The organism is Candidatus Thiosymbion oneisti (assembly GCF_004359955.1).
GTDB classification, from domain to species: domain Bacteria; phylum Pseudomonadota; class Gammaproteobacteria; order Chromatiales; family Chromatiaceae; genus Thiosymbion; species Thiosymbion oneisti.
The window spans coordinates 1-57671 of record NZ_SMSC01000025.1 but is presented as its reverse complement, the minus strand read 5'-3'; the positions used below and the strand labels follow the sequence as shown (position 1 = coordinate 57671).

General features: G+C 61.1%; 48 protein-coding genes and 2 pseudogenes (1 of these 50 running past the window's edge). 14 read left to right on the top strand and 36 right to left on the bottom strand.

The window, feature by feature from the left end; genetic code table 11:
* The 3 genes and pseudogenes from E1958_RS22095 to E1958_RS14940 form a co-directional block, all read left to right on the top strand.
* A pseudogene (locus tag E1958_RS22095) lies at nucleotides 1-85 on the top strand (YgiT-type zinc finger protein); its annotated part reaches 89 nt to the left of the window's first position; the annotation flags it as partial.
* Nucleotides 86-124: 39 nt separating this feature from the next.
* The gene (locus tag E1958_RS14945) at nucleotides 125-406 is read left to right on the top strand and encodes a hypothetical protein (RefSeq protein WP_133512574.1); all 282 of its coding nucleotides are present in this window, start codon (nucleotides 125-127) and stop codon (nucleotides 404-406) included.
* Nucleotides 407-412: 6 nt separating this feature from the next.
* Nucleotides 413-742, top strand: coding sequence for a hypothetical protein (locus E1958_RS14940; protein ID WP_133512573.1), 330 nt, complete (start codon nucleotides 413-415; stop codon nucleotides 740-742).
* Nucleotides 743-1144: 402 nt separating this feature from the next.
* On the opposite strand, the gene E1958_RS14935 is transcribed toward E1958_RS14940, so the two are convergent.
* Nucleotides 1145-2560, bottom strand: coding sequence for a cbb3-type cytochrome c oxidase subunit I (locus E1958_RS14935; protein WP_133512572.1), 1416 nt, complete (start codon nucleotides 2558-2560; stop codon nucleotides 1145-1147).
* 24 nt (nucleotides 2561-2584) lie between these two features.
* Entirely contained in the window at nucleotides 2585-3037 is a 453-nt protein-coding gene (locus E1958_RS14930) for a c-type cytochrome (RefSeq protein ID WP_133512571.1), read from the bottom strand.
* 158 nt (nucleotides 3038-3195) lie between these two features.
* Here E1958_RS14930 and E1958_RS14925 point away from each other — a divergent pair, with 158 nt between their 5' ends.
* Complete coding sequence (locus E1958_RS14925; protein ID WP_133512570.1) at nucleotides 3196-3927, top strand: Crp/Fnr family transcriptional regulator; 732 nt, start codon at nucleotides 3196-3198, stop codon at nucleotides 3925-3927.
* A 188-nt stretch (nucleotides 3928-4115) separates the two neighbouring features.
* Entirely contained in the window at nucleotides 4116-5855 is a 1740-nt protein-coding gene (locus tag E1958_RS14920; RefSeq protein WP_133512569.1) for a cytochrome D1 domain-containing protein, read from the top strand.
* A gap of 151 nt (nucleotides 5856-6006) precedes the next feature.
* Here the strand turns inward: E1958_RS14920 and E1958_RS14915 are convergent, their stop codons facing one another.
* The 13 genes from E1958_RS14915 to E1958_RS14860 form a co-directional block, all read right to left on the bottom strand.
* Complete coding sequence (locus E1958_RS14915) at nucleotides 6007-6228, bottom strand: hypothetical protein (protein ID WP_133512568.1); 222 nt, start codon at nucleotides 6226-6228, stop codon at nucleotides 6007-6009.
* 10 nt (nucleotides 6229-6238) lie between these two features.
* The gene (locus E1958_RS14910; protein WP_133512567.1) at nucleotides 6239-6772 is read right to left on the bottom strand and encodes a hypothetical protein; all 534 of its coding nucleotides are present in this window, start codon (nucleotides 6770-6772) and stop codon (nucleotides 6239-6241) included.
* Nucleotides 6773-6843: 71 nt separating this feature from the next.
* The gene (locus tag E1958_RS14905) at nucleotides 6844-7947 is read right to left on the bottom strand and encodes an Rpn family recombination-promoting nuclease/putative transposase (RefSeq protein WP_133512566.1); all 1104 of its coding nucleotides are present in this window, start codon (nucleotides 7945-7947) and stop codon (nucleotides 6844-6846) included.
* 113 nt (nucleotides 7948-8060) lie between these two features.
* Nucleotides 8061-9662: a cytochrome D1 domain-containing protein gene (locus E1958_RS14900; RefSeq protein ID WP_243725280.1), complete on the bottom strand. Its 1602-nt coding sequence runs from the start codon at nucleotides 9660-9662 to the stop codon at nucleotides 8061-8063.
* Nucleotides 9663-9884: 222 nt separating this feature from the next.
* On the bottom strand, nucleotides 9885-10643 hold the full coding sequence (locus E1958_RS14895; protein WP_133512565.1) for a hypothetical protein: 759 nt from the start codon (nucleotides 10641-10643) through the stop codon (nucleotides 9885-9887).
* Nucleotides 10644-10724: 81 nt separating this feature from the next.
* A complete protein-coding gene (locus tag E1958_RS14890) occupies nucleotides 10725-11066 on the bottom strand; it encodes a HigA family addiction module antitoxin (RefSeq protein WP_207787749.1) in 342 nt (113 codons plus the stop codon).
* A gap of 463 nt (nucleotides 11067-11529) precedes the next feature.
* Nucleotides 11530-12684 (bottom strand): heme d1 biosynthesis radical SAM protein NirJ, encoded by a 1155-nt coding sequence (nirJ, locus tag E1958_RS14885; RefSeq protein ID WP_133512563.1) that lies wholly within the window; start codon nucleotides 12682-12684, stop codon nucleotides 11530-11532.
* Between the two features lie 19 nt (nucleotides 12685-12703).
* Nucleotides 12704-13732 carry a siroheme decarboxylase subunit beta gene (ahbB, locus tag E1958_RS14880; protein WP_133512562.1) on the bottom strand — a complete coding sequence of 343 codons (1029 nt, stop codon included), beginning with the start codon at nucleotides 13730-13732 and terminating at the stop codon, nucleotides 12704-12706.
* A gap of 49 nt (nucleotides 13733-13781) precedes the next feature.
* Nucleotides 13782-14780 carry an Rpn family recombination-promoting nuclease/putative transposase gene (locus E1958_RS14875; RefSeq protein WP_133512561.1) on the bottom strand — a complete coding sequence of 333 codons (999 nt, stop codon included), beginning with the start codon at nucleotides 14778-14780 and terminating at the stop codon, nucleotides 13782-13784.
* A gap of 137 nt (nucleotides 14781-14917) precedes the next feature.
* Nucleotides 14918-15508 carry a siroheme decarboxylase subunit beta gene (gene ahbB / locus E1958_RS20965; RefSeq protein WP_243725279.1) on the bottom strand — a complete coding sequence of 197 codons (591 nt, stop codon included), beginning with the start codon at nucleotides 15506-15508 and terminating at the stop codon, nucleotides 14918-14920.
* Nucleotides 15505-15981, bottom strand: a complete 477-nt coding sequence (locus E1958_RS20960) for an AsnC family transcriptional regulator (RefSeq protein ID WP_207787748.1) — start codon at nucleotides 15979-15981, stop codon at nucleotides 15505-15507. Before E1958_RS20960 ends, ahbB (E1958_RS20965) begins: the two co-directional genes overlap by 4 nt.
* The gene (locus E1958_RS14865) at nucleotides 15978-17150 is read right to left on the bottom strand and encodes a cytochrome D1 domain-containing protein (protein ID WP_133512560.1); all 1173 of its coding nucleotides are present in this window, start codon (nucleotides 17148-17150) and stop codon (nucleotides 15978-15980) included. Before E1958_RS14865 ends, E1958_RS20960 begins: the two co-directional genes overlap by 4 nt.
* The gene (locus E1958_RS14860) at nucleotides 17147-17518 is read right to left on the bottom strand and encodes a c-type cytochrome (protein ID WP_207787747.1); all 372 of its coding nucleotides are present in this window, start codon (nucleotides 17516-17518) and stop codon (nucleotides 17147-17149) included. Before E1958_RS14860 ends, E1958_RS14865 begins: the two co-directional genes overlap by 4 nt.
* A 442-nt stretch (nucleotides 17519-17960) precedes the next feature.
* Between E1958_RS14860 and E1958_RS14855 the strand changes: the two genes are divergently transcribed.
* On the top strand, nucleotides 17961-18929 hold the full coding sequence (locus E1958_RS14855) for an endonuclease/exonuclease/phosphatase family protein (protein ID WP_165741876.1): 969 nt from the start codon (nucleotides 17961-17963) through the stop codon (nucleotides 18927-18929).
* Nucleotides 18930-19425: 496 nt separating this feature from the next.
* Here the strand turns inward: E1958_RS14855 and malQ are convergent, their stop codons facing one another.
* Together malQ and glgC are read right to left on the bottom strand one after the other, a co-directional pair.
* Nucleotides 19426-20901, bottom strand: coding sequence for a 4-alpha-glucanotransferase (gene malQ, locus E1958_RS14850; RefSeq protein ID WP_133512558.1), 1476 nt, complete (start codon nucleotides 20899-20901; stop codon nucleotides 19426-19428).
* A 20-nt stretch (nucleotides 20902-20921) separates the two neighbouring features.
* Nucleotides 20922-22190 (bottom strand): glucose-1-phosphate adenylyltransferase, encoded by a 1269-nt coding sequence (gene glgC, locus E1958_RS14845; RefSeq protein WP_133512557.1) that lies wholly within the window; start codon nucleotides 22188-22190, stop codon nucleotides 20922-20924.
* A gap of 432 nt (nucleotides 22191-22622) precedes the next feature.
* Between glgC and glgB the strand changes: the two genes are divergently transcribed.
* Nucleotides 22623-24824 (top strand): 1,4-alpha-glucan branching protein GlgB, encoded by a 2202-nt coding sequence (gene glgB, locus E1958_RS14840; protein WP_133512556.1) that lies wholly within the window; start codon nucleotides 22623-22625, stop codon nucleotides 24822-24824.
* Nucleotides 24825-25124: 300 nt separating this feature from the next.
* Here glgB and E1958_RS14835 read toward each other — a convergent pair whose 3' ends face one another.
* The gene (locus tag E1958_RS14835) at nucleotides 25125-26312 is read right to left on the bottom strand and encodes a pyridoxal phosphate-dependent aminotransferase (protein WP_133512555.1); all 1188 of its coding nucleotides are present in this window, start codon (nucleotides 26310-26312) and stop codon (nucleotides 25125-25127) included.
* A 284-nt stretch (nucleotides 26313-26596) separates the two neighbouring features.
* On the opposite strand from E1958_RS14835, the gene E1958_RS14830 reads away from it, so the two are divergent.
* Nucleotides 26597-27211, top strand: coding sequence for a DUF8196 domain-containing protein (locus E1958_RS14830; RefSeq protein WP_133512554.1), 615 nt, complete (start codon nucleotides 26597-26599; stop codon nucleotides 27209-27211).
* A gap of 30 nt (nucleotides 27212-27241) precedes the next feature.
* Nucleotides 27242-29260 (top strand): excinuclease ABC subunit UvrB, encoded by a 2019-nt coding sequence (gene uvrB / locus E1958_RS14825; protein WP_133512553.1) that lies wholly within the window; start codon nucleotides 27242-27244, stop codon nucleotides 29258-29260.
* A 355-nt stretch (nucleotides 29261-29615) separates the two neighbouring features.
* Here the strand turns inward: uvrB and E1958_RS14820 are convergent, their stop codons facing one another.
* From E1958_RS14820 to E1958_RS14810, 3 genes are all read right to left on the bottom strand, one after another.
* Nucleotides 29616-30014 carry a hypothetical protein gene (locus E1958_RS14820; protein WP_133512552.1) on the bottom strand — a complete coding sequence of 133 codons (399 nt, stop codon included), beginning with the start codon at nucleotides 30012-30014 and terminating at the stop codon, nucleotides 29616-29618.
* Nucleotides 30011-30508: a type II toxin-antitoxin system Phd/YefM family antitoxin gene (locus E1958_RS14815; protein ID WP_133512551.1), complete on the bottom strand. Its 498-nt coding sequence runs from the start codon at nucleotides 30506-30508 to the stop codon at nucleotides 30011-30013. The genes E1958_RS14820 and E1958_RS14815 overlap by 4 nt, the downstream gene beginning before the upstream one ends.
* Nucleotides 30509-30903: 395 nt before the next feature.
* Nucleotides 30904-31278, bottom strand: coding sequence for a VOC family protein (locus E1958_RS14810; RefSeq protein ID WP_133512550.1), 375 nt, complete (start codon nucleotides 31276-31278; stop codon nucleotides 30904-30906).
* Nucleotides 31279-31738: 460 nt separating this feature from the next.
* On the opposite strand from E1958_RS14810, the gene dapC reads away from it, so the two are divergent.
* Together dapC and zapE are read left to right on the top strand one after the other, a co-directional pair.
* The gene (gene dapC / locus E1958_RS14805) at nucleotides 31739-32935 is read left to right on the top strand and encodes a succinyldiaminopimelate transaminase (protein ID WP_133512549.1); all 1197 of its coding nucleotides are present in this window, start codon (nucleotides 31739-31741) and stop codon (nucleotides 32933-32935) included.
* 212 nt (nucleotides 32936-33147) lie between these two features.
* Nucleotides 33148-34248, top strand: a complete 1101-nt coding sequence (zapE, locus tag E1958_RS14800; RefSeq protein ID WP_133512548.1) for a cell division protein ZapE — start codon at nucleotides 33148-33150, stop codon at nucleotides 34246-34248.
* A 761-nt stretch (nucleotides 34249-35009) separates the two neighbouring features.
* On the opposite strand, the gene E1958_RS14795 is transcribed toward zapE, so the two are convergent.
* The 4 genes from E1958_RS14795 to E1958_RS14780 all read right to left on the bottom strand — a co-directional run bounded on the left by E1958_RS14795 (nucleotide 35010) and on the right by E1958_RS14780 (nucleotide 39788).
* Complete coding sequence (locus E1958_RS14795; protein ID WP_243725278.1) at nucleotides 35010-35708, bottom strand: 4'-phosphopantetheinyl transferase family protein; 699 nt, start codon at nucleotides 35706-35708, stop codon at nucleotides 35010-35012.
* A gap of 503 nt (nucleotides 35709-36211) precedes the next feature.
* The gene (gene dapE / locus E1958_RS14790) at nucleotides 36212-37345 is read right to left on the bottom strand and encodes a succinyl-diaminopimelate desuccinylase (protein ID WP_133512547.1); all 1134 of its coding nucleotides are present in this window, start codon (nucleotides 37343-37345) and stop codon (nucleotides 36212-36214) included.
* Nucleotides 37345-38166: a 2,3,4,5-tetrahydropyridine-2,6-dicarboxylate N-succinyltransferase gene (gene dapD, locus E1958_RS14785; RefSeq protein WP_133512546.1), complete on the bottom strand. Its 822-nt coding sequence runs from the start codon at nucleotides 38164-38166 to the stop codon at nucleotides 37345-37347. Before dapD ends, dapE begins: the two co-directional genes overlap by 1 nt.
* Before the next feature lie 551 nt (nucleotides 38167-38717).
* On the bottom strand, nucleotides 38718-39788 hold the full coding sequence (locus E1958_RS14780) for a cyclase family protein (protein WP_133512545.1): 1071 nt from the start codon (nucleotides 39786-39788) through the stop codon (nucleotides 38718-38720).
* A gap of 174 nt (nucleotides 39789-39962) precedes the next feature.
* Between E1958_RS14780 and coaE the strand changes: the two genes are divergently transcribed.
* Together coaE and E1958_RS14765 are read left to right on the top strand one after the other, a co-directional pair.
* Nucleotides 39963-40568 (top strand): dephospho-CoA kinase, encoded by a 606-nt coding sequence (coaE, locus tag E1958_RS14770; protein WP_133512544.1) that lies wholly within the window; start codon nucleotides 39963-39965, stop codon nucleotides 40566-40568.
* 331 nt (nucleotides 40569-40899) lie between these two features.
* Entirely contained in the window at nucleotides 40900-41280 is a 381-nt protein-coding gene (locus E1958_RS14765; RefSeq protein WP_133512543.1) for an FUN14 domain-containing protein, read from the top strand.
* A gap of 82 nt (nucleotides 41281-41362) precedes the next feature.
* Here E1958_RS14765 and E1958_RS14760 read toward each other — a convergent pair whose 3' ends face one another.
* The 11 genes and pseudogenes from E1958_RS14760 to E1958_RS14710 all read right to left on the bottom strand — a co-directional run bounded on the left by E1958_RS14760 (nucleotide 41363) and on the right by E1958_RS14710 (nucleotide 54186).
* Entirely contained in the window at nucleotides 41363-42031 is a 669-nt protein-coding gene (locus tag E1958_RS14760; RefSeq protein WP_243448532.1) for a thiol:disulfide interchange protein DsbA/DsbL, read from the bottom strand.
* A 224-nt stretch (nucleotides 42032-42255) separates the two neighbouring features.
* The gene (ubiA, locus tag E1958_RS14755) at nucleotides 42256-43167 is read right to left on the bottom strand and encodes a 4-hydroxybenzoate octaprenyltransferase (RefSeq protein ID WP_133512542.1); all 912 of its coding nucleotides are present in this window, start codon (nucleotides 43165-43167) and stop codon (nucleotides 42256-42258) included.
* Nucleotides 43168-43775: 608 nt separating this feature from the next.
* Nucleotides 43776-44402: a Rieske 2Fe-2S domain-containing protein gene (locus tag E1958_RS14750; protein ID WP_133512541.1), complete on the bottom strand. Its 627-nt coding sequence runs from the start codon at nucleotides 44400-44402 to the stop codon at nucleotides 43776-43778.
* 408 nt (nucleotides 44403-44810) lie between these two features.
* Nucleotides 44811-45608, bottom strand: coding sequence for an adenosylcobinamide-GDP ribazoletransferase (locus tag E1958_RS14745; RefSeq protein ID WP_133512540.1), 798 nt, complete (start codon nucleotides 45606-45608; stop codon nucleotides 44811-44813).
* Complete coding sequence (locus E1958_RS14740) at nucleotides 45590-46234, bottom strand: histidine phosphatase family protein (RefSeq protein ID WP_243725277.1); 645 nt, start codon at nucleotides 46232-46234, stop codon at nucleotides 45590-45592. The genes E1958_RS14745 and E1958_RS14740 overlap by 19 nt, the downstream gene beginning before the upstream one ends.
* Nucleotides 46235-46349: 115 nt before the next feature.
* A pseudogene (gene cobU, locus E1958_RS14735) lies at nucleotides 46350-46868 on the bottom strand (bifunctional adenosylcobinamide kinase/adenosylcobinamide-phosphate guanylyltransferase); the annotation flags it as partial.
* Entirely contained in the window at nucleotides 46869-47591 is a 723-nt protein-coding gene (locus tag E1958_RS14730) for a hypothetical protein (protein WP_133512537.1), read from the bottom strand.
* Between the two features lie 168 nt (nucleotides 47592-47759).
* Nucleotides 47760-48287, bottom strand: coding sequence for an Hsp20/alpha crystallin family protein (locus E1958_RS14725; RefSeq protein WP_133512536.1), 528 nt, complete (start codon nucleotides 48285-48287; stop codon nucleotides 47760-47762).
* On the bottom strand, nucleotides 48284-48784 hold the full coding sequence (locus tag E1958_RS14720; protein WP_133512535.1) for a hypothetical protein: 501 nt from the start codon (nucleotides 48782-48784) through the stop codon (nucleotides 48284-48286). The genes E1958_RS14725 and E1958_RS14720 overlap by 4 nt, the downstream gene beginning before the upstream one ends.
* 91 nt (nucleotides 48785-48875) lie before the next feature.
* Nucleotides 48876-50639: a coiled-coil domain-containing protein gene (locus tag E1958_RS14715; RefSeq protein WP_133512534.1), complete on the bottom strand. Its 1764-nt coding sequence runs from the start codon at nucleotides 50637-50639 to the stop codon at nucleotides 48876-48878.
* Between the two features lie 394 nt (nucleotides 50640-51033).
* Complete coding sequence (locus E1958_RS14710; protein WP_207787862.1) at nucleotides 51034-54186, bottom strand: efflux RND transporter permease subunit; 3153 nt, start codon at nucleotides 54184-54186, stop codon at nucleotides 51034-51036.
* Between the two features lie 970 nt (nucleotides 54187-55156).
* Between E1958_RS14710 and E1958_RS14705 the strand changes: the two genes are divergently transcribed.
* Entirely contained in the window at nucleotides 55157-57322 is a 2166-nt protein-coding gene (locus tag E1958_RS14705; protein ID WP_133512533.1) for a formylglycine-generating enzyme family protein, read from the top strand.
* Nucleotides 57323-57671 lie beyond the last annotated feature (349 nt).

Genomic DNA, 57671 nt, shown 5'->3' with positions numbered 1-57671 from the left:
TCTTATTCATGCTGTTCAGGATATCGCATCAGGAACGAAAGCGCCTGAGAAAATCGAAAAAGTCCTTGTGGGTCGTGCAGCCTAACAAGGAAAATTAACACGGACCACAAAAGGCTGACGCCTTTTGTGGTCCGGTTATTTGCCACGTTATGCCCTCACAGAACTAAAGGGTCATGCTGAACAAAAAGGAGGTATTGGATGTCAACTCTGTATAAACACAGATGCAAGGCTGAGAGCAACGATAGCTGAAGCGGCATCAGCAGAAGAAGATGCTGCAATTAAACAACTGACTCGTGATGAACTTGCAAATGCTAAAGCATGGGAGCAAAGGAGAAAGACAGCAAAGCATATAAAGGAAACACGAGAAGATTGGCAAAAAACAATATTGGGCAGTGGCTCAGTTTGAAAATTTATGCTTGGCCGCTCACTTTCCGGCCCATTTAACGCCAGGATGCAATGGTGCCAAGACGCAAAGATTCTTTGTTCTTTCTTTGCGTCTTGGCGTTCTTGCGTTTTTTCGCAATTTCCGATTTTTCGCGAACTGAGCCACTACCCAATATTGGGAGAGATTGATTTCAAATCGAAATTAATTGAAAAAATCCAAGATCCTGCATCAAGAGCCGCTGTTCAAAAAAAACTAGATGCTGCCTTAAGCGATTTGGTGTCATCGGAATTCATGCCTGTAATAGAGAATATGCCAAAAATAACAGAAAAGGAACGAGATTATCTTCCAATGAAATGAACCAAAGGCATAACAATCACATGCACTCGGACAGCAAAAAGCGCCGCTTCTATCGTCGCTCTACTTTTTGCGCCGGCTGATGCTTGTCGTTATGCCCCATAAGGAGGGTTTGGCTAGATCCCCCGGATCTCCAGGGGGCAGTTTTCAGTTGTCAGGCTTTGGACTGATAACTGCCCCCTGATAACTGATAGCTGTCCCCTGACAACCGGATGATGCGGTTCGCTGCCTGCCTGTGCGTCCCTGCACAGGCAGACGTTCACCGCATCCTACGTCCTACGGAGCAAGCAGGCGCGCACAATCGAATGTCGGGTTACGAGATGTTTGCATCCCTCATCATCGAAAGGCGCGCCTAACCCGACCTACGCACTATCGGGCACTCCCTGTGCCCGTGGAGAGGGACGATCAGGCCGAGGCGGGCGAGGCGGCGGCTTCGCTGCTCACAGCCGGCTCTTTTGCGTCTTTGGCGGCGGCAAAGAAGCTCCAGATGTAGACCACCAGTCCGATCAGGAACACCACGCCCGCGAGCTCACGCAGCCAGTAGAAGAGCGCGACCTTGTCCTGCACCACCATGAACTGCTGGGGAGCCTCGCTGAAGCGCTGCAGGTAGACCTGCAGGATTCCCGCCGCAGTGAGGAACAGGGTGATGAAGACCATGGACACGGTCATCAGCCAGAAGCTCCACATTTCCAGCACTTGGGAACGCATGCTGTTGGCCTCGCGGCCGTTCAGCAACGGCATGGCGTAGGAGATGATGGTCAGGCTGATCAGGACGTAGGCGCCGAAGAAGGCCAAGTGCCCGTGGGCCGCGGTGAGCTGGGTGCCGTGGGTATAGAAGTTGATCGGTGCCAGGGTATGCAGGAAGCCCCAAACGCCCGCGCCGAGGAAGGCCATCATGGCTGTGCCCAATGCCCACAGGACCGCTGCTTTGTTGGGGTGGTTACGCCGGCGCCGGTTGACCATGTTGAAGGCGAACACGGTCATCAGAAAGAAGGGGATGGGCTCCAGCGCGGAGAAGATCGAGCCCCACCACTGCCAGTACTCGGGGGCGCCGATCCAGTAGTAGTGGTGGCCGGTTCCGATAATGCCCGTAATCAGCGCCATGGCGATGATGACGTACAGCCACTTCTCGATCACCTCGCGGTCCACGCCCGTGGTCTTTATCAGTACGAAGGCCAGGATGGCGCCCAGGATCAGCTCCCATACTCCCTCCACCCACAGATGGACGACCCACCACCAATAGTACTTGTCCAACACCAGGTTAGTCGGGTTATAAAAAGCAAACAGGAAGAATACGGCAAGCCCTGTCAGGCCGATCAGCAGCACCAGGCTCACCACCGTCTTGCGGCCCTTGAGGACGGTCAGGGCGATGTTGAACAGGAAAGCGAGGGCCACGATCACGATGCCGACCTTGGTGATGGTGGGCTGCTCCAAGAACTCCCGACCCATGGTGGGCAGGATGGCGTTACCTGTCATCTTCGCCAATCCCGAATAAGGCACGAACAGGTAGCCGGCAACGGTGAGGCCCGCGGCGGTAAGAAAGATCCAGAACATCGCGACCGCCAGCCAGGGGACGGCGAGCTCGCGCTCCGCCTCTTCCGGGACCAGGTAGTAAGAGGCACCCATGAAGGCCATCAGCAGCCAGACGATGAGGGCGTTGGTGTGAACCATGCGGGCCACGTTGAAGGGGATTTCGGGGAACAGGAAGTCCCCGATGACGTACTGCAGGCCCATGATCAGACCGAACAGGATCTGGACCACGAACAGTGCGATGGCTGCGATGAAGTAGGGCTTGGCGACAGCTTGTGATTTATATTTCATTGATACGTCTCCGGGTACGGCAACTCAGCCCTGGATGTTCGGCGGCCAGCCGGCCGTATTAATCTCGGAGCTATACTTCAGAAATTCGGCGATGGCGTCGAGCTCCTCGTCGCTAAAGTTGAACTGCGGCATACTGCGGCGTCCGGCGATGCCCTCGGCGGGACGGCTCCGGATGAAGGCCTTGATGGCATCCTTGCTGTTGCCGAAGCGCACATAGACGTTGCCCAGCTCCGGGGCGAAGTAGGCCCCCTCTCCAAGCAGGCTGTGGCAACCTATGCAGTTGTTGGTCTCCCACAGCATTTTGCCGCGCGCGATCTTTTGACCGACCTCGCTCGCGGTGTCGAGCTGGTCGCGCCGGTCGCGTTCCGGCAGTGCCCTGGAGGTATGGAAGGTCAGGGCAAGGAACAGCAACAGAAAGAATAGGGAGCCACCGTAGAAGATGTTTCTCGCCATCGACTTGGTGAAGGTTTGCGGCATGGGTGCGGGCCCTCCAAGCATAAAGTCTGAAGGAGTCAGTTTAATTTCCAGGGCTTTTAGGCCACCTTGACTCAGGTCAAACGGCGTTTTGAGTCCATGAGTCGCGGTGGGTCTGCCTAGGGCGCAAAACTCGTTATTCCAGTACGTTAGAGAGACGAATGGTAGAGATCGAAGAATTGCGCACCGGACCGTTGCTTTGCGGGCTTACGGAGGAGCAACTGGTGCGGGTTGCATGCCACGCCTCGTGCCTCAGACTGGACGAGGGCCAGCTACTCTTCAGTCAGGGGGACCCAGCCGAACGCTTTTATCTGGTGCTCAAGGGTCAGGTGCGGCTGTTTCGACTCTCGCCCGAAGGTGCGGAAAAGGTCATCGAGATCGTCACTCTGGGACAGACCTTCGCCGAGGCCTTGATGTTCCTGAACGCCCCTCGTTACCCGGTGTGTGCGGCAGCCCTTTGTCCGACCGAGCTCATCGGCATCGATGCCCGTGACTTTGCAAGCATGCTGCGCGATTCCGTGGACAGCTGTTTCGTCCTGCTGGGCAATCTGAGCCGGCGCCTGCACGCTATGATCGGGGAGATTGACAATCTGGCCCTGCACACGGCGACGAGCCGCGTCGCCCGTTATTTGCTCATGAAGCTGCCCGCGGGTCGCAGGACCTTGGATCTGGGGATGCGCAAGGGGGTTCTCGCCTCTCGCCTCTCCGTCAAACCGGAGACCTTTTCACGCGTTGAAAAGAAGCTCATCGAGCTGGGCGCTATCGAGGTTCAGGGTAGCCAGGTCACCATTCTCGATCAAACGGCCCTGGAGGAGATCGCAAGGCTCGGCCATTCGCAGGAGCTTACGCTGATGCCCTGTGCTTCCGCGGCGCGGCCGATTCGGGAACAGTGAAGTGATTCCCGCAACTTGCCCTCCCTGGCAACTGGATTCCGGCGTCCCAGCCGGAATGACGGCCTGCTTGTTGGTTCGCTCCCGTCTTTGATGTATGTCAAGGCTGATGCAGTGGGCGGTCTTTTACTGTGACCACGCTGTGACAACACCCTTGTCTCACAAACCCCAACGTTGCTGGGAGGATCCGAATGAACCGATTTGAACTCAAGCGTGCCGGCGGACTGCTGGCGCTTTCCGGCCTCGCCTTGGCCGTCACTGCCGCTATGGCCGAGTCACCCAAGGATGGGCATGCTGGAATGAAGAAAGAGGGGATGGCCTACGAAGGGGCCCCGACCGCGGTCGACCCGGCGACCACGAAGGACCTGATCGGCGGCGATGGACCGGAGATGACAACCGCGGAGTTCGACCAAGCGAAGAAGCTCTTCTTCCAGCGGTGCGCGGGCTGTCACGGCGTGCTGCGTAAGGGCGCCACCGGCAAACCACTGACCACGGACAAGACCCGCCAGCTCGGCACCCCCTATCTCAAGGCCATGATCACCTACGGCTCGCCGGCAGGCATGCCCAACTGGGGCACGTCCGGGGATCTCAGTGAGACCGAGATCGACCTCATGGCCCGTTACCTTCAGCATGAGCCGCCGGTGCCACCGGAATACGGCATGCAGAAGATGAAGGAAACCTGGAAGGTCCTGGTACCGCCGGAGCGGCGGCCGACCAAGCAGATGAACAGCCTCAAGGTGGAAAATCTGTTCTCCGTGACCTTGCGCGACGCGGGTAAGATCGCGCTCATCGACGGCGACAGCAAAGCGATCGTCACCATCATCGACACCGGCTACGCGGTCCACATTTCCCGCCTCTCCGCTTCGGGACGCTATCTGTTCGTGATCGGCCGCGACGCCAAGATCAATCTGATCGACCTGTGGATGGACCCGCCGCAGAACGTAGCCGAGATGAAGGTCGGTCTGGAGGCGCGCTCGGTGGAGACCTCCAAATTCAAGGGCATGGAAGACAAGTACGCCATTATCGGAACCTATTGGCCGCCCCAGTACGTGATTATGAAGGGCGACACTCTGGAGCCGCTGAAGATCGTCTCTACCCGGGGTATGACCGTCGACACCCAGGAGTACCATCCCGAGCCGCGCGTGGCGGCTATCGTCGCTTCCCATCACCACCCGGAGTTCATTGTCAATGTCAAGGAGACCGGCAAGGTCCTGCTGGTGAACTTCAAAGATTTGGACAACCTCAAGGTAACCGAGATCGCTGCCGCGCCCTTCCTGCACGATGGCGGGTGGGACGCTACTCAGCGTTACTTCCTCGCCGCCGCCAACAAGTCCAACAAAATCGCCGTGGTGGACTCCAAGGACCAGAAGCTGGCAGCCCTGATCGAGGTCGGCGCTATCCCCCACCCGGGGCGCGGCGCGAACTTCGTCGACCCCGAGCACGGTCCGGTGTGGGCTACCAGCCATCTTGGGGATAACTCCGTGGTGCTCATCGGCACCGACCCCGAGGGCCACCCCGACCAGGCCTGGAAGGTGGTGCGCAAGCTGGAGGGTCAGGGCGGTGGCTCCTTGTTCATCAAGACCCATCCCAACTCCAAGCACCTGTATGTGGATACCGCCCTCAACTCGGTCGAAAAACTGAGCCAGACGGTCGCCGTATTCGACACCGACAACCTGAAGGCGAAGTACAAGGTGCTGCCGATCGCCGAGTGGGCCGATGTCGGCGAGGGCGCCAAGCGCGTGGTACAGCCTGAATACAACAAGGCCGGTGACGAAGTCTGGTTCTCGGTCTGGAATGCGAAGGACAAGCAGTCGGCCATCGTGATCGTGGACGACAAGACCCTGAAGCCCAAGCACGTCATCAAAGACGACCGGCTCATCACCCCGACCGGCAAGTTCAACGTCTACAACACCGTACACGATGTGTACTAGGCCGTGTTGACCTTCAGCAGGTCCACGTAGATTGGGCAAAGGTGTAGGATGTGGTGAGTGGTGGCTCCAGGGACGGGGCCACGGCGAACCGCATCAATGGATGGCCCGTGCCTAACATTCGGTGTTCCGGGTTGAGCATACCACCTGCCTGTCAGGGACGGGGCCACGGCGAAGGGCGCGATGCCCTTTCGTAGATCCCGGAGAACATCTCTTCAAACGCAGTGAAGACGCGTTTTACCACCATTTCTGCCGAAGTGAGGTCGCCAGGCTCAAGCGCGGACTCCCACGGTTTTTCGTCCTTCCCCTCTGCGTCGGTCTTGAACATGCCATGGTCGAGCTCGGCGTCCAGGTGAGATTTGCCAAAGTAGCGCAAGCCCCGCAGCCTATTGAGCGAGCTGAGCGCTTTCGCCGTGCGGCGGAAGAAGACATGTCCCGCGCCCTCCAGGACATAAAGAAACACGATTCGATCGAGATCCGATGTGGATAGACGATCGCAACGAGCTGGAACGAGACGATGCGGGCAGCGGCATGTGTGTCGCTGAAAAGCTCGTCCGCTCGAGGTTGAGGGAACCCGAGCTTTTCCAGGTCCTGAAGGTACCACTCCTCGTGTCCTGAATCCCCACCTTATGCTCGGAAGCGATGGCCCGTAGCATCGGATCGCCGATCCTCATCTCGTTTTGTTCGAGGAGGTCCTGAAAAGTGAAGACCCAGAAGTAGAAGTACTGCGCGACCGACTCGATGTTAAGAGTTTTCGCGTCGAGTGCCGATAGCAGAACGTTTTGGTCGAGCTTCGCCTGTTTTCTCCTGATGAACTCGTGGATGGTCTTCATTTTTGTCCCCCCGATTTCGTCGCCTTGGTAGAGCAACGGCGCCTCGCTGGCGGAAAAGACCAGTAGTGCCTGGTAAGCATAGTCCACCCTAAGATCTCGTTTCAGCGCCGGGATCAGGCTTTTCCTTTCGCCCTTCCTCGAATGCTCTCGAATGTCGGTTATGGATGCTCGTCGCCGGTGGGCGACGTGGACCGTGCCTGACGCAAGATACGCAGCCAAGCGGCACCGTCGGGGCAGGAGAGGAGTGCATCGCCGAGATCCGATAGCTGCAGCGGGTCGGCAATCCCTGTCAGGAGCGGCCCGGCCTGCGTGGCGATCGCAGAACCGAAGCGATGACGGGCCTGGCGGGCGAGTAGGTGGCGCAGCTCTTGGCGGCCCTGTTCCAAGCCCTGTTCCAGGCCCTGTTCCAGACCTTGCTCCAGGCCTCGTTCCAGACCCTGTTCCAGACCTTGCTCCAGACCCTGCTCCAGACCCTCGCGTTTCCATTGGTCGGTCCAGCTCTCGACGCGATTGGACAACATATCATGTACCTCATGTAGATCGCTCAGTGACTCGAATTCTACGCCTGCAAGTCGCTTGGGGAGAAAGACCCGGTTGAGCCAGACGGTAAAGGCCCGCCGCAGACCGGTCTGCTCCGGTGCCTTGAGCCACTCGACCAGAGTTCGGAGGATGGTCAGCACCTCCCCAGGCGTGCGGCTGGCTTCGAGGCGGAAGAGCGCGGCGCTCAGGTTGCGCTGCGGCAGCTTGCCCTGCTCCGCCACGCGCTGCTCGTCGATCAGGAAATACGCCTGTTGTGGCCGGTATGGGTGCAGCACGGACGGGGCCGGCTCGATCAAGTCGTCGAGTGTGCGCGCGGCATTCCAGGGGTCGGCGCCATTGTAGAGCACGATGGGCAGCACCGGCGGCAGCCGGCCGGTGCCACTGAGCTGCCGGGTGCGGATCAGGTCTTGGTAGAGAAGTCCGAGGTAGGTCTGGATACGCACCGCCATCCAGCGATCTATCGTGGATTGGAATTCGAGCAACAGGTAGACATAGAGCCAGTCGTGACCCCAGCGCACGCGCCAGATCAGGTCGTCGGCCCGGTCGCGGAGGTCGTCGCTGACATAGCTGCCACTGCATTTCTCCAGCGTGGCCAGGTCCAGCTCATCGATCCAGGTACCCGGTATGAAGCCTTGCAACAGGTCGCTGACCATTGCGACATGCGAATACAACAGCTTGTAGCTGCTGTCGTGGGTTGGGCCGCGGTCTGTCTCTTGCTTCATCACCCTAAGACCTCATTTCAGAATTCTGCATATATATCCTTGTTATCGGTAGTTGCGAGCATCCATACTAGTACCTCAATCCGCCTACGGCGGACTGAAGTTTTTGGAGACAATCAATGACTTGTCCCGCGCGACCGGGTCAGTTTGTTGTGGACATTGTATTTACCGGAGGGCTTCTTCATCGGCAGGCGCTTGACCTCTTCCAGGCTCAAAGCGTCGTAGACGACGAGCGCCCCGTCCAGGTCCCAAATGCTGATCAGGGCGTAGCGCCCGTCCTTGGTGAATTCGACATGGGCTGAGGTCTTGCCGGGTGCGGGCCGCAGGGTCTTGACGACCTTGAGGGTCTGCTTGTCGATCACCTGCATGGCGTCCTTGTCCTGGCCGAAAAAGACGTCTACCCAGGCGTAGGGTGAGTTCTCGTGGCTGCGCATGAAGAAGCCGGGGCCCAGGGTCGGTATCTCCTTGACGATCTCCCAGGTCTTGGTGTCCAGGACGGTGACCTTGGACTCCTTGATGCTCGGGGTGGCGAGCACGACCCGGTCCTGCCAGGGCCAGGTGATACCGGAGCTCAGGTGGGGCAGGCTGGGTAGGGCAAGCTCGGTCACCGCTCGGCCCAGGTCCAGGTTCACCACTTGGCCCCTGCCGTCGCGGGAGCTGCCGACGATCCGCACATAGTCCTGGTCGATGAAGAAGTCGTCGAGTATGCCCTCAACCCGAATGCGCCGAATCGGGAAGGGCTCGGGGTCGATCTCTTCGCCCGAATCTTCACGATAGTCGTGGACCCACCGGCCGAAACCCCGCGGCGGCGGTATCCGGTAGCTGATCTCCCAGACCTCGGACAGGTCCTTGAGGGCCGCGATGAAGCTGGATCTGGGGTCCGCTGTATAGACGGCGCTGACCCGAGAGCTCCTGCCCTGGTGGTCCGCTACTGGGATGATTTTGACCGGGGACAGGTCACGGGCGTCCAGCACCACGAGGGTATGGGGCAGGTAGTTGGCCACCATGACGAAGCGCCCGTCGTGGGACACCGCCAGGTTGCGGGTATTGATGCCGGCCCGCACCTCGGCCACATAGGCCAGGTTGTAAATATCGTACTTGCTGATCCAGCCATCGCGGGAGGCAAAGTAGACATAACGTCCGCCCGCGGCGTACTTGGGTCCGCCGTGCAGGGCGAAGCGGGTGGGAAACCGATGGATGGGCTCGAAGCGGTCGCCGTCGAGCAGGGTCGCGTGGTGGTCTCCCAGCTCCACGACCACGAACAGGTTCTCGATGTCGGCGTCGAAGACGGGCCGGTCCTGCAGCGGCTTAGCGGGTGCGTGCAGGATTCGGCTGGTGGCGATCTCTTCCATGCCCCAGCGCGGGAGCTCGGGCAGTGGCGTGTAGATCAGGTCTACCAGGCGCCGGATCTGTTCGTCGCTGAGCTGGTCCGCGAAGGGCGGCATCTGGGTGGCCGGGCGCCCCTCGCGGATGACCGGGATGGCGGCCTTCTTCTTAAGGCGCTTGAGGTTCTCCGGCAATAGAGCGGGACCGATCCGACCGAGCCGGTCCGGGCCATGGCACTCGCCGCAGTGCTGCAGGTACAGGGTAGCGACCTCATCGGCTCGTGCGGATCCCTGGGGAAAGGCGGGAATCGTCAGGACGCAGATCAAAACAACAGACAGGCTCATTGGTACAGCAGTGCCGAAGTATCGGTAACATCGGTTCGGTTCTTTCATTGGGAGTTCTTTTTTGCCGCAAATGAACGCAAATCAACGTAAATGAATCAGGAACCGTCAATGATGGCAAACCGATCTCGACTGATTTGTGTTGATTGGCGGTAAAAGATGATTCCCATATTACGGGTATCATGCTGAACGGATGGGTATATCTAACGCTGGGACTCAGGAGCGACTGCGCGATAGCGCCGACGTCCCTTGAAGCTCCTTGTTAGCCATAAATTATGCATTTTTTTTCAATATCGTTATTTCTTCTGTCTTTGCCATCGTTCGCCCAGATTCGTCAAACACACGAAAAAACAAAGTATGCGTCGTTGCGCCAAGGTGAATTTCATTTATGCTCCAATATCCCTCAGAATCTATATTAGACGTTCCTTGCTGGTACTCCTTGTCTGTAATAACAAACCCTTGAATTGAATACCTAAGCCCCGTATTGTCAAGACCGATTATGCGCCCAGAAGCGGGTATAGGAGTTTTTGTTGCTAGATAATTATTTATTGGTGTTGATAATCCAACGCGAACGTTAGTTTGCGTTGTTTTTAGCCAAAGGTGGATTTCCGGTGTCTTTCCTCTGATTTTTTCTATTGTCTTTGACAGTTTGACTGCAAGAGCATCTAGTTTATTGGGATCATAAGTAATAATTCTGCGATGCCGTAAATCAAATGGGATATCTTCGATACTTTGACTAATTAATATAACTTGATCATCTTTACCAATGGCATGGGCCAATCCAATTTCATACAGAACATTAGGATTCTTATCTGTGCAATCCGCTACGATAATCCCTGCCTCTTGTATTTTCTCCCATATTTCTTCAATTATTACACCAGCAGAGTAAATGTTGTCTGCTCTTACACATGTCATTTCATGCTTGATAACCGCTATTTCTTGTATTTTCTCGTAAGCTCCTTCAAAGTGTTCCCTAAATGGCATTACCACAAAACACAGGTTTCTATCTTCTGACTTGTTTTGAATAAACACTGTGCGACCCTTTTACGGCTAACGTTCAAGCTCGGCGGCGCAGTTTACCGCGTCCGCTGCAACACTTTATTAGGTAACCCGCTAGGCAGTGCGACCTAGTGGTTCCAACTTGTCAATCTCAGCTGCCTTGCCGCTTCGCATGGCATGCCAGAGGTCCCAGTCCTGCTGGAGCCCAAGCCAGAAGTCCACTGACATTCCCAACACGCGGGCTAACCGCAATGCCGTGTCCGGGGTCACCGCGCGTTTTCCATGAATGATTTCGTTCAGCCGTGGGAATGAAACTCCCAAGCGAATCGCAAAGGCGGACTGACTGATCCCCAGTGGCTTCAGGAATTCCTCCGACAGCATCTCTCCGGGATGCGTTGGGGACCTCTCACTAGGCAACCGCCTCGCCACCGGCTCCGGTCCACGATTTTGCCTCATGGTCGTCTTATTCCGTTTAGTGGTAGTCGGTGATTTCGACTTCGTCCGCATAGCCACGCTCCCAACGAAAGCAGATGCGATAAACGAATACCAATATAACCATTAACCCGCTCACGTGCTGCCGTCGCAGTAGGGACTTTGTGGCGAATGCCACAAGCCTCTCACCGCTACAATGGTTGGTTGTAACCGTTCAGCCTCTACCTCGTCATTCCGGCAGGGATTGCTGGAATCCAGTGCCAGGGATGGCAAAAACAGCGGGGGATCTGAACGGCTACAACCGCTGAGATTCGGATTGAGTATGGGAAAAATGATCCGGCCGCTTCGATCTATCCGCAGATTACACAGATTTTCACAGATTAAAAACGAAACAATCTGCGAAAATCTGCGTAATCTGTGGACAAAGAAGAGAATGTAATCTTTTGCGACCGATTTGCGTTCATTCGCGTTCATTTGCGGCTAACCGTCAGGCCCCGATCTCCGCATCGGTCAGATAACAGCCTGGGTCCTCGGCCCAGGGATCGCCGGTGAGCCGGAAGGCCCGGGTGCGGGTGTTGCCGTTGCAGATGTCCAGGTGCACGCATTGGGCGCAGCGCCCGCCGACCGGGCGTGGGCTCTGCTTCAGGCCGGCCAGCAGCGGGTCGGAGAGGTCCTCCCAGATTTCGGAGAAGGGCCGTTCGCGCACATTGCCGAGGCTGTGGTTCCACCAGAAGGTGTCCGGGTGCACATGGCCCAGGTTGTCGATGTTGGCAACCTTCACGCCGGAGGCGTTCCCACCCCAGTTTTGCAGGGCCCGGCGCAGTATGCCGGCCCGATCCGGAAAGCGGCGCTCGGCCCACTGGAACAGGTAGACAGCGTCGGCGTCGTTGTTGCCGGTGACGAATTCGCACAGGAGGCCGTCTCGCAGGCGTTGCCGGCAGGCCGCGATCAGTAGATCCATGGCCTCGCGGGTCATCCGGAAGTGGGCGTCGTCCCCCCGGTTCTGGTTGCCACGGCCCGCGTAATTGAGGTGGGACAGATAGAACTTGCCGACCGCTTCGCGCTCCATCAGTTGCAGCAGGCCCGGCAGGTCTCGGGCATTGTCCCGGGTGAGGGTGAAACGCATGCCGACCCGGATGCCCGCGTCCCGGCACAGGCGGATGCCCCGGAGGGACTCCCGGAAGGCGCCGGGGCGACGGCGGAAACGGTCGTGGCTTTCCTCCAGGCCGTCGATGCTGATGCCGAGATAGTCGAATCCTACCTCTCGAATCCGGGGCAGGTTGGTCTCGTCGATCAGGGTACCATTGGTGGACAGGGCGACGTAGAAGCCGAGCTCCTTGGCGTGCTGCGCCAGGTCGAAGATGTCCGGCCGCATAAGGGGCTCGCCGCCGGAGAGGATCAGCACCGGCACGCCGTACCGGCGCAGATCCCCCATCACCCCCCGGACCTCTTGGGTGGTCAGCTCGCCTTTGAAATCGGTGTCCGCCGAGGTGGCATAGCAGTGCCGGCAGGTGAGATTGCAGCGCCGGATTAGATTCCAGATCACCACCGGTCCGGTCGGCTCGGCGCGCGGCGCGGCGGTGGCCTTCTCCAAGGCGGTGGGGGAGGTGAGAAGCTGCACGTAACGGCTCAACCTGAACATGGTGGTTTCCGGTGCCCGATCAGCCGACGAATCGAAGCCCCGCCTTCTTCAGGATGGCTTCGCTGAACAACACCTCCTGCCTGCGGCAATGTCCGGCGACGATCGCTTCGATGCGCGTGGCGGCGGCCTTCGCCTCGTCCCGGTTGCACCCATGGACCATGGCGAACAGGTTGTAGGGCCAGAGCGGAAGGCGGCGTGGGCGCAGATAGCAATGGCTGACGCAGTCCAGGGCGCCGATCCTTTTGCCGAGGGCCTCGACCTGCTCATCATCCAGGTCCCATACGGACATGCCGTTGCCGCGCAGCCCGAGCCGATAGTGGTTGGGCACGGCACCGATGCGGCGTATGGCGCCGGCCTGCAGCATGCGGCTCAGCCGCTCGATAACGGTCGGGGCATTGCAATCAATCTGGGCCGCGACGGCGGCGAAGGGCTCGGCCTGCAGGGGGTAACCGGCCTGGGTGGCGGCGACAATCCTGCGGTCGAGGTCGCCCGGCTCCAGGGGCTCCACGGCTTTGTCGCGCTCGATTCGCCGCACCGCGATGCCGCCGTCCGCGTCCAGTTGGAGCCGGAACCCCAGGTGGTATTCCCTGAGCTTGGGAAAGTCGTAAACCATCAAGCCGGTCAAGGACCGGATGCGGCGGATCGCACCCGTAAGCTTGCCCTGGTCGGGAGTCGCGAGTACGAACCACATGTTGAGCCGATGATCGCGCCGGTAGTTGTGTGCGACCTCGGGAATGGCATCGAGGATCTTCGCGGTGCGGACGAAGGCCGGCTCCGGCACCGCCATCGCCGCAAGCGTAGAACACCCACCGAGGCGCTCGGCATTGTAAAGGGGACCGAAACGGCTCAGCAGCCTTCTCTCCAGCATGGCGCGGACGGTCGAGATGAGGGTGTCCTCGTCCGTCGCCAGCTCCGCAGCGACCTTTCGGAACGGCCGTTGCGTCAGAGGAAAGCCGCCCTGGAACCGATTCAGGAAGCCGCGTTCGAGAGGGCCTAGTGCCGGCAATCGGCACGTCTCACCAACCGGGTCTCGGACGGTATCTTTCACCGCAGGGCAACCGAACAATAAAGAGCCTTTGCGTTTACCTCCGCTTGCCTCAATGTTCCTCAAACACGGCATCTACCGTGGAGGCGTCCAGAATGCGATCGGTCCAGCGATCGAGTTGCTCCAGGGTGGCTATCTCGAGGCGCTTGCGGGTTGCTGCGTCGAGGGGGCCGAAGCGTTTGACAAGAAGGCGTTCCAGGCCTTCGATCTTCCCTTCCAGCCTGCCTTGCTCCAGGCCTTGCTCCAGGCCTTGCTCCAGGCCTTGCTGCAAGCCTTGTTGTATGCCTCTCTGGATAGCAAGTCGTTCAACACTCGTGACGTAGCGCATTTCGGTTTCTCCTTCGACGGTTTCGATAGCTTGCCATAGCTGTTGCTCGAGTGCATTCGGCAGGCGCATCATCCAATCGATGACGGCAAACAGATCCAGTATGTGCTGCCGGTCCCAACCTTGCCGGTAGAGCGCACGCACGAGGTTGAGCTTGGCCTGATAACGGGCTTGCGGGTTGCCTTTGGTCTGGCGGGTGCGTAGATGCGCGATGGTAACGAGGGCGAAGGGATTGGCGCTCGCCTCAAGTGACTCGATGCGGTCCGCATAGTCGATGAGTTTGACGACCGGAAATTCCAGTGTATGACGGCAGCCGAGGACCTCGAAGCCATAGTGGTCGGGTCGCCATCCGGCATCCGCGTCGGCCAGCACGGCGAGGCTGGCGATGGGACGGGCGTAGCGGTCGAAGAGCCGGTAGTTGTAGGTGAACATGCGCCGGGCGAAGTCGCTGTCGCGTCGCCCCTGGACTTCGATGTGGATGTAGATCCAACGTGGTTCGCCACCCTCGAGGGTGACTTGGACCAGGACGTCGGCAAAACGTTTGCCGAGTTCCGCGTCACGCACCACCTGGCGCAATTCGGTATTCTTGAATTCATGGTCTTGTGCCCAGTCGATTTGAGCATATGCCTCGGGGAAATAGAAGGCCACGAACTCGGGGAAGGCGTGTTCGAGCACCTCTTTCCAGGGACTGTCGTAGGCGTCGCTGTTATTTTGAGGTTCGGTCATGGGAGGTCAGGCGGCGTAACTAACCGGCGTTTTCATGTGTTCATTTGATACATCATCGGTTGCCCTGCCCTTCACCGCCGGCGAGGGTACGGCGGTGTCATCATCGACACCTGCGGCCACATGCTCCGAATCGGCCATCAGAAGGCGCAGGCCAGGTTGTTTCCGGACGCCGACTTCAGGTCCGGAAGTTCGAGCGGGTGGCAAGGGTTCGTCGCCTCGGGATACCGAGTCGCATCGTAGCGGGCGCCACGCTGCTTGAAACAACGCGCGCTGAAGAGGATCGCGCAACCTGTGTCCGCGAGGTCCAGGCGCTCCTTGATCTGCTCCAGTTGATCCAATACCGATGTCCGATTGCGCCCGTGGATCATGGTGAACAGGTTATAGGGCCAGACGGGCGGCCTCGGCAGGCGCCGATAGCTCAGGGTCACGAACGGGAGACGAGCGATGCGGCGGCCGATCTCCGCGACCCGGTCCTCGGGCAGGGCCCAGACCACCATGGCGCTGGCGCGGTAGCCGAGCTCGCGGTGGCGCACCACGACGCCGAAGCGCTTGATTGCTCCCCGGTCGATGAGTCTCGCAAGTCGCGCCATCACCTCTGTTTCCGCAATCCCGAGCTCGCCCGCGATGACGGCGTAGGGCCGCGGCACCAAAGGCAGGCCCTGTTGTACGGCGCGGATCAGGGCTCCATCGGTCGGGTCGGGGACAGGGTTGGAAACACTTGCGCTCACGTCCACTGCAGCGGAAACCCCAGGTCGATGTGGTACTCCTCGATCATCGGCAGGTCCAGCACCTCGATTCCGGTACGGTCCTCGATCTCGTGCATGACCTCGGTGAGACGTTCCTCGTCGGCTGCGGTAAGCACGAACCAGAGGTTGAACCTGTGCGTGCGCTCGTAGTTGTGATTGACCTCCCGGTAACCGTTGACAAGCTCGGCCACCTCCTCGATCCGGTCCTCAGGCACGGCCATGGCGGCCAGGGTGCTGGCGCCGACATGCCGCGGCCGGAGCACAGGTCCGACCCGGCTTACAGCGCCTGCCGCCGCGAGCCGTTCGATACGGGCGATCACCTCCGACTCGCCGACCCCCAGCTGGCCGGCGATCTCTGCGAAGGGTTCGGGCACCAGTGGAAAGCCGCTCTGAAAGTCGTTGAGCAGGCGCCGGTCGACGGCGTCGAGCAGCAGGGCCTTGCCGTGCCTTCTCATAGTCCGATCCGGTGGGCGCGTGCGGTGAGAAAGATGCCGCTCGGCTTGTCCGCGGGTAAGCTCGCCGAGCGCGTAAAGGTCCTGGTGTCATAGACATCCACCCGATCCGCGTCCCGCACCGAGATCCAGACCTCCTCACCGCGGGGCTCGAACTCCATGTGCAGTACGGCCGGACCCGGCTCGAACGCATGGAGCTGCTCGAGGGTCTCGGTATCGAAGACCTGAATGTGACGGTTGTCCGGAAAGGCGAAGTTTACCCATACCTGGCGTCCATCGGGGCGGGCCATTACGAACACCGGCTGACCCTTCACGGGGATGCGGGCGACCTCCCGCCAGTCGTCCATGTCGATCACCAGGACTTGGTGCCGGCCCACCGCGGGGATGAACGCCCGCCGTCCGGCCACCGCCCAGCCCTCCAGGTGGGGCATCTTGTAGACGGGGAGCTTCTGCTCGCCCTGCCCGTAGTCGGGCAGGATGCGGCGTACCCCCGCCTCCGGGTGCCACAGGTCGAGGAGCGCCAGGCCATCCTCCCCGAACAGACCCGCGATGTAATAGCGTCCATCGGGGGAGATCAGGGCATCGTAGGGATTGCGGCCGATGTCCTTAAACTTGCGGATGTCGATACGGGCCGGATCGGTCAGATCCACGACCCAGATCTGGTTCCCATCCCACAGGCTGAACACGAAGCGATTGCCGGGAGCGTCGACCAGCCCGATGACCTTTGATCGCTTTCCCGCGGGTCCGTAAACCGCCGGGATGTCGGCAATCAGCTCCAGGGTCCCGGCGTCGAAGACGCGCACGCCCCCGGGCTCGTAGTTGGAGACGGCCACCATACGGCCGTCCTGTGAGATGGCACCCCCGATGCTGTTGCCCGCCTGCTCGACACGCTTGACGAGGGTGCCGGTGAGCAGATCGACCTTCGACAGTCCGCCGTCGCGGCCGAACACAAAGCCGAAGCGTCCGTCGCGGGAGAAGACCGCGGAGGCATGAGACAGATCGCCGAGACCCTCGATACGCCCCAGGGCGGTGTTCAGCGAGGTTTCGATGAGCTGCAGGCTGCCTGCAGCGCGTTCGACAACAATGCCGAGGTCACCGGTTCCTCGTTGGGCGTCGGCAGTCCCCGTCAGCAACGCCGTCAGCGCAAGGAACAGCAGCGAGCGAGCCGTCATGGTGCCGGTTGCTTCAAGAGGTTCGCAAGCCAGGCAGCCTCCGTATCCGAGAGGAAAGACCGCCAGGGCGGCATTGGGGTACCGGGTCGGCCGAAGAGAATGGTGGCCGCGATGTATTCCGCGGGCTTGCCCACCAGTGCCTGACGCTGAAGCGAGGGACCCAGCCCCCCGGCGAGGGTGAGGCCATGACAGGAGCCGCAGTCCTGCGTAAGCAGATTCCTGAGCTCCGCTTGGCGGCTGGCGGACGGCTCCGCGTCCGCCTGAACAGGCGCGGCAGCGAGCGCGATAAGGCCCGCGATGGATAGAACGGCACGGCCTGCCACGAGCAGGGCGGCCAGCTTAACCTTAACACGCAAGAGGACGATCATCGGCGTGCTCCGCAAGTACCGACAGTAAACAACACCAGCAGGCGGTCGACCTGCTTGCGCGCGAAAGTGTACATCCGGTGCCTTGTGCTCACACTGGGGTTGCCGAGAATAAGGTTAGCTGCAACCAGTTTAATCTAAGACAAGTGCTCGCATTTCAGCTTTGACTCAAGTCAAACGGCTTCGCGGGACCTGTTGGGTTAGGGCGCGTTCAGACGACAGCGTACCCGACTGAACACCGCATGTTGGGCACGAGCCAGGCTCCCTCCTCCGTCGGGACAGGCCTGGCCCTTTACCCAACCTGATTGACTTTTCAATCCGCAGATTACGCAGATTACTTCTTTTTAATCTGTGAGAATCTGCGTAATCTGCGGATAAAAGTCCGATCCCACAGACGATGTTAAATAACCCAAGACCGCGCCTGGTTCTGCCGGAGCGATTAATCTTGCCCCTGCTGCTGCTCGTGTCCTGTTCCGTCGCAGCTGAGCCCCCGACCCTACGGCTGGCGACCTGGAATCTGGAGCATCTCGCCGCGGCTGTCGGCGCCGGCTGCCGGCCTAGGTCTGAGGCGGACTACGCACGTCTGCGCCGGCACGCACGGCGTTTGAACGCCGATCTGATCGCCTTGCAGGAGGTGGAGGATCGGGCGGCCGTCGCGCGCCTGTTCGATCCGGGCACCTATGCCATCGAGATCGCGCGCCAACCGGACCGGAACCTGGGCCCTTGCCGCCGTCAATCCGGACAGATGCGGACCATGCAACGCACGGGGTTTGCGATCAACCGAGAGCGATTGACCAAGCTGGGGCTGAGCTACCGCCGCCTGCCGGATTTTGCGGCGATCGGCATGGGCTCCCAACGTTGGGCGACCCGCATCCTGATCGAGCCCGCGGATGGAACAGGCGACGGGATCCAGCTGCTGGCGGTGCACCTGAAAGCCGGCTGCGCCTACAACCGGCTCGACGGTAAGGTCGACCGAGACCAGTGCAGACTACTGATACGACAGCGCGGGATCCTGGAAGAATGGATCGACGCCAGGGCGAGCGCCGGCGAAGGCTTTGTCCTGTTGGGCGACTTCAACCGCCAGCTCGACCAGCCGCGCGACGACTTCTGGTCCGCCATCGACGACGGGGCGGTGTGTACCTGGATACCGGATTCCAGGCTGGGACGCAGGTGCCGGCCGCAGACCTCACGCCCGGATCCGGGCGCGGACCTGGTGCTGGCTAACACGGGCAGGCCCTTTCCCTTCCCCCTCAATCCCCGCTATCCCTACGCCATCGACCACATTGTCATGGATGCGGTAACGGCCCGCAGGATCGTCCTCGGAAGCTATGCCGTACTGGATTACGGAGGCGACCACCCTGCCCCCTCGGATCACCACCCGGTAGCTATCTCACTGCGTCCCACTCATCGCTAGGTAACGGCTCGCGAACATATCTTTTCAATCCGCAGATTATTTCGTTTTTCATCTGTGAAAAGCTGTGCATACGGAAGGACACGCCCTCGCGGGCTTGCAGACGGGAGACCACGGCAAAGGAGAAATCCCAATATTCTTTCTAATCCACAGATGCCAGCGTCTTAACGCAACCTATCCCCATATTACCCCCCGCGTGGCCGGCCCGCGCGGACCTCGCGTCGGGTGTAGGTTGGGTTAGGCGCGTGAGAGAACGCCTTGTGGGGCACGGCGCTGAACGCGCCGTAACCCAACACGTCCGATCCCACAGACAATGCTAAATAACCCAGGACCGCGCCGGGCCGGGCACGGCATCGCTTCAATTCTGCGTATTGCGACACCCTCCTGGGGCGGTAGGCAGGTGCTCACCACACCATTGATGCGGTTCGCCGCCGGGCGCGTCCCGCGCCCGGCGACTCACCACATCCTACGGGCTTTGCCCAATCTACGGGTTACGGTTTCACCGCCCGTAGAGCTTGACCAAACGCCGCATCCGACCAGGCAGCTCGGACCCTACCTGGTCCCAGGAAAAACGCCAGCGCCAATTGCCCTCGCTGGTGCCCGGCAGGTTCATGCGGTGAGCACCGTCGAGACCCAAGACATCCTGCATGGGCAGGATCGCCAAATGGGCGCGTGAGCCCAAGGCGCACCGGATCAGCGGCCAGGGCATGTCCTCCGCTGGATAACCTAGGTAGGCGTCCACCCGGTCGCGGGTTGCCGGGTCCAGGGACCGATACCAGCCGAGGGTGGTGTCGTTGTCGTGAGTGCCCGTGTAGACCAGCGCGTCGCGAGCGTGCTGGAAAGGCAGGTGGGGATTGAGGGCCCCCTCGGAGAAGGCGAACTGCAGCACCCGCATGCCGGGCAGGTGATGCCGCTTGCGTAGGGCGTCCACCGCTGGGGTGATGACGCCCAGGTCTTCCGCGATCAGGGGCAAGCGGTCGAAGTGCCGGTGCAGGCATGCAAAGAGCTCGTCGCCGAGGGACCTTACCCAGTGCCCCTTGACGGCGGTTTCCTCCGCCGCCGGGATCTCCCAGCAGGCATCGAAACCCCGAAAGTGATCGATGCGCACCATGTCGAACAGGCGCAGCTGGGTACGGATCCGATCCAACCAGAAGCGGAAGCCGTCGGCCCGCATCCGGTCCCAGCGATAGAGGGGATTGCCCCAGCGTTGACCGGTGGCGGAGAAGTAATCCGGCGGCACCCCGGCCACCACCCGCAGGCTGCCGTCCGCATTCAGATCGAAATCATAGGGCCGGGCCCACACCTCGGCGCTGTCGTGGGCCGCGAAGATGGGCATGTCACCGAAGAGCTCGATGCCGACGGCGTTGGCATGCCCACGCAGGACCTGCCACTGGTTGAAGAACAGGAACTGCTCGAAGCGGATATAGTCGAGGTCTTCCCGGAGGTGCCGTCGCGCCTGCTCCAGGGCATCCGGGTCACGCCGGCGCAGGGCCGGCGGCCAGTCCCACCACGGGGCCTGCCGCTCTTCCCGCAGGGCCTGGAACAGGGCGTAGTCGTCCAGCCAATAGTCGTTCTCCGCCGTGAAGTCGGTCAGCGCCCGGTGGTCCGAAGCCGACCCGCGTTTCCGGAATCCGTCCCAGGAGCGGCGCAGGGCCTCGCTCTTGGCCACCTCGGTACTACCCTTGGGGAGGGCCGGCAGCCAGCCACGCTCCAGGAGGGGCTCGAGGGCGATGAGCCGCGGATTCCCGGCATGGACCGAGCTGGTCTGATACGGCGAGCCGTCCGGCCGGGTGGGTCCCACCGGTAACACCTGCCACACCGACATGCCGCAATCGGCCAGAAGGCCCACGAAGTTATGGGCCTCGGGACCGATCGAGCCACAGGGACCGATCCCAGGCAGGGAGGTCAGGTGCAGGAGAATACCGGTGCGGCGCCGGTCGAGGCCGGCGGCCGGTGTCTGTTTCTCGTTCAACATCGGGGGTTCAGCATCTGGGATCAACGGACATGGTGAACTTCCTGGCCCAACATCTCGGGTGTTACCAGCGTTACTCCGCCCTCGCTGACGTAGAAGCCCCGCTCGGCGTCCGCCTGCGGGTCCAGGCCCAAGGTCAGACCTCCCGGAAGACGGCACCCCCGGTCGATGATGCTGCGGTGAATCTCGCAGTTGCGGCCTACGTCCACGCCCGGCAGGATCACCGCGTCCTTGACATAGCTGTAGGAATTGACACGCACGTTTGAAAACAGCAGGGAGTGGCGCACTTTGGCACCCGAGATCACACAGCCGCTGGAGACCATGGAGTCCACCGCCATGCCGCGCCGCTCCTCGTCGTCGAACACGAACTTGGCCGGCGGCAATTGCTCCTGGTAGGTCCAGATGGGCCAAGACTCGTCATAGAGGTTGAGCGGCGGCGTCACGCCGATGAGTTCCTGGTTCGCCTCCCAGAAGGCATCCACGGTCCCCACATCACGCCAATAGCCCTGATCACCGCCGGGCACATCCCGAAAGGGATAGGCCATCACCCGATATTTGGTGATGACATCGGGAATGATGTCCTTGCCGAAGTCGTGGGTGGAGTCGGGCTGGTCCGCGTCCCTGATGAGCTGCTCGAACAGGAAGCCGCTGTTGAAGACATAGATCCCCATGGAGGCCAAGGCATAGTTCGGGCGTTCGGGAATCGGCTCGGGATGCGCCGGCTTCTCCCGGAAGCTGCGGATCCGGTTCTCGGTGTCCACCGCCATGATGCCGAACTGCTTGGCATGTTCCAACTCAACCTCGATGCAGCCCACCGTCATGTCGGCGTCCACACGGACATGCTGGGCCACCATGGCCCCATAGTCCATCTTGTAGACATGATCCCCGGCCAGCACCAGCACATACTCCGGATTGTGGTTACGGATGATGTCCAGGTTTTGATACACAGCATCGGCGGTACCCGCATACCAGTCCGCCGCGGCGATCCGTTGTTGGGCCGGCCAGAACTCGACGAACTCCCCGAATTCCCCATGCAAACTGCCCCACCCCTTCTGGATGTGCAGGATCAGCGAATGGGCCTTGTACTGGGTGAGCACACCGATCCGGCGGATCCCCGAGTTGACACAGTTGGATAAGGGGAAATCCACGATCCGGAACTTACCGCCGAAGGGCACTGCGGGCTTGGACCGCCACTCGGTGAGCTGCTTGAGGCGGGAGCCACGGCCGCCGGCGAGGATCAAGGCCAAGGTATTGCGCGTCAGGTGACTGACGAAACGCGGACCATCCGGCATAGATCCTCCCCTTGCGCTGCACTGCCGACATCATGCCGCTCGCCCCTAAGCAATCGGGGGCGTACTCGGGGCCTGGGCCGGATCCGATCAGCAACGCCTCGGCTACCCACCACCCTGATCGGAAGTGGCCTATGTTAGCATTTTCACATCTTTCAGAGGTGTATTCATTCTTTATCCGCAGATCACGCAGCCGTAGGATGGGCAAAGCAAGCGCCCGGCAAGGGTCTTAAGGTTTCGGCCACTGCGCGGAGGTTCCCGAACCGCGGCAGCCTGATAGGATGCACAAAGCGAAATCTCAGCCCGTAGGGCGGGAGAAGCCAGGGACGGCGCATCCCGCCGATGGTTCCGGCGGGATGCGCTGCGCTTTCCCGCCCTACGGGCTCTTAATTTTCTTAGTAAAAACGGATTTGCCCTACTGGACGTACCGCTTCCATGCCCACCGGGACGAGCGATCGGGCACAGCCCTCCGACGCCATCGCACGCATCCTGGAGGCGCGCTACCAGGACCCCTTCCAGGTCCTCGGTAGACACCTCGCAGGAGACCGTTGCCTGGTCTGGGCCTTCCTGCCCGGAGCGGAAACCGTCCGTATCCCGGAGGCCCCTGTCGAGCTGACGCGGCTCCCAGGCACCGACCTGTTCGTATGGGAAGGAAGCCCGGGCGCGGTCCCGGCGCGTTACCGCCTGAACTGGGAGGACCGGGCGGGCAACCGCTACAGCCGCTACGACCCCTATTGTTTTCCACCCCAGCTCCCGGACCTCGAGCTGCGCCTGTTCAGCGCGGGCCGCCACTGGCACGCCCACCGTTTCCTCGGCGCTCATCTATGCACCCCGGATGGGATACCGGGCGTGCGTTTCGCCGTCTGGGCCCCCAACGGGGAGCGCGTTAGCGTGGTGGGTGATTTCAACCACTGGGACGGACGCGCCCACCCCATGCGACTGCGGGGCGACTCAGGCGTCTGGGAGCTCTTCATCCCCGGCCTCGGCGCCGGCGACCTTTACAAGTTCGAGCTCCGAGACCGCCAGGGCAGCATCCAGATAAAGATCGACCCCTACGCCAGATCCTTCCAACAGCGGCCCCGGACCGCCGCCTACATCTGCGGCGCAAGCAGATTCCGCTGGCAGGACCAGGCCTGGATGCAGGCCCGGGCTAGGTCCGATTGGCAACACCTACCCCTGTCTATCTACGAGGTCCACCTGGGCTCCTGGCGCCGAGGCCCTAAAGGGCAGTTCCTGACCTACCGGGCGCTTGCCGAACAGCTGGCGGACTATGCATTGGCGCTGGGTGTCACCCATATCGAGCTCCTGCCCATGACCGAGCATCCCCTGGACGCCTCCTGGGGCTATCAAGCCACCGGCTACTTCGCCCCCACCAGCCGCTTCGGCACCCCGGACGACTTCCGCTGGTTCGTCGACCACCTCCACCGTCGGGGCATCGGCGTCATCCTCGACTGGGTGCCGGCCCATTTTCCACGCGATACCTTTGCCCTGGCCCGTTATGACGGCTCCGCCCTCTATGAATACGAGGACCCGCGCCGAGGCGAGCACCAGGACTGGGGCACCCTGATCTTCGACTATGGACGCAACCAGATACGGAACTTCCTGATCTCCAGCGCTCTCTACTGGCTGGATGAGTTCCACCTGGACGGCCTGCGGGTCGACGCCGTCGCCTCCATGCTCTATCTGGACTACTCACGCCAGCCGGGCGAGTGGCTCCCGAACCGGCACGGCGGGAACGAGAACCTGGAAGCGGTGGAGCTTCTGCGCCGGCTCAATGTGGTGACCCACGAGCGCCATCCAGGCATCCTGATGATCGCCGAGGAATCCACCGCCTGGCCGGCGGTGTCGCGCCCCACCCACTTGGGTGGCCTGGGGTTCGGCATGAAATGGAACCTGGGTTGGATGCACGACACCCTGGCCTATCTCGCCCAGGACCCGATCTATCGCCACCGCCACCAGGAGCGGCTCACATTCGGCCTGCACTACGCCTTCAGCGAGAACTTCATTCTGCCCTTCTCCCACGACGAAGTGGTGCACGGCAAAGGCTCCCTCCTGGACCGGATGCCCGGCGATGCCCGGCAGAAATTCGCCTCCCTGCGCCTGCTCTACAGCCTGATGTTCACCTATCCGGGCAAGAAGCTCCTGTTCATGGGCTGTGAGTTCGGCCAGACCAAGGAATGGGACGCCGCCGGAGCGCTGGATTGGCAGCTGACGGAACACCCCCGACACCAAGGCATCCGCCGACTGGTGGCCGATCTCAACCGACTCTACCGGTCACACCAGGCCCTCCACGACCTGGATTTCTGCGCCGCCGGATTCGAGTGGATCGACTGCCACGACAGCGCCCAATCCGTAATCAGCTACCTCCGCAAGGACCGCGGCGGCAAACAACTCCTGGCCGCCGTCTTCAACTTCACTCCCCTCCCCCGCCGGGATTATCGCCTCGGCGTGCCCCGACCCGGCTTCTATCGCGAGGCCATCAACTCGGACGCCGAAATCTACGGCGGCAGCAATCTCGGCAACCGAGATGGCGTCGCTTCCCAACCCCTAAACTGCATGGGCTGGCCACACTCCATTCCCCTCGTCCTCCCGCCGCTGGGGGCGGTTATCCTGATACACGAGCCCCTCTCGGATTGAGTATGGGAAAAGATATCTTTTTATCCACAGATTGCGCAGAGTCCGGAGGGATCTTTTCCCACAGCCAACACCAAATAATCCAGGACCACGCCCGGACAGGCACGGCGTCGAACGCGGCGTAACGCAACACGACGCCTTTTCTGGCAGCACCAAACAATGCCGGACAGCACTGTTTGGGGGACCGGAGTTGGCTGGAAGTCCCAAGATGCCGTTCGCGGCTTGCCTGCCCCGTCCCTGGGGCAGTCGGCAGGCGCTCACCGCATCTACGAGCTTTGCCCGACCTGCACTGTTGGCAACTGGTCATAACAGGACACCCTCAATGCGATCCAGGGCCTGCTCCAGATTCTCCCGGCTGGTGGCGATGGAGATACGCATGTGCCCGGCGAGGCCGAAGGCGGAGCCGGGGACCAGGGCGACCCCGGCCCGCTCGATCAGGAACTCCGCCAAGTCCAGGTCGTTGCGTACCGTGCCGAGGGCCTCGATCAGTCCCTTCACCTGCGGGAAGACATAGAAGGTGCCGTCGGTAGGCAGACACCGGATGCCGGGTATGCGGTTGAGGCGTTCCACTACATAGTCGTGGCGCTCCTTGAAGGCCGCGGTCATGGTCTGGATGCAATCCTGGGGACCTTCGAGCGCCGCCTGGGCGGCCACCTGAGAGATGGAAGTGGGATTGGAGGTGCTCTGGGATTGCACCTTCTTCATGGCCTTGATGATCTCCTGGGGACCGCCAGCATAACCGATGCGCCAGCCCGTCATCGCGTAGGCCTTGGAGACGCCGTTGAGCACCAGGATGCGCGGAGCCAGATCGGGACAGGCGTGGAGGATGTTGACGAAGGGTTCATCGGCGGCCCATCGGATGTGCTCGTAAATGTCGTCGGTCGCTATGATGGCGCGCGGAAATTCCCGTAGCACCTCGCCGAGATCGGCGAGTTCTGCGCGCGTGTAGGCTATGCCGGTGGGATTGGAGGGGCTGTTGATGACGACTAGCTTGGTCTGCCTGGTCATGGACGCCCGCAGCTGAGCGGGCGTGATCTTGTGCTTCTGATCCGCCCCGGCGTGTACCAGCACCGGGGCACCGCCGGCCAGGATGGCCATATCCGGATAGGAGACCCAATAGGGGGTCGGGATGATGACCTCGTCGCCCGGGTCCAGGATGGCTTGGGCCAGGTTGTAGAAACTGTGCTTGCCGCCGCAGGAGACCAGGATCCGGTCCGGGGTATAGGCGAAGCCGTTCTCGCGCTGGAATTTGGCGACGATCGCCTGTTTGAGCTCGGGGGTGCCGTCTACCGCTGTGTATTTGGTGAAGCCGTCCTGGATGGCGGCGATGGCCGCCGCCTTGATGTGATCGGGGGTATCGAAGTCCGGCTCCCCGGCGCCGAGTCCGATGACGTCCTTACCGGCGGCGCGCAGGGCCTGGGCACGGGCCGTGACGGCGAGGGTGGGAGAGGGCTTGACGGCCTGTACGCGGGCGGAAAGCTTGATGCTCATTCTCAGGGGTCTCTCGGTGCTTATCGTTGGAGCGGGTAGCGCCCTGGTGTTCGGCGCTCAAACCACTAATGATAGCTAAAGCCCGGACCCCAAGCACAGGGGAAGATGCGGCCGACCGGGAGAGCGTGTATTTTCGGGATAGCGTTCGCACCCGCCCTACCCCCACCGTGTTTTGACCTCCCCACCATCCTGAACTAAGCTGCCTTGAATCGGTGGCCGATCGGCATCAACCCCCACTGTTTGAGGGGAAAACTTTCAGTGACAAAGATTGCTTTCATCTCATCATGGAAACCACATTGAATTTCGAGAAGGTCTGGCAGTTGTTCCAGGAAACGGACCGTAAATTCAAAGAAACGGACCGCAAGTTCCAGGAAACAGACCGCAAGTTCCAGGAGACGCAGCGGGCCTTGGACCGCAAATTCCAGGAAACAGACCGTAAATTTCAGGAAACGGACAAGCGGATGAAGGCCTTGCAGGATCTGTTCGAAGGCCAGTGGGGCAAGCTGATGGAGAGCCTGGTGGAAGGGGATCTGGTCCAGTTGTTGAAGGGACGTGGAGTCCGGATCAACAATACCTCGACCCGGTGCAAGGGCTCTCGGGACGGAGAGAGCTATGAGTTCGACATCATTGCGCACAATGGGGAGGAGATCGTTATCGTAGAGGTGAAGACGACCCTGCGGGTCGGGCAGGTCGAGAAATTCATCAAGCGCCTCCACCGAGCCAAACATTACCTGCCCGAATACCGTGCCTATAGGGTGCTGGGTGCGATGGCCTATCTGCGCGCGGAGCAAGCGAGTGACCAGTACGCGCAAAACCAAGGGTTATTCGTGATTCGGGCCACCGGCGACAGCGCCGCCATCGTCAACCCCGCGGGCTTCCAGCCCCGGAAGTTCGGATAGAGCCAACATCTTTCTCCGCCGGTGGGTACGTTGTCCAAGGCATTCGTGCTCGAATCCGGCTTCGCTCCCGCCGGGGACCAGCCGCAGGCAATCCGCCGCCTGGAGGCGGGTCTGAATGACGGCGAGGCGGGCATGACACTGCTCGGAGTGACCGGCTCGGGCAAGACCTTTACCATCGCCAACCTGATCGCGCGGGTCCAGCGTCCGGCCCTCGTGTTGGCCCCCAACAAGACCCTGGCAGCCCAGCTCTACGGGGAGATGCGGGAATTCTTTCCGCACAATGCGGTGGAATACTTCGTCTCCTACTACGACTACTACCAGCCCGAGGCCTATGTAGCCGCCAGTGATACCTACATCGAGAAGGACGCCTCCATCAACGAACACATCGAGCAGATGCGCCTGTCGGCCACCAAGGCCCTGTTGGAGCGCCCGGATGTCATCATCGTTGCCACTGTCTCCTCGATCTATGGTCTCGGCGACCCCGATGCCTACCTCAAGATGGTCCTGCACCTCTCCCGCGGCGACCTGCTCGACCAGCGGGCTATGCTGCGGCAGTTGGCCAATCTCCAATACAAGCGCAACGAGGTGGAGCTGCACCGGGGGACCTACCGGGTGCGTGGGGACGTGATCGACATCTACCCGGCGGAAGCGGACGCCGAGGCGGTCCGGGTGGAGCTGTTCGACGACGAGATCGAGGCTATTTCTCTCTTCGATCCCCTGACCGGTGAGGTAATGCGCAAGGTCCCGCGCTACACGGTCTTTCCCAAGACCCACTATGCAACCCCGCGGGAGACGATCCTGAACGCGGTCGGGCAGATCAAGCAGGAGCTTAAGGAACGCCTGGACTGGCTGCGGGAGCACGCCAAGCTGGTAGAGGCCCAACGCCTGGAGCAGCGCACCCGGTTCGACCTGGAAATGATGTTGGAGGTGGGTTACTGCTCGGGGATCGAGAACTACTCCCGCTATCTCTCCGGCCGTGCCGCCGGCGAGCCGCCGCCGACCCTTTACGACTATCTGCCCCCCGATGCCTTGGTGGTGATCGACGAGAGTCACGTGACCGTGCCCCAGTTAGGGGCCATGTACCGCGGCGATCGCTCCCGCAAGGAGAACCTGGTAGCGTACGGATTCCGATTGCCCTCGGCCCTCGACAACCGGCCCCTGCGCTTCGAGGAGTTCCAGGCTCGCCAGCCCCAGACCATCTATGTCTCGGCCACCCCCCGCGAGTTCGAGATCCAGCACTCGGGGGCCGTGGTGGAGCAGGTGGTGCGCCCCACCGGCCTGGTGGATCCTGAGGTAGAGGTACGTCCTGCCCTGACCCAGGTAGACGATCTGCTCTCGGAAATCCGGATCCGCGTCACCCGTCACGAACGGGTCCTGGTCACCACCCTGACCAAGCGCATGGCCGAGGACCTGACCGACTACCTGGATGAGCACGGCGTGCGCGTGCGCTACCTACATTCGGACATCGATACCGTCGAGCGGGTGGAGATCATCCGCGACCTGCGCCTGGGGGAGTTCGATGTGGTGGTGGGGATCAACCTGCTGCGCGAGGGGCTCGACATGCCGGAGGTCTCCCTGGTGGCTGTCCTGGACGCGGACAAGGAAGGCTTTCTGCGCTCGGAGGGCTCACTGATCCAGACCATCGGACGGGCCGCGCGCAACGCCAATGGTAAGGCTATTCTCTATGCCGACGAGATAACCGGCTCCATGCGGCGCGCCATCGACGAGACCGAACGCCGGCGCGCCAAGCAGATCACCTTCAATGCCGAGCACGGCATTACCCCCCAAACCATCCGCAAGGCGGTGACGGATATCCTGGAGGGCGCCACCCCCGGCGCGGCCACTTGGTCCCGGGGGCGGGCCCAGGAGTACGCCAAGGTAGCGGAAGAGGTGGCCGAGTACGCCAGCCTGACACCGGCGCAGATGGCCAAGAAGCTCAAGGCCCTGGAGAAGGCCATGTACCGTCATGCCAAGGAGCTGGAATTCGAACAGGCCGCCGCCATCCGCGATCGCATCCGGGAGCTGCGGGGACGGGGGATTGCGGCGTGAGGACAATTGGAGCCGCAAAGATGTAAACTACGAATCACGCGAATCTGCGCGAATTAGATTAAAGTAGGATGTGGTGAGCGCCTGCCTACCGTTCCAGGAGCGCCTGTCTGTGCTGGCCTACCCACCAACCACCTCAGGGATAGGCCAGACACGGCAGACAAGGGGCAGGCAGCGAACCGCATCAAAGGAATCCTGAATTATTTGGCGCTTCGTGGCCCTGATCTCCGTCGGAATCCTGGTCCTGTAACCTACCGACTCGTCGGGTCGGCAGACGCCTTCTTGGGTGGCACCAAATAACGCCGAACAGATGCAATCTGAGTTATTCGGCGTTGTCTGGAGGATTTAACTCGTATTTTCAAGCGAGTCCCGCCTCACCCAATGGATCGAGGATTCTCAGCCTATCCGTAGCCTCATCTTCATAGATGCGCACTATCCGTCGCCGCCCGTCACGCCATAAAAAAAACACTTCAGGGTCGTCGTCGTCATCGTCAGGCATTGCGGCTAGGATACCCTTGAGCGAGAGCCCGGCGAGTGTCTCTAGCATTGCCTGCAACTCCCGATCGAATAAGAAGACGTCGGCAGTATGAGTGAAATCCCCTTTCACAGAGGAGACAAGGGCCCCATTTTCTTGCGCCTCGAGAAACGGCTCTCCCTGCTCGTAAGAAGAAATATTCTTACGCGTTATTCCGAGTGCCTTCAGGCAATCCGCTATATTTCCGTCGGGGACATTCAATAATAGAGAACGTGAAATCATTTACATCTCCTCCAGATCTCCAATACCTGGTCAATTTTTTTCTGATCGAGCCCAGGGGTATTCTTTGCAAATTTCATTGCTTCTTTCTGGGAGACCGAATTCAGTTTTTTAAGGAACTGATGTTGGGGACGGTCGATATCAACCATGCCTGGGCCCGATTTCGGATACAGAGTCCCTGTATCTGGACGGTATCCGTAACGCCTATCACCAACGATATATTGGAATTCCTGCACCGGTCGCCGGTCACGCCAGGAATCGACTTCCTCCTGGGACCAATCGACGGGTTCGAATGCCGGATCGGAGCGCATCTCGTCGATCAGGTCCCATAAGTTGCCTTGCTTCTGCCCTTGGCGCAGGCGTGTGTACTCGTCCTCAGACAAGAGCACGGCGACGGGCTTACCGCGGCGGGTGATGTGTACGGCCTCACCCCGCTCCGCCTGGTGGATGAGGCGGGTTAACTGGGTTTTGGCCTCGGCGATCGAAGTTTGAGACATCTCCGGAGTCTCCTGGTCATGTTTCTGACCATTTTAGGCCTTCCGGTGGATGTTGTCACCCTCATCGCGGTGTCGAATTGCCGGCCAGCACAGGTGGTATAGAGAATGAAAATACTGATCTTGGCTACCGCTTTCTCCGGTATGGTGCAACGCGTCCTAATGGAGTTGAAGGCCCTGAACCATATCCTGGATGAACACCATGATGTGGTTCGAAGAAGACTTTTGCGACACCCTCCCGGAGGCAGAGGGAGTGAAATGCGCAGATTGTTCCATGTGGAAGTATAATGGCATCGATGCTCCTCTAGGCATTCTCTCGCGCGGCTTAACGCAACCTACACTGCCGGGAGCAACTGGTTAATCGAAAAGAAATTGATACACACTCGCCCTGGAATGTACTAGGCGGTCTCCATAAGCTCCAGCGCATTGCCGTCCGGATCCCTGCAAAAGATTGCAGGACGGCCGGAGCGGCTGCGGGTGAACGTGATGCCGGCCTGCTCCAAACGGAGCGCAAGCGACGCCACATCTTTCACCGCCAAGGCCAAGTGACGGTCCCGTCCACCATGCTGTGGACGCCCCTGTAACGGGTCCGGATTGGGTAGCTCTAAGAGATGGATCTGCTGATCGCCGACCCACAACCAAGCCCCCGGATAACCGAGATCCGGACGCTGCTTGTCGGGTATCAACCCCAGCAGACCACGGTAGAAGACGAGTGACCGCTCCGTGTCCGCAACGATCAAGCTGACGTGGTGGATGCGAACTTCTTCGGGCATCCGATAATCCCCCGTTTCACATTCGATCGCGCTGCCGGCACGCGCGGCCTCGCGTTAAGTGTAGGTTGGGTTAGGCGCGCTGCCTGATCCCGAAGGACACAAACAACGTTGAACGCGCCGTAACCCAACACGCCGGACTTGATAACGGCAGTGGCTCAGTTTGAAAATTTTACGCTTGGCCGCTCACTTTCCGGCCCATTTAACGCCAGGACGCAAGGGCGCCAAGACGCAAAGTTTCTTCGTTCTTTCTTTGCGTCTTGGCGTCCTTGCGTCATTGCGTTTTTTCGCAATTTCCGTTTTTTCGCGAACTGAGCCACTATCCAAATAACCCAGGACCGCGCCCGGACAGGCACGGCGCCGAACGCAGCGTAACGCAACACGACCCTCGGATCCATTTTTACCAGACAGCTTCTTATACTATATAAGGACTCCTGCCACTCAAGACGCCACTCTGCATACCATGAACCCGGATTTGGATCGTCTCCAGCCCTACCCTTTCGAACGGCTTGCCGCGCTGATCGCCGGTGTGGAGCCGCCGTCCGGATCGGACCGGATCCTACTCTCCATCGGTGAGCCCAAACACACTCCCCCGGCCTTGATCGCGGAGGCGATGAGCGCCCATTTACAGGGTTTGTCCATCTATCCGAACACCCGCGGACTCCCGGAGCTACGAGCGGCCATTGCACACTGGCTCACGCGCCGCTTCAACCTGCCGGATGGGGACATGGATCCGGAACGCCAGGTATTGCCGGTGAACGGCACCCGCGAGGCCCTGTTTTCCTTTGCTCAAGCCGTCGTGGACCCAGGCCCCGATCCCCTGGTGTTGATGCCCAATCCCTGCTACCAAATCTATGAGGGAGCGGCCCTACTGGCCGGGGCCCAACCCTACTACTTACCCTGCACCGAAGAGAATCGCTTCATACCGGATTTCGATTCCGTGGCCGTGGATATCTGGCGGCGTTGTCAGCTCCTCTACATCTGCTCACCGGGGAATCCCACCGGGGCGGTCATCCGGCAAGCCACTTTGCAGCGGCTGATCGCCATGGCCGAAGCATACGATTTCATCATCGCTGCCGACGAGTGCTACTCGGAGCTCTACTTCGACGAGGCGGCGCCACCCGTGGGGTTGCTCCAGGCAGCCGCGGCCATGGGATACCGGGATTACCGACGCTGTGCGGTGTTCCACAGCCTGTCCAAGCGATCCAGCGTGCCGGGGCTGCGCTCGGGCTTCGTCGCCGGGGACGCCCGGATCATCGAGCGCTACTTCCGCTATCGCACCTATCACGGCTGTGCCATGCCCCTACATCACCAGTACGCCAGCATCGCCGCCTGGGGCGACGAGGGGCATGTGGTTGCCAACCGTCGAGCTTACCGGGAGAAGTTCGACGCGGTCCTGGCGATACTGGATGGCCTGCTGCCCGTTTCCCGACCGGATGGGGGCTTCTATCTGTGGCCGTCGACCCCGATCGAGGATACCGAGTTCGCCCGCGGGCTGTTTGCCGAAGAAAACCTGATCGTCCTACCGGGGCGTTACCTCTCACGCGAAGTGAATGGGGTGAACCCGGGTGCCCGGCGTCTGCGTCTCGCCCTGGTGCCTCCTCTGAATGAATGCGTGGAAGCGGCGCAACGCTTGCGGCGCTATGTCGATTCTCTGTAGGCAATCGGTGTCGGGGCGAAGCTAAGAGGCTATCTAAAAACTAATACAGGGAACTCCAGAATCCTATCTGGAATCAGGGTTCGATGGAGGCAAGCTCGTTAACGGAATCAAGAACAGTCGGTGATGGTGAACCGATTACGACCGATTTGCGTTGATTCGCGTTCATTTGCGGCAAAAAAGAATTTCCTAACCATACGCAGCTCCTCAGCACCATGACACCCCTTGAAAGATACCAAGCCGATCTGGCCCGAGAAGATTTCGAGCATGATCCGAAGCAGGCGGCGGTGGTGCGGGCACTGCAACAGGTCTACGAGGAGCTGATAGCCAGGGAGCAGGACGACCGCGGCGGGCTTTTCAAGCACCTGAGATTTACCGCCCGCTCCCGCCTGGATCCGGTACGTGGCCTCTATCTGTGGGGAGGGGTAGGACGCGGCAAGACCCATTTGGTCAATGAGTTCTACAAGGCATTGCCGTTTCCCCGGAAGCTACGGGTCCATTTCCATCTGTTCATGCTGGACCTGCACGGAGAGCTGAAGAAGCTGCCAGCTACCCCCGATCCCGTTCCCCTGGTGGCGGAAAGCCTGTCCATGCAGTTCAAGGTCCTCTGCCTCGACGAGTTCCACGTCACCGACATCACCGACGCTATGTTGCTGGGCCGCTTGTTGACGGCCCTGTTCGAGCGCGGCGTCACCCTGGTCACCACCTCCAATATCCACCCGGACGATCTTTACCGCGACGGGTTACAGCGCGAGCGCTTCGTACCCGCCATCAAGCTCATCAAGGATCACACCCGGGTCATCTGCCTCGACGGGGATGAAGACTATCGGCTCCGCTCGCTCGAACATGCGGAGATCTATCATTTTCCATTGGACGCGGAGGCCGACAACAGCCTACTGAAGGGCTTTCATGGACTACGACCGGAAGGCGTCGTGGAAGGGGGGGAGATCGAAATCGAAGGCCGGCCCATCCCCACCGCCCGGTACGCGGACGGGATCGCATGGTTCGACTTCAAGGCCCTGTGCGACGAGCCCAAGGGCACCATCGACTATATCGAGATCGCCCGCTGCTTCCATACGGTCTTCATCGCCAACATTCCCCAAATGGGCGATGAGGAAAAAGACCAGGCCGCGCGCTTTATCCGCCTAGTGGATGTCCTCTACGATCATAATGTGAACCTGGTCGCCTCCGCCGCCGCTGCCCCTACCGAGCTCTATATCTCGCGTTCTCCGCTCGCGTTCGACTTCACACGCACCGCGAGCCGTTTGGAAGAGATGCGCAGTCACGACTACCTGGCCCGCAGCCATTTGCCCTAATCTGGTCGGCCCTTCGCCGTCACACCCCTCCGCCGTGCGCCGCCTACTCTGGCCGCTGCTGACTGCTGTCCCATCACGCCCGGCGGTGCCGGCCCGCGCGCGGCCCGCGTCACGCTCGGGTCCGGTGGTCATTCCAACCCTTTCACCCTGGCCCTCCGGCCGGCTCCCATGGCAACCACCGCCCCCTTCGGGTTCGATGCTGACGCCAGCCCTTTCGGACTGGCCCTCACTGCGACTCCCCTCGGGACACCGACCGCCAGTCAGACAGCGCTCCCCGGATACGAACTTGAACTTTCCGCCGCCTTTACCCTCTCCCCGGGACCTGGCGGCCTTCGTCAGCTGATGCTGACTCACCCGCGGACCCAGCCTTCTCTGCGGTTTCTGTTCGTCGGCTCGCACGTTTGCACTCGGGCTTCCTTCCGACATCCCCGCGCCGGTTTGCCCTTGCCGTCGGCTCGTCGTTACCGTCGTCTCAACGGCCATTCAGGTACTCCTACACGGGACTTACACCCCATCCGTTCATGCCCATGCCGGGCGTACATCCAAAGCGGCGGCCGGATTGTGCTACCTGGCCGACCCCCCGCTTATGCCTGGCGCTGTAGGTTCCGGTAAACATCGGGGTCAGGTTGCCGCCGCACTCCAAAACGTCCGGTGGTACCCTTCCATGATCCTTGGCAGTCCGGAATCCATAAAGAGCCAAGAAATTTATACGCGCCTGCCCTGATGTGTATTGCACCGAACTATTCATGCGTGACGCGATATCAGTCGGCACTCAAGGTCATGGTGACCCACTCCCCCACCGGCGGCAGCCGTCCGCGCGCCACGGCAGCGATGAACCCGGGCTCGGGTACGCAGTGCTCGATCTGCAGGGCATCCTGAGCCGCTGGCTGGTGACGATCGAGGAGACCACGACCGTCTGCCTTGACCTGGGCCTCGAGAGCCGTCCAGGCAATGTGAAACTGCTGCAGTCGGTCTTCCGGGGTCGCGGCGGCGATTCGAGCCGCCTGCTCGGGGGTGAACATCCTCTCAGCGATGGCGACCATATCCCCCCGGTCCCGTATCTGCTCGCAGTCGACACCGACCGGCGCGCCCACGGAAAGGGCCACCAGGGCCAGATCGCCGCTGTTCGTCAGGTTAAATTCGAGACCGGAGGCGGTATCTTCGAGGAGCGGTTTTCCCGCCTTGCCGTATTGAAATCCAATCGCCTCGGGTTCAACGCCGAGGTAACCGGACAAGATCATACGCAGCCCGGCCTGGGCGCGTACATAGCGTGCGCGGTGGCGGTCGAACCTCAGCTTCGCGACCCGCTCGGACTCCCGTTGAGACAACAGAGGCCACAGCTGCGCAAGCGGCGCACCCTCGCATCCGGTGCAGATCTTCCACAGATGCAGCCCACCTGGGGATAAACCGGGTGGATGGGCCGCCGAATGCCAATAGTCGACAGGGGGAACGGCCTCCAACGATAAGCATCCGAGCGATCGATGAAGAGGGGTCATGAAAGTAATCCGTTTTTCTTTCTTGGTCGGAGTCGCAAAAGGCACTGATCTTCGCCCTTTGACCCCCTCTCCCCAACCCCTCTCCCGGCGGGAGAGGGGCTTTTGCGACACCCTTCAAGGGGCGGGGAGGATTCATTGCAACGCCATTAAGGTGAACCTTCGTAATTGTTCAACCGCAGGAGGGCATCTATGTAGCGATCGGTTTGGTCGAGGCCCCACTGCTCCGCAGAGTGGATCCGGATGTCTGTGAGGTCCGCCTCTGCCCTCGCCGAAAGACGATAGGTCGTTTAACCGCACGAGTTCGGCGACCTTCCGCCTTGATTGTCCCAAAAAACTTCAGTCCGCCGTAGGCGGATCGAGGTACAAACCTCCATCTTCCAGATGGATTATCTTCAATCGGCGGTTGAGTCCGCTGAGGGCCACTTTAGTGGCCCAACCTACCAGCTTCAGCTGGTAGTGGTTGAGTGCTAACCTCGAACGAGCAGCCTGTCCAAAATGCGGCCGTAGATGTGCGAGAGGCGTGTCAAATCCTGTACCTCGACGCACTCGTCGATCTGATGGATGGTGGCATTGACCGGGCCAAGCTCTAACACTTGGGCCCCGGTCGGTGCGATGAAACGGCCATCCGAGGTCCCGCCTGCGGTCGAGAGTTGGGGTTCTATCCCCGTGATCTCGGCGATGGCGGCGCGCGTCGCGTCCACCAGGACCCCCTCGGGGGTCAGGAATGGATTGCCGGAGAGGCGCCAGTCGAGGTCGTAGTCGAAGTCCCCTCGGTCGAGGATGGTCGCGACCCGGCGCTTGATGTCGTCCGCGTCGAGCTCGGTGGAAAAACGTAGATTAAACTGGGCCTCGAGCCGACCGGGGATGATATTGTCCGCACCCGTGCCCATGTTGAGATTGACGACCTGGAGGCTGGTCGGCGGAAAGCAGGCATTCCCCTGGTCCCAGACCTGGTTGACCAGCTCGGCGAGTGCCGGTGCGCAAGCATGCAGGGGATTTTTGGCCCGCTGGGGATAGGCCACGTGTCCCTGTTTGCCATGCACGATAAGCTGGCCGCTGATGCTGCCGCGTCTTCCGTTCTTGATCATATCCCCCAGCCGCTGGTCGCTGGATGGCTCTCCCACCAGGCAATAGTCGATCTTCTCCCCCCGGGATTCGAGCCTTTCTACCACCTTTAGGGTCCCGTCCCGGGCCAGGCCTTCTTCATCGCTGGTGATCAGAAAGGCGATGGAGCCGGCCGGGTCCGGGTGCGCGGCGAGGAACCCCTCGGTGGCGGTGATCATGGCCGCGAGGGACCCCTTCATGTCGCAGGCGCCGCGGCCGTAGAGCCGGCCAGCGCGGACCACCGGGTCGAACGGGTCTGAGGTCCATTGCTCCAGTGGTCCGGTCGGCACCACATCTGTGTGGCCAGCGAAGCAAAACAGGGGCCTGGCATCGCCACGGCGGGCCCAGCAGTTCGTCACCTCGCCGCAGGGTAGGGGCTCGATCTCGAATCCCAGATCCGCGAGCCGCTCGCACAGGAGTGCCTGACAGCCCGCGTCCTCGGGTGTTATCGAGGGGCGACGGATCAGCTCGGCGGCGAGCTCCAGCGTAGCGGACATCAGTCCCTCAAGAGCTCGTTGATCTCTACCTTACTGCGGGTCTGCTCGTCGACCTGTTTGATGATGACGGCACAATAGAGGCTGTGGCTGCCGTCTTTGGCCGGCAGGCTGCCGGGGACCACCACGGCGCCGCGGGGGACTCGACCGAACCCGATCTCGCCGGTCTCGCGGTTGTAGATCTTGGTACTCTTGCCGATGTAGACGCCCATGGAGATGACGGCACCTGCTTCGACGATGACCCCCTCGACGATCTCCGAGCGGGCGCCGATGAAGCAGTTGTCCTCGATGATGGTGGGTGTCGCCTGGACCGGTTCGAGCACCCCGCCGATCCCGACGCCGCCGGACAAGTGCACCTTCTTGCCGATCTGGGCGCAGGAGCCGACCGTGGCCCAGGTATCCACCATGGTGCCTGAGTCCACGTAGGCCCCGATGTTCACGTAGGAGGGCATGAGCACGCAGCCGGGCGCGATGTAGGCGCCGTGGCGGGCGGTGGCCGGCGGTACGATGCGGACGCCCTCGGTGGGGAAGTCATAGGGGGGATTACGGCGGGCGTACTTCGGGGTCACCTTGTCATAGTAATCGGCGTAACCGCCCGTAATGAGCCGGTTATCCCGGATGCGAAACGAGAGCAGCACCGCCTTCTTCACCCAGTCGTTGACGGTCCAGTCACCGTCACGCTTCTCGGCGACCCGCAGCGCGCCCTTATCCAGTCGATCGATGGTCGCGAAGACCGCATCGTACAGCTCCGTTTCCACGTTGCGTGGCGATAGATCGGATCCTTTGTCGAAGGCCGCTTCGATAATTTTTTGATGGTTGCTCATTAGATCACTCCCAACGTCTGATTAGCGTCGTGTTGCGTTGCGCCGCGTTCGACGCCGTGCCTCCTAAGCGTTTTCGCGCGCGGCTTAACGCAACCTACACACAAAGCGAGGTCCGCGCGGGCCGGCCGCACGGCGGGGGACCCATGGGTAGGTTGCATTAAGACGCCGGCACCGGCGCCACAGTCGATCAGCGAGCCTTTGAGCGTCGTAACGCAACCCGTCCAGTCCCCCAAACAGCGCCGAATCATTCAGGATTGCTGAAAAAAGGATGGTTCCTTCCCCATCCCCCCGCAATCCGTAAGAGAGCCAGGATTACCTCTTTTTGGACAAAAATTGATTCAACTCTTGTAGCTTTTTGGGATGCTCCCGCTTTCTCCGCTGCTGCTCAACGGTGGACAGGAAGCGCCCCCGCTGAAGCCTCAGGTTTCCTCGGCTCAACCTGGAAGTGCATTTCTTTTCCAGGAAATCCTGAAAATCTTCCGAAATTTCTTGATGAGAAATTGCCATCATAAATTCCCCTTCATAGTTTTATCGAGACCCTATGAGATGGGCTAATAGATTGCAACCGGATTGCCGGGCGATCCTGTAGCGCCCTTGATCTTGAGTGGTGCGTAAACGAATAGGAACTCATAGATCTTGTCGGCGATCAGCTTGCTCAGATCGAGATTCTCCAGGCCCCAGATGCCACGTTTTGTTTGCAGGCGAATGTGACATTCAAAGGGTTGTCGATTCTCGCCGGTGAAATCTCTCAGCACGGCCTCGATAGACGAACTGTCAGACCCGTTCAGGCTGATCCCGCGTTCAGCAAGGTACTCGCAAGCGGAAATTCCAAATCCTGGTGTACCTGCATTGAATGCCGCCACCCGTCGCGCTTTCTCGGCGGCATCGAAACTGTCCCAGTCCGTCGGATGCCACAGATCACCGTGGCCGGTATACAGAAAGACACAATCGCCTGGGTTGATTTGATTCAGGCCCTGCTGTTTGAGCATGGTGCGGACATCGGTATCGGTAACGATACCCGGATCCTCGGCATCATTGCTTTCAGGAATCGGCAATCGACGGCCGCGCAGCGCCACGGCATCCAGCACGACACCTCGACACACGAAGCCCTTTTCGGCTACGAACTCGACGCCTAACGGACCCAACCCGTAGGCAGTGATATTCTCATCTTCAAGAAACCGGCCGTTGTAGAAAAATTTGCCTTGCGAGGTCTGCACACCAATATGCCCCGGCCCGTCGAACTGGGTGCCGATCTGCCCCAGCTCGGCCGCGACATACTCGTCGTTATAGACGAGTCGCTGCGGTCCGAAAGGGCCACCGGTCGGTAGTCCGGGAATCATCATGCGCCAGCTCCGTCTGTCGAATGTCGGCATATCCTGGGCATAGACCTTTCCCAGCGTGACCACCTTACCCTGCTTGACAAGGCCGACCGCACGCAGGACAACCGCCGGGGTAATCCGATTTGCCGCACCGATCTTGTCTTGGGCGCCCCATTCGCTCGGCGCCCAGTTTTCCCGCAGCGGCTCATCATTTACGCCGGCACTCGGCTGTTCTGCCGCCAGCTGGGAGGAGCCGAGTGTTATCACCACGAACAGCTGGAGACCAAAATAAAGATCGCGCATAGGTGTACCCCCAAGATCAAGCCTGGATAGTCGTTAAATTATAGTAGGTATAATTGTTTTTAGAAAAATACTCTCTTCTGATTCTACATATGGAACTAAATAAGCATAGTCATTTACAGCTACAACAGAAACCAGTTGGTTTGGGTAACGTTTCCGATACGAGGATACTCACATATGTTGGTCGTAGCCCTGACCGGGGGGGTGGGCAGCGGCAAATCCAGCGTCGCCGCCCGCTTGAGCGGGATCGGGATGCCCGTTATCGATGCCGATGCCATATCCCGCGATCTTACGGCCCCGGGCAGCCCGGTCCTGGATCTGATCGCGGAGGCATTCGGCGCCCGTTTTATCGACGCCGCCGGACACTTGGATCGGGCCGCCATGCGCGCCCTGGTCTTCTCGGACACCGCGGCACGCGCGCGTCTCGAATCGATCCTGCACCCGCGGATCGTCTCGGAAATGCAACGGCGGTTGGCAAAGCTCTCAGCACCCTATGCCGTGCTGGAGATCCCCCTCTTGTTCGAGGCCGGGCAGACGGTGCTCGCCGACCGCATACTGGTGGTGGATCTTCCCGAATCGGAGCAGATACGCCGTGTCCGGCACAGGAGCGGTCTGGATGTGGCGGAGATCCAACGCATCATCGACAGCCAAGTACCCAGATCCCAGCGCCTGGAAGGCGCGGACGACATCATCGACAACAGCGGCGATCCGCAAGCGCTCGAAGAGCAGGTGAACCACCTTCACCGCTATTACCTGGAGCTCGCGACCACTCGATACGCTTGACCGAGACCCGATACCTTTGCAGCTACCTGTCAGGTCCCGGATGATTAGATGGTGCTGATATTTAGTGTTCCGATTCCGATTCCGATTCCGATTCGGAGATTCGATGGGCACGCTTCGCTTGGTGCATCCTAACCAACAGCCACGGCGCGGAAATCTCCGCGGAATGACCGAAACCTTGAGATCAGTTTGATGGACGCTTGCTTTGCCCATCCTACGTGGGTTCGCGGTTGGTTGTGTCCTCTCCGCCCAAGGTTGGCACGTGCGTTGATCCCCTGCGGGAAAGCCGTTAAGGTTAGGGTAGTTTTCCGCACCATCGAAGGGGACTATGCTGATGCTTGACGGTATCCTGCAAACACAACCGGCATTGCCTCCTTCACCTCCAACGGCGCCGGCGGCAGGAGAAGCTGACCTCTTCTCGTCCGGATTCTTCCTGCGGCTCGGCTTCTCTTTTATGGTGGGTCTGGCCGTCGGCTATGCCCTCAAGGTCGCCTTCAAGATCGCGCTGGTCGTGGGCGGTGTGCTGCTGGTCCTCTTGTTCAGCCTCCAGTACAGCGGCATTATCGAGGTCAATTGGGCCGGGATGGAGTCGAACTATGACAGCTTCGTCGATTGGCTGACGGCATATAGCGGTGCACTGAAAGATTTCATTGCCGATAATCTCTCCAGCGCCGCTTCCTTCACCGCCGGCCTGCTTCTGGGTTTGCGTTTCTAACGGCCTGAGCGGACTTGTCTATCTGTCGCAACCTGTTCGATTCGCAGATTAGGCGGATTTTCACGGATTCTCTCGTTTACCATCAGGAACCGTCCGACGTGACCGGTGGGGCTTCTGTGGTCGGTATTTCTCCAGCCGCCGGCTGACCGGCCTCGATTCCGATCAGGTAGTCGATTACCTGGACCATCTTTTTCCTGCTGCCGGCCTGGGCAGGGCTGGTGCGGTATTTGCCGTTGACGATCACCGTGGGTACGCTGTCGATGCCGAAGCCTTTAGCCCTCTCCCGTGCCTGCTGCACCTGCATATTGACGGCAAAGGAGTTGTAGGCAGCGCGGAATGCTTTCCCGTCGATGCCCTGCGCCTCGGCGAAGGTCACCAGGGCATCCTCGTCCCAGATGGCCTGTTTGTCCTCATGCAGGGCGCGAAACAGGGGCAAGTGGAACTGTTCGCCCTTCCCGATCTGCTCCGCGGCGTAATAGGCCTTGGCGTGGGGCTCAACCCTGGCATTGAAAATCACCGGCATGCGCTTGAACTCGACGTTCTCGGGCTTGGTCGCGAGCCATTCCTCGAGTGTCGGCTCCAGATAGAAGCAATGCGGGCAGCTGTACATGAAGACCTCCAGGACCTCGATCTTCTCCCCGCTCTCGGTAGGTTGGGGCCTGGCCAGCTCGGTATAGTCGATCCCCTCATCGATGGCCCAGGCACGGACCGCAATCAGCATGCCGAAGGCCACTCCTAGTAAGGCGTTCATTCTCATTCTCATCGCTTTCGTTTCTCCTCTGTTTGGCCGGAGACCGGCAACCCCATCACCCTTAGATTGGATGAGTCCCTAGTACCCCGTTTCACCTAGGTAGGTTGCGTTAAGACGCCGGCATCGGCGCCACTGCCCGTAGCCCAACATCCACATCTATCTGTGTGCAGGAACACACAGGCAGGCAGCGAACCGTATCTTTCCTCCAAACCGCGTCAAATCATTCAGGATTGCCAGCCCAGGGCATAGTCCGCAGCCAATCCGAGAAACACGGCCATCCCCAGATAATTATTGTCAAGGAAGGCCCGGAAGCAAGCCGCGGGCTCACGGTTCCGGATCAGATACTGATGACGCACGGCCAAGGCAGCGGCGACGCTGAGGCCGACGGCATACCAGGCGCCCCGCCCTGCCAGATATCCCACGTAGGCCAACAGGCCCAGCAGCAACACCTGCAACAGGCCAATGATCAGGCGATCATAACGACCAAAGAGGATGGCGGTGGATTTGATTCCGACCTTCAGGTCGTCCTCCCGATCCACCATGGCATATTGGGTATCGTAGACCAGGGCCCAGGCCACCGCAGCGCCGAACAGCAGCCAGGCCGACGCGGGCACCGATCCGGTGACGGCGGTGAAGGCCATGGGCACGGCCCAGCCGAATGCCGCCCCCAGGAACAGCTGGGGCACGTGCATATAGCGTTTCATGAAGGGATAAACGACGGCAAGTCCCAGGGCGACTACCGACAGGGCAACGGTCCGCCAATCGAGAAGCAAGACCAAAGCAAAGGCGGCCAGGCTCAGTACCAGGAATACCCCCAGGGCCTCCCTGGGATCAATGAGACCAGCCGCAAGCGGCCGTCCCCGGGTGCGGGTGACCTGGCCGTCGAGATCCCGATCCGCGAAGTCGTTGATGGCGCAGCCTGCGGAGCGCATCAGGACTACTCCGGCCACGAAAACGAGCAGGATCCCCCAGGGCGGGTTTCCCTCCCCTGCAATCCAGAGCGCCCACAGGGCAGGCCACATGAGCAGGAAAATGCCGATGGGCCGGTCCAGACGCACCAGCTTGGCATAGAGGACCAAGCGCTCCCGCCAACCCGGGACACCTGGACGCTCGATCTTGATTTCAGGAAGATTCATGGCGGGTAGTGGTTAAGGTTTAAATGGAAACATCGCCACTAGCAGTAGGTTGGGCACGCCACGTGCTGCATTCCCTCTGCCAGTGGGAGAGGGGCGAAGCTCGTAGGTTGGGCAAAGCCGCCAGGGACGGCGGCGTGCCCAACAAATCATTTAAATATTAAGGCTCTTTATGGATTCCGGACTGCTTTGGAGTGCGCCGGCAAAGCGGCGCGGCCGCATCGAACCTCAGCCACGGGGGATACCAGCGGCGTTGGCCGGGAATCCGGGCCCTTAGGTTCCACCCGCGCCGCGGCGACGGCGCTTTCCCCTGGCCGCAACACCTGTGCTGGGAACGGATACATCGCCAAATCCAAAGCGGCGGCAGGCTCGTGCCATTTGGCCGATCCCCTGCTTATGCCTAGCGCTGTAGGTTCCGGTAAGCATCGGGGTGAGATTGCCGCCGCACTCCAAAACGTCCGGTGATACCCTTCCATGATCGTTGGCAGTCCGGAATCCATAAAGAGCCAATATTAATCACTACCTCATGGCAAAATACGATCGAAACTACGAACCACACGAATCGGCGCGAATCGACGCGAATCGATTTTCGCTCATGCCGCCGATTCCACCTACCAATAGGCGAGCAGCTGACCGTCTTCGAGCTTGTGCTCGAACTCCCGCAAGGGTCGGTTACCGATCCGGGTGCACTCGCCGGTCTCGGCATCGAAGGCCCAGTTATGCTTGGGGCAGGTGAGCTTGTTGCCTTCCAGGGCGAGCTCGGGGATATCCGTTACCTGATGGGGACAGCGGGAGTCGAAGACCTTGATCCGGTCGCCCGTGCGGGAGACGAACAGGTGGCGGCCCGCGGCCTCGAGAAAGCTGATCTCCCCTTCCGGCAACTCCTCCAGGGCCCCGAGCCGATGCCAGGACGGCTCGGCGTCCAGGTTCTCCGGGCGGAACTCGGGGATGTCCATGTCGAGCAGGATCTCGGTAGCCCAGACGATCTTGGCCAGACCCAGGACCGGGAAGGCCATCAGCAAGGCGTCGATCACCTCTTGGGGGGTGGCACCGTTACGCAGAGCCCGCGTGAGGTACTGTCGAAATCCGGGTTCGGTCTTGACGGCCACCTTGGTGATGACGGAGATCAGGTCGCGCGTGCGGGGGTCCAGGTGGTCTCCGGCCTTCTTGAGAAACTTGAAATAGGCGCCCATGGCATCGGGGCGGACCTTGAGCAGATAATTCAGTGCGTCGCTCATGAAAGTCTCCTGGGGAACGGGTTGGGTTGATCCCGCTCGTCGATAACGGGGAGTATTCGCTAAAACTCCGGAATAACGCGACCGGATTACGGGATGGGCAACGACGCGTACCTAATCGAAGAGGAGGACCGACGGCTCTCGATGGGCCATAGGGAATACGTTCTCTGGCTCCCACGTTCCAGCGTGGGAGCAAGTCCAGACGCTCCAGCGTCGAAACCTTGTCCCGACGGAGGAGGGATCTTGGCCGCTAGAGCGGCCACATTTGCGTTCCCACCTGCCTGCCGCAGGCAGGCGCTGGAGCGTGGGAACGAGCCAATACCTCAGCCATCTCGGCGTGTGGAATCAAACAATCATTTTCCCCTATTGCAACCACCGGCTCGACTGGTATAGATCAGGAAAATGGCGTCTTTACGAAAAAAACACGACTGCCGCCAGCATCAGGGCCTCGCTCAGCTCCACCAGCGCACCGGCGGTATCACCGCTGAATCCACCCAAACGGGTCATCACAAATCGCCGTAACAGCAGGAACAGGACGCCCGCGGCCACGACCAAGCCAGGCCACTCCGTACCGAGGAACAGCGCCGACGCGACCAGGGTAACGACCAGCCAAGCCCAGGCAGCGGTCCGCGGCAGATGGGCCCTGACCACGGCCCCCATGCCGTCTGGACGTGCGGAGGGCGTGGTTAGAAACAGGATCAGCAGCTGCGTCCGCGCCAGGACCGGAATCCAGATAAGGCTCACCACCGCACCCGTGGTCATCAGTGCGGAGAGTGCCGCCCACTTGCACAGCAGCACCAACACCAAGGCCATGACGCCGAAGGGCCCTGAGCTGGGGTCCTGCATGATTTCCAAGGTGCGGTTCCGGTCTCCCAACCCCCCGATCCAGGCATCCGCGGTATCCGCCAGCCCGTCCAGGTGCAAGCCGCCGGTGAGCCCTACCCAGGCGACAAGCACCAACGCGGCGGCCAGGCCGTAGGATGGGCTATGTCCACCGAAGGCCGCTCGGTTCGGATCGGGGCCACTAAATTCCGCCGGCAGCATGGACAGACTCCAGACCATCAGCGCCCAAACCATCAATCCGAGGAGCAGCCCCACCAACGGAAAAAAGACGGCAGAGTGACCGAGATCCGGGTCGGAAACAGGTCCCGGGTCCGGCATGGGCAGCCGGGTGAGAAAGCGAGCGGCGATCAGGAAGCTGCGCCGCATGGCTCCGCCCCGCCATGGAACATCAGGCTCGGACGGCCCTCCCCTCCCGGCACCCGCAGACGGGTCCGACAGGCGGGCGGGACCTCGATCCGCATCAAGGCAGCCGCGGAGAGGTCCAGGATTTGCCCCAGGATGACGCGGATGACACCGCCATGGGTCACCACCAGTGGGAAATCCGTCCGGTGCCCAAGTATCCGGTCCCAGCCCCTCAGCACCCGTTCGCGCAGGGCCTCGAAGGGCTCGGCGCCGGGCGGCGTGAATCCCGCGGGGTCGTCCCAGAACCGCTTCAGCTCGGCGCTCGGCAGCTCGTCGGCGAGCCGATTCTCCCAGGCCCCGAACCGCCGCTCGCCCAGCTCCGGCAGCAGCTCCAGGGACAGCCCGTGCCGCGCCGCCAGCTCCCGAGCCGGCTCGGCGCACCGGCGGGCCGGCGAGCTGAACAAGGCATCGTAGGGTGGGCTATGCCCACCAGCCTCCCTCCCGAGTCCCGCCACGACCGCACGCATCTGGTCAAACCCGCGGGCACTGAGCCGGTCGTCAGCGGCACCCCGAAATCGCCCCCCACCCACCACCGCGCCATGGCGCAGCAGATCGACAAAGCGGTCATTCCCCACCCGACTCGCGCTCACGCGACCACCTGGGTACGGCTCTCGACATTCCAGCATCGAGAAGCGTCGCGGCCTGCTCGCAGCCGACACCCGTCGGATGGGCCGTGCCCATGGCCCCTGCCGCGGCTGCCAGCTCCATAGGTGGCCCCTTCAATAGCTGGGGTAATCCGGCGACGACAAGCACCACTCGGTCGCAGCGGACGGCGAGTGCCTGATGGAGCAGGCCCGCCTCGTCACAGTAGCGGCGACCGATTTCACCCAGGGGAATGACGCCCATGTTGGTCTCGTTGCCGACTAACACGAGGTCGCCGGCAAGCGCCGGCAGGGCCTCCAGCAGGGCGGTACGCTCAGACCCCAAGCGCGCAGGGTCCGCATGGGAGAGCAGATTCGTAAGCCACAGGGTGAGACAGTCCACCACCAGGCAACGCCCGGGTTCGGCCAACTCCCCGAGCACCTGCCCCAGCGCAAGCGGCTCCTCCACCACCAGCCAGTCTCGGGGACGATGCCTGCGGTGGGCCTCGATACGGCGCACCATCTCCGCGTCCTCCGCCACCGCGGTAGCCACATAGACGACCTGCCGACCGCTCGCGACGGCGAGCCGCTCGGCCAACCGGCTCTTGCCGGAACGCACACCGCCCAGGATCAGGGTTTTCACTTACCGGCAGGGTTCGAAGAAGGCGTTGTCCATCGCCTTTTCACATTCGGCGCCCGTCGGTGTCAGGGCCTCCGGATCCGCGCTCCGAAGCCGCTCATCGGACTCCATTTGCAGGAGCTGACGCGCGGGATTACAGGCCTGGTGGGCCTCGCATTGGTCCGCCTCCCCACACACCTTCTCCACGAGCTTCCTACAGGCCGTTTGCTCCGACCCTGGTGTGGAGGAATCACAGGCCGGGAATGCCGGATTTGATAGGGCCTCCCGACACTCACCGGCCGACGGGGTAAGCGGCCAGGGCGCCGCGGCGCCGGGCGTTCGGCCTTGTTGCTCGCGCTCCATGCCCAGCAGCTGACGGGCCAGGATGCAGGGTTGACCGTGGCGGCACTCGTCATGGAAGCCGCAGACCTTGCGCACGAGCTGGTCGCAATAGCGCGTGCCCATACCCGGCTCGGAGCCGGGCTCTTCGGCCCAGCTGTTTATCATCGACTCGGTGGGTATCGCCTGGCCGTCGCGGATAATGACCACCGAGCCGTCCTCGAGCCTGTGGGTACCGTCCCACAAGGGGGCCACGCCGCCCTTGTAATAGCGCATGGCGCGATGGGAGTCCGGGTCCACCTTCAACCGGCTGCCGTCCTGGAGCGTGCCGGTCCATGGATCGGCCCGAACCGACCCGATCGCTGCGACCGGAAGGCAGATAACCAGGAGCAGCATCCAACCGCCCATGAATGTTCGCGTGGAAGAAACGGGAAGTAACCACATGGCTCAAGGATTGGAAACACCCAATTGGTGTTATGTGACCTTGGCTCAAGCATAGCAAATTCGGTCACATGTTCTCTAACCTTTACCTGGACCTGCGGGCTACCGAATGATAATCACTGCTGAAACATAACCTTAGACCGCGGAGTGCTCGCGGTTATGACAACGTATCTCCAGGACGCCGTTGTTACATTTGCTTTCCAATTGCTCGGGGCGGTAGCTACGCGGCAGCAGTATCTCTTTTCGATAGCGCCTGGTGTCGGACTCGGCGCGGATTTCGAGCAGGTCGTCACGGATGTCCAGGTGGAGATCCGCGGCGCCGATGCCGGGCATCTCGGCCACTACCAGGGTGTGATCCGATTCTTCGAAGACGTCCACGACCGGCTCGTAGGTTTCATGGACGCGGGTCTCCCCGGTCTTGGCGTCCGGGCGGATGTTGCCACCGGGCTTTACCTCCAGGTTCGCGTCCTTGCCGAGCCCCACCTTGACCGCAAAGCCGAAGACCCCTTGGGCATCCCTGCCGACCTCGCCGGTTCCCCTGGCCTCACCACCCTGTCCCCAGACCTGCTGCAACCGATCCAGGATCTCGGTGAGACCTTCCAGCATGCCTGTGATGGCCGCAGCCCCCGTAAGTGTGCGCTTGTCGTCCCGTTCTGCGTTCATGTCGAGGTCCCCTGTTGGTGACCACCCAGCGGGTTGGGAAATCCCTTCCATGGGGGTTTCAACGCGGTGCTCGCAAAGTGCCTCCGGTCACCAGCTACCAGTCGCCGGCTTCCGCGCTCGTTCCCACGCTCCAGCGTGGGAATGCCGTCTTGTCCGCTCCCGCGGACGCAGCTCCTCGGTGCTGATCGGCGTTGGCTGTAGCCTACCGAGGCGCTTAATCGACGCTGGAGCGTCAGATCCCTCCTCCGTCGGGACCAGGTCTGCTCCCACGCTGGAGCCTGGGGAGCCAGCCGACACTGCAAACCCGCCGCCGCTTTGGATTTGGCAACGCCTCTATCCCCGGCCAGGCGTTGCGGCCAGGGGAAAGCGCCGTCGCCGCGGCGCGCGTGGAACCCGAGGCCCAGGTTCTTGGCCAGCGCCGCTGGTATCCCCCGTCGCTGAGGTTCGATGCGGTCGCGCCGCTTTGCCGGCGCACTCCAAAGCAGTCCGGAATCCATAAAGGGCCAATCCTTAAATGATACGAGGGTAGGTTGGGTCGCTGTGCGGTTCGGCGGATTGAAGTCTTCCGGGACTATCAAACCTAAAGAGTTACCACCATCGGCGCTTGATCCCGCTTTTACTCGCCTCGATCTTGGCTTCCTGTTCAGCGATCAGTAGGTCGATGCGTTTCTGAAGCCTCTGGTTGCGCTGCTCCATGCCGCGGATTTTTATCTGCGTTTCCTGCCTTTCCAGCTCGAGGCGGTGCTGCGCCGCGGCCCGGGTAGATTCGATCTCGGCGATCTTCGCCGCGACCCTGGCCTCGGCCTCTCCGCGCATCCGGTCGGTCTCGGCCTTGGCGCGGCGAATCTGCTCCCGATACTCGTTCTCGACCGCATGTTTTTCCTGCTCCAGCTTATGGAGCCGCCGGTCCTTTTCCTCTTCTAACTCATGCCCCAATGTCTGCTTGTAGTGCTCGAGGTCGGCTCGACCCTTTACCCGCCGCTCCTCCAGCTCCAGCTTCCGGATTTCTTGCTCCTGTCGCAGGTGGTCGAGCTGCGCCTGGCGGCGCCAGGACAAGGGGTCAGTGTTCAGGTAGGCATCGGCAAAGCTCACGGGATCGAGCAGCTGCTTGCCGGTCTCGGATGCAAACCCCGGGATATCGCTGTAATACCCGTTCCGGTAGTGCCGCCACTGCTGTTGCAGAGTGTCGTTGAGATAGAAACGGACCGCCCGGGGCTCGAATATCTTGAGCGCGATCAGGGACAGGAAAAGGATACCGAGCAGGGCCTGGGACAGACCCTCGATGGTCTTGAAATGGTCCAAGGCACCTTGGGCCAGCCTGCGATCCTCCTGGCGCAAGGTCTCCAGGATGCGCACTCGGGTGCCGATGGTGTCCGCAGGAATATCCAGGTCGTAACCTTGCGCAAACGCGGGTAAAGACAGAGCGGTGGATTCGGCCTGGATCTTCTGGCGTTTCGCTGTGAGGTCAGCGATCTGCCGGTCGATCGCGCCCAAGGATTCGCGTTTCCCGGCCAGATCCTCCGTGATGGGCGCCAGCGCTCGGTCGCGTTCAGCGCGGAGGTATCTGGCTTGCGCACGCGCCGCCTCGACCGCAGCCAGGGCCTCCCGCGCCTTGGATCCGATGCCGGGGCGGCGTCCCCCGACTCCGGCCCGTTCGTCCTCGAATTCCTGCTGATAGGCCGCGGCTTCACGCTCGTAGTCTTTAATGGTCGGGGCCCTGTCTTGCCTGATCGTATCCGCCTCTTTCTCAAGCGCCTGCCGCTCTTTGTCCAGTTGTTCACGCCGTGATTTGGCTGCTTCGATAGCCTGGTCCTGGAGGCGGACCAGCTCCTGCTCCTTGGCTGCGCGCTTGGCGGCGACCTCGGCCTGGTAGACATCTCGGATCTCATCGGAGCGGATCACCTGGGTCAGGAAGGGCGCCGTGATGAGCAAGGAGATGAATACGATAGCGAGGCGCACGGCGACCCCAAACCACCAGCGCAGGGTTTCGAACCGAGGGGCATCGGAGGTCCGGGCCGTGAGTCCTTTTACATCGGAAGCACTCGACCAGACGGGCCGACGGGTGGACCGAAAAGGTTTTTCGGAGGTGATGAAGGAGACATCGACGATCCAGATGACGGCAAAAATGCCGACAAAGAACAGCGGGGCCAGAATCACCGCCAACCAACGTATGCTTTGCGGCACGAAATACTGACTCACGGTCGCCCAGACCGTGCCCTCCACCAGCGACATCAGCAAGATGATGACGAAAGAGAAGGCGAGCCACAGTGCCGCCAAGGGGGTCATCATACTGCTGCCGTAAGGCCGCAGCGTCGCATACCGCCAGAAATCAAAGTCAGACTGTGTTGTCACAACTCAGTCCCCGCCATTCGTCTCATTAGGCAGCTCCATAACAGAACTTCACCGGCAAAATTTTTGTGAATTAAGGAACAAAAGATAGCATGAACCCGCTCCCTCGTACCTCATTTCACCCTATTTGCCTCTGGCTCCCACGCTCCAGCGTGGGAGCAAATCCAGACGCTCCAGCGTTATGAAACCTTGGCCGCTGGAGCGGCCACAACGGCATTCCCACGCTGGAGCCTGGGAACGAGCCATGAGGGCATCGTGGCCGCTCATTCGCTCCATAACTCGTTGTTTTAGATTGCAATAATGTGGGGATACCTCAGGCACGAACCCACTCCCTAGTACCTGCCCCAAGCAGTGCTGCACGGCCGCTCGGAACAGCGACCACCGCGTTAAGGTCAGATTATCTGGCCCCCAACAATCGATAGACCAAGGGCACCAACACCAGCGACACCAGGGTGGAGAACAGGAGTCCGGAGACGATGGTCACCGCCAGGGGTTGCAGCAGCTCCGAGCCCTCGCCCAAGGCCAGGGCCAGGGGCAGCAGGCCCACCACGGTCGTCAGGGTGGTCATGAGGATGGGACGCAGGCGCAGGCGAGCGGATGCGACGATGGCTTGGAGCTTGTCGGCACCCTGGCGGCGCTGGATCTCGATGAACTCCACCAACACGATGGCGTTGTTGACCAGGATCCCCGCCAGCATGATGAGCCCCAACCACACGGGCATGGACAGCGGCAGCCCGGTCCACTGCAACCCCAGGACGACGCCGATGAGGGCAAAGGGCACGCTGAGCAGGATGATAAAGGGGTTGCGCAAGGACTCGTATTGCACAGCCATGACGACCAGCACCAGAAACAGGGCCAACCCCAGCAGCAGCCGGCCCAAATCTTGGCCTTCCTGCAGGGTCTCCAGGCTACCTGCCTCATAGAGGCTGTAGCCGGGGGGCAGCTCCAGCGCTGCGGTGGCCGCCAGGGCGCGTTCCAGGGCCTCTGCCAGACTCAGCTCCGCACCCAGGGAGGCGGTGACCTCCACCATCCGTTGCTGGCGGTCGCGCATAATGACGGAGGGTTGGGGCAGGATCGCGACCTGGGCAATATCCCCGAGGCGGATGGGGACCCGGGGTGGCGTCTTGCTGAACAGCAGGATGGATTCGAGCGCTCCCAGGGTCCCCACATCGCCCCGGTCGAGACGCAGCAGGACATCGATGCGGCGATCCTCGGCGATAAAATCGGTGACCACCTGGCCCCCGAGGGCGAAGCCCAGCACCTTGCCCACGTCTTCCACATCCAGGCCGTAGCCGGCGGCCCGCTCCCGGTCCAGCCGGATGGACAGCTCCTGGGTCAAATCCTGGTTGGAGTGGCGGACATTGCGCAGGCCCTCGATCTTTTGCAAACGCTCCACGACCTGGTCGCCGAGTGTCTCCAGGGTCGCCAGCCGGGGGCCCTTGATGCGCAGGCTCAGGTCGTCGTCCCCGCGGTTGAGGCGGATGCCGCGGATGCCTCGGGTGTACATATACACCCGAAGCCCGGGGATGCGCTCGGCGTCGAGCAGGGTCCGCATGCGGGCGATCCAGTGGTTACTGCTGATCTCCCGTTCCGCCGCGGGTCGCAACTGGATCTGGAGACTCGCCCGATGCGTCGACTCAAATTGAGAACGTCCGAAGATGAAGCCGCCGACGGTGGTAAAGATAGTCTGGACCTCCGGCTGGCGGGCGACCAGATTCTCGACCCGCCGGGCCAGGGCGTCCATCTGGTCGAGGTTGATGCCGCTGTCGGCGGTGAGACTGATGCGCACATCGCCCTCGTCCAGCTTGGGCAGAAAGATCTGCTTGGCCTCGCGCAGCCAGGGAACGGTCAGGGCCAGGCCGGCCACACAGGCGACGATGACCAGCCAATGGATCGGCAGCAGCCGCTCCAACAGGCGGCCATAGCCGTCCTGAGCGGTCTGGAACATCCGGTCCACCAGCCGCCGCGCGGGGCCCTCCCGGTGCACCGGTACCCGGCCAGCTAGGGCGGGCACCAGGGTCAGGGCCACCAGCATGGAGGCCAGGATGGCGGCGGAAATGGTGAAGATGAGCTCGCGGAACAGCAGCCCGATCAAGCCGCCGACGAACAGAAAAGGGAGCACCGCCGCCAGATTGGTGGAGGTGGCGGCGACGATGGCGCCCGTGACCTCCCGGCTCGCCCCGTCCGCGGCCTGCTCCGGGGATTCCCCCCGGCGCTGGTGGCGGTAGAGGTTCTCGAGCATGACGATGGTATTGTCCACCAGCATGCCGATGCCCAGCGCCAGGCCGCCCAAGGTCATGATGTTGAAGGTGAGCCCGAAGGCGGCCATCAGGATAAAGGTGACCAGCACGGCGATAGGGATGGCGCTGCCGATGATCAGGGTCCGGCGCAGGCTGCCCAGAAACAGATAGACCACGGCCATGGCCAGCAGGGCGCCGCCGGTGGCCGCGGTGACCGCGTTGTTCAGGGCGCGGCGGATATAGCGGGCCTGGTCGTCGACCTGCGCGATGGCGATGTCTGGCGGGATCTGTCCCTGCTCCCGCAACCGGTCGAGTTCCCGCTCGACCCGGTCGACCACCGCCACCGTATTGGCAAGGGGCTGTTTCTGGATGGACAGCTTGATGCCCGGCTGGCCGTCCAGGCGGATGCGCAGGCGCTCCTCGGCCGCCCCGTCGATGATCCGGGCGACCTCCCCCAGGCGCACCAGCGACAGGGGGTCGTCACGGTCCTCGCCGGGCAGGGGTAGATCCAGCAGCTCCTCCACGCTGGCGAAGCGGCCTTGGGTGCGGCCGCTGAGCTCCCCCTCGGTCATCCGCAGGCGACCGGCCGGGATATCCTGATTGGCCTGGCGCAAGACCTGCTCGAGATCCAGCACGTCCAGCTCCAGGCCGGCCAGCCGATATTGGTCGGCGTTCACCCGGATTTCGCGTTCGAGCCCGCCCCCCACCTCGGCCGCGGCCACCCCGTCCAGGTTGAGCAGGGCCCGGCTCAGGTCGTAGTCCACCCAGGCCCGCAGCTCCACCGGGTCCAGCAGCGGGGAGCTCACCACATACTCCGCCACCGGCAGCTGGAAGGGGTCCCGTTTGTAGATGATCGGCGGCTCGATGTCGTCCGGCAGGAAACGCTTGGCCCGGTCGAGCCGAGAGCTGGCATCCTGCAGGGCCTGGTCCACATCGGTGCCGTAGGCGAACGACAGATCCACGGCGCTGCGCCCCTCCTGGGTCTGAGATTGGACCGCGATGGCGCCCTCGGTGATCGCCAGCTGCTCTTCCAGTTGGCGCGTGACCTCGTCCTCCATGACCTTGGCGGGGACGCCAGGATCCAGGATGCGCACCCGGATGTCCGGGTAGATGATCCGCGGCAGCAGATCGATGTTCAGGCGCCCTAAGGCAAAGGCCCCCAGCACCATGACCGCCAGAGTCAGCATCACCACCCCCACCGGGTGACGCACGGACCAGTTAGAGATATTCGCGTTCACTTCACTACCGTAGGATGCGGTGAGCGCGGGAAATCCTTCCAGGATGGCACTGCCGGACGGCGCGAACCGCATCGATGATACTGCACAAAAATCTCACGCCTTGTCGGTCGGTTGAAATCGGGATCGAAATCGGGTACCAGAACGAACCGCACCGAAGAACCACGGATAAACACGGATAAACACGGATAAACACAGATCACAATCCGTGTTTATCTGTGTCCATCCGTGGTTCTAATGCAAGCAATGGTCTCCGTATTTTTACTCTGCTGCACTAGGGATGGCCCGTGCCCAACATCCAACCGATCTTCAAGATACCAGGTTGCAGGAGTTCCGAACCTCGTCACCGGAGTATGGACGGCCGCAACCCGCCGTTCGCATACGCCAGCTCACCACATTTAATCCGCAGCTTACACAGATTTCCGCAGATGAAATAATCGGCGAAAATCTGCGTAATCCGTGGATAAAAAGCGCGTAGATTGGGCAAAGGGCTAGTGCAGCGTAGTAGAAATCCTAATGCCATTTGTTAATTGGACTTGTACCAGAACGAACCGCACCGAAGAACCACGGATAAACACGGATAAACACAGATCACAATCCGTGTTTATCTGTGTCCATCCGTGGTTCTAATGCAAGCAATGGTCTCCGTATTTTTACTCTGCTGCACTAGGGATGGCCCGTGCCTAACATCCAACCGATCTTCAAGATACCAGGTTGCAGGAGTTCGGAACCTCGTCACCGGAGTATAGACGGCCGCAACCCGCCGTTCGCGTACGCCAGCTCACCACATTTAAATCCGCAGATTACACAGATTTCCGCAGATGAAATAATCGGCGAAAATCTGCGTAATCTGTGGATAAAAAGATGCCTTTTCTCCATGCTCAATCCGGCGCTCAATCCGACCTGGACCGCTCCGCGGCCCGTCGGGTGGGCTGTGCCCACCGGGTAGGCTGAACACCGTATATCGGGCGCGGGCCGTCCTAACAAATTATGCCTCTTTTCCCTGTATCCTCTGTGGTTCAACACGATTCGCCGGAGGCGTGCCATGCACGAACTGATCCCATTCATCGCCAACGACCTGATCAAGCCCCTTGCCAAAAAGCTCCAGGACATGGGAGAGAAACGTAGCGCGGAGCTGAATGCGATCTATGACACCTTCGGTGATCCCCGGCCACTGGCATCCTGCTACATCGAGCCCCGCGTCCAACACCACAATCCGGCGGACCATCACGAGGACGAAGAGGCCATCTCCTACGTGCGCGCCCCGGCCTTCGAGACGCTCAACCACTTTCTAAACAAGAATACCCCTTTGAGAGGCGGACACACCCAGCTATTCGTCCTCTCGGATGCGGGCATGGGTAAGACCTCCCTGTTACTCATGCTCAAGCTCACGTCTCGCTCTTGGCCTCAGCCCTATAGCTGTACGCTGCTCAAATTGGGCCCGGACACCCTGGAACGACTCCGGGCGCATCCGAACAAGGCCGACACAGTGCTGTTGCTGGATGCCTTGGACGAGGACCCACAGGCCTGGGGACGCATCCAGGAACGGCTGGTGGAGCTGCTGCAGGCCGGCGAGTATTTCCGGCGCGTCATCATCTCTTGCCGCACCCAGTTCTTTCCGGAAGGGAGCGCCGACCCCTTCGGCCGTCCGGGCCGGGTGGAAATCGGTGGCTTTACCTGTCCCATGTTGTATCTCTCCCTGTTCGACGACGAACAAGTGGAGCAATACCTCGCCAAGCGGTTCCCGGATCGGCTCAGTGACCGCCTGCTGTTTCGTCCTAACCCGACCCGGGTGCGTGCTGATAAATTGGTGCGCCCCATGCGTTCGTTGCGCTTCCGGCCCCTGCTGCTGGCCCATGTCGAAAACATCATCGAGGAGGAGCAGGATCTGCTGGCCGCAGCCACTGCTGATAGCGGACTTGGGAATGGCGAATCGGATTGGAATGTCTATCGAGTCTACGATGTCCTGGTCCAGGCCTGGCTGTTACGCGAGGAACGCAAGCTCGCTCGCCAGTTGCGCATCGAGGCACCACCGACTATGGAAATCCTGCGCGCGCTCTGTACCCTGGTTGCGGTGCATCTACAGGTCTCCGGCGAGCGCACCCTTGCCCGCGACGCGCTCGCCGCGATGACCGAGCAGCATCCCGCGCTCAAGCACCTGAAAAGGTTTGACTTGGGTGGACGCTCGCTGCTCAACCGCAATTCGGAGGGGGCATACCGCTTCTCCCACTACAGCATCCAGGAGTTCCTGGTGGTACGCGCCCTGGACGAGAAAACACTCGACCTTGATCAGGGCGAGCTGAATCTAGGCCCCCCAGCGCCCGAACAGCCTGCCCAAGGGTTACAGGTGCTCCAACCGCGGCAACGCCTGCGGCTGACCGACCAGATGCTCGAGTTCTTGGCACATACGTCGGTTGTGTTGGATACCGGCACCCTTGACCTCTCGAGCGTCCACGTAGAGGGTTGGGTGGGACTCGCGATCCGCGACCGGCTGGCGGACGGGAGCTTGGGCCCGATCATGCAGGCCATTCCGGCCGGCAGCTTCCGGATGGGATCGGCGGAGCATGACGAACAAGCGTATCATTACGAGAAGCCCCAGCATCAGGTCACCCTAGATCATGACTTCTTCCTGGGTCGTTATCCGGTAACCTGTGCGGAGTTCGACCGCTTCTGTGACGCGGTGGACCGTCCCCGACCAAGGGATTGGGGGTGGGGACGTGGGAACCGGCCCGTGATCGGCGTCAGTTGGAAAGATGTGGTGGCCTACTGTGCCTGGCTCTCCAAGCAGACCGGTCGGCACTATCGTCTGCCCACCGAGGCCGAAGGGGAGTACGCCGCCCGCGCCGGCAGCCAGACCCCCTGGTCGTTTGGGGATCGAGAACAGGATCTCGATCTGTATGCCTGGTTCTACCAGAACTCAGGGGACCGATCCCAGCCGGTAGGGGCGAAGCGCCCCAATCCCTGGGGCCTGTTCGATTGCCACGGCAATGTCTGGGAATGGACCCAGGATTGCTGGCACGAAAATTACCAAGGCGCCCCCTCCGACGGCAGTGCTTGGGGGGAGGAGAACCACGGCGACTGTACCTGGCGTGTGACTCGCGGCGGTGGCTGGTCCACCCTTCCACAGAACCTCCGGTCGGCGGTCCGGTTCTGGTACACCACCGATGAAGCGTTCAACAATCTCGGTTTTCGTCTCGCCAGGGCATTGTGACCCGCTGTGCTCTGTTCTTTTTCTCGTTCCCACGCGCTGCGTGGGAATGCAGAAGCTCCGCGCCGCGGAGAGCATCAGGCCAGTGTCTGGCATTCGCATACACGGGAATCACACCTGCCGGCGGTCCGGCGTTATCTGGTGCGGACCAGAGGGCGTCTGCTCTGAGCGTTGCCGCCAGCTGGTCATGGGGTCTGTAAGCCGTCTGAAAGACGGCGGTCCCAGCCGGCCTCGCGTCCCCGGAACCGCCGATATGTTGTCGGCCCCTGGGACCGCCGACATTCTGTCGGCCCCTGGGATCGCCGACATTCTGTCGGCTCCCGGGACTACCGATATTTCGTTGGCCCTTCCG

Excerpts from the sequence above, each read along its gene's own strand:
- E1958_RS14940 (WP_133512573.1), top strand. The coding sequence starts at position 413 with ATGCTTGGCCGCTCACTTTCCGGCCCATTTAACGCCAGGATGCAATGG.
- E1958_RS14935 (WP_133512572.1), bottom strand. The coding sequence starts at position 2,560 with ATGAAATATAAATCACAAGCTGTCGCCAAGCCCTACTTCATCGCAGCC.
- E1958_RS14930 (WP_133512571.1), bottom strand. The coding sequence starts at position 3,037 with ATGCCGCAAACCTTCACCAAGTCGATGGCGAGAAACATCTTCTACGGT.
- E1958_RS14925 (WP_133512570.1), top strand. The coding sequence starts at position 3,196 with ATGGTAGAGATCGAAGAATTGCGCACCGGACCGTTGCTTTGCGGGCTT.
- E1958_RS14920 (WP_133512569.1), top strand. The coding sequence starts at position 4,116 with ATGAACCGATTTGAACTCAAGCGTGCCGGCGGACTGCTGGCGCTTTCC.
- E1958_RS14905 (WP_133512566.1), bottom strand. The coding sequence starts at position 7,947 with ATGAAGCAAGAGACAGACCGCGGCCCAACCCACGACAGCAGCTACAAG.
- E1958_RS14900 (WP_243725280.1), bottom strand. The coding sequence starts at position 9,662 with ATGAAAGAACCGAACCGATGTTACCGATACTTCGGCACTGCTGTACCA.
- E1958_RS14890 (WP_207787749.1), bottom strand. The coding sequence starts at position 11,066 with ATGAGGCAAAATCGTGGACCGGAGCCGGTGGCGAGGCGGTTGCCTAGT.
- nirJ (WP_133512563.1), bottom strand. The coding sequence starts at position 12,684 with ATGTTCAGGTTGAGCCGTTACGTGCAGCTTCTCACCTCCCCCACCGCC.
- E1958_RS14875 (WP_133512561.1), bottom strand. The coding sequence starts at position 14,780 with ATGACCGAACCTCAAAATAACAGCGACGCCTACGACAGTCCCTGGAAA.
- E1958_RS20960 (WP_207787748.1), bottom strand. The coding sequence starts at position 15,981 with ATGAGAAGGCACGGCAAGGCCCTGCTGCTCGACGCCGTCGACCGGCGC.
- E1958_RS14865 (WP_133512560.1), bottom strand. The coding sequence starts at position 17,150 with ATGACGGCTCGCTCGCTGCTGTTCCTTGCGCTGACGGCGTTGCTGACG.
- E1958_RS14860 (WP_207787747.1), bottom strand. The coding sequence starts at position 17,518 with ATGATCGTCCTCTTGCGTGTTAAGGTTAAGCTGGCCGCCCTGCTCGTG.
- malQ (WP_133512558.1), bottom strand. The coding sequence starts at position 20,901 with ATGTTGAACGAGAAACAGACACCGGCCGCCGGCCTCGACCGGCGCCGC.
- glgC (WP_133512557.1), bottom strand. The coding sequence starts at position 22,190 with ATGCCGGATGGTCCGCGTTTCGTCAGTCACCTGACGCGCAATACCTTG.
- glgB (WP_133512556.1), top strand. The coding sequence starts at position 22,623 with ATGCCCACCGGGACGAGCGATCGGGCACAGCCCTCCGACGCCATCGCA.
- E1958_RS14835 (WP_133512555.1), bottom strand. The coding sequence starts at position 26,312 with ATGAGCATCAAGCTTTCCGCCCGCGTACAGGCCGTCAAGCCCTCTCCC.
- E1958_RS14830 (WP_133512554.1), top strand. The coding sequence starts at position 26,597 with ATGGAAACCACATTGAATTTCGAGAAGGTCTGGCAGTTGTTCCAGGAA.
- E1958_RS14820 (WP_133512552.1), bottom strand. The coding sequence starts at position 30,014 with ATGATTTCACGTTCTCTATTATTGAATGTCCCCGACGGAAATATAGCG.
- E1958_RS14815 (WP_133512551.1), bottom strand. The coding sequence starts at position 30,508 with ATGTCTCAAACTTCGATCGCCGAGGCCAAAACCCAGTTAACCCGCCTC.
- E1958_RS14810 (WP_133512550.1), bottom strand. The coding sequence starts at position 31,278 with ATGCCCGAAGAAGTTCGCATCCACCACGTCAGCTTGATCGTTGCGGAC.
- dapC (WP_133512549.1), top strand. The coding sequence starts at position 31,739 with ATGAACCCGGATTTGGATCGTCTCCAGCCCTACCCTTTCGAACGGCTT.
- zapE (WP_133512548.1), top strand. The coding sequence starts at position 33,148 with ATGACACCCCTTGAAAGATACCAAGCCGATCTGGCCCGAGAAGATTTC.
- dapE (WP_133512547.1), bottom strand. The coding sequence starts at position 37,345 with ATGTCCGCTACGCTGGAGCTCGCCGCCGAGCTGATCCGTCGCCCCTCG.
- dapD (WP_133512546.1), bottom strand. The coding sequence starts at position 38,166 with ATGAGCAACCATCAAAAAATTATCGAAGCGGCCTTCGACAAAGGATCC.
- E1958_RS14780 (WP_133512545.1), bottom strand. The coding sequence starts at position 39,788 with ATGCGCGATCTTTATTTTGGTCTCCAGCTGTTCGTGGTGATAACACTC.
- coaE (WP_133512544.1), top strand. The coding sequence starts at position 39,963 with ATGTTGGTCGTAGCCCTGACCGGGGGGGTGGGCAGCGGCAAATCCAGC.
- E1958_RS14765 (WP_133512543.1), top strand. The coding sequence starts at position 40,900 with ATGCTTGACGGTATCCTGCAAACACAACCGGCATTGCCTCCTTCACCT.
- E1958_RS14760 (WP_243448532.1), bottom strand. The coding sequence starts at position 42,031 with ATGAACGCCTTACTAGGAGTGGCCTTCGGCATGCTGATTGCGGTCCGT.
- ubiA (WP_133512542.1), bottom strand. The coding sequence starts at position 43,167 with ATGAATCTTCCTGAAATCAAGATCGAGCGTCCAGGTGTCCCGGGTTGG.
- E1958_RS14750 (WP_133512541.1), bottom strand. The coding sequence starts at position 44,402 with ATGAGCGACGCACTGAATTATCTGCTCAAGGTCCGCCCCGATGCCATG.
- E1958_RS14745 (WP_133512540.1), bottom strand. The coding sequence starts at position 45,608 with ATGCGGCGCAGCTTCCTGATCGCCGCTCGCTTTCTCACCCGGCTGCCC.
- E1958_RS14730 (WP_133512537.1), bottom strand. The coding sequence starts at position 47,591 with ATGGGCGGTTGGATGCTGCTCCTGGTTATCTGCCTTCCGGTCGCAGCG.
- E1958_RS14725 (WP_133512536.1), bottom strand. The coding sequence starts at position 48,287 with ATGAACGCAGAACGGGACGACAAGCGCACACTTACGGGGGCTGCGGCC.
- E1958_RS14720 (WP_133512535.1), bottom strand. The coding sequence starts at position 48,784 with ATGGATTCCGGACTGCTTTGGAGTGCGCCGGCAAAGCGGCGCGACCGC.
- E1958_RS14710 (WP_207787862.1), bottom strand. The coding sequence starts at position 54,186 with ATGCGGTTCGCGCCGTCCGGCAGTGCCATCCTGGAAGGATTTCCCGCG.
- E1958_RS14705 (WP_133512533.1), top strand. The coding sequence starts at position 55,157 with ATGCACGAACTGATCCCATTCATCGCCAACGACCTGATCAAGCCCCTT.